Annotated in this window: 50 protein-coding genes (1 of these 50 running past the window's edge); 30 read left to right on the top strand and 20 right to left on the bottom strand. The window is 70.8% G+C overall.

Annotated elements, in window-relative coordinates:
* Nucleotides 1–244 (bottom strand): helix-turn-helix domain-containing protein (locus tag K338_RS0114805; protein WP_027286878.1); only part of this gene is annotated, 244 nt, incomplete at its 3' end.
* 378 nt (nt 245–622) lie between these two features.
* Here K338_RS0114805 and K338_RS0114800 point away from each other — a divergent pair.
* Nucleotides 623–1,531 carry a sugar-binding transcriptional regulator gene (locus K338_RS0114800; protein ID WP_245542978.1) on the top strand — a complete coding sequence of 303 codons (909 nt, stop codon included), beginning with the start codon at nt 623–625 and terminating at the stop codon, nt 1,529–1,531.
* Between the two features lie 32 nt (nt 1,532–1,563).
* Here the strand turns inward: K338_RS0114800 and K338_RS0114795 are convergent, their stop codons facing one another.
* The gene (locus K338_RS0114795; RefSeq protein ID WP_022918946.1) at nt 1,564–2,256 is read right to left on the bottom strand and encodes a GntR family transcriptional regulator; all 693 of its coding nucleotides are present in this window, start codon (nt 2,254–2,256) and stop codon (nt 1,564–1,566) included.
* Nucleotides 2,257–2,474: 218 nt separating this feature from the next.
* Here K338_RS0114795 and K338_RS0114785 point away from each other — a divergent pair, with 218 nt between their 5' ends.
* From K338_RS0114785 to K338_RS0114770, 4 genes are all read left to right on the top strand, one after another.
* On the top strand, nt 2,475–2,783 hold the full coding sequence (locus tag K338_RS0114785; protein ID WP_245542977.1) for a hypothetical protein: 309 nt from the start codon (nt 2,475–2,477) through the stop codon (nt 2,781–2,783).
* Nucleotides 2,784–2,873: 90 nt separating this feature from the next.
* Complete coding sequence (locus tag K338_RS0114780) at nt 2,874–4,295, top strand: MFS transporter (protein WP_022918943.1); 1,422 nt, start codon at nt 2,874–2,876, stop codon at nt 4,293–4,295.
* Nucleotides 4,296–4,464: 169 nt separating this feature from the next.
* Nucleotides 4,465–6,123 carry a TIGR04028 family ABC transporter substrate-binding protein gene (locus K338_RS0114775; protein WP_022918942.1) on the top strand — a complete coding sequence of 553 codons (1,659 nt, stop codon included), beginning with the start codon at nt 4,465–4,467 and terminating at the stop codon, nt 6,121–6,123.
* Nucleotides 6,124–6,199: 76 nt separating this feature from the next.
* Entirely contained in the window at nt 6,200–7,150 is a 951-nt protein-coding gene (locus K338_RS0114770) for an ABC transporter permease (RefSeq protein WP_027286875.1), read from the top strand.
* Nucleotides 7,151–7,152: 2 nt separating this feature from the next.
* Here the strand turns inward: K338_RS0114770 and K338_RS0114765 are convergent, their stop codons facing one another.
* Nucleotides 7,153–8,484: an RNA polymerase sigma factor gene (locus K338_RS0114765; protein ID WP_245542976.1), complete on the bottom strand. Its 1,332-nt coding sequence runs from the start codon at nt 8,482–8,484 to the stop codon at nt 7,153–7,155.
* A 12-nt stretch (nt 8,485–8,496) separates the two neighbouring features.
* Entirely contained in the window at nt 8,497–8,844 is a 348-nt protein-coding gene (locus K338_RS0114760; RefSeq protein WP_022918939.1) for a YciI family protein, read from the bottom strand.
* A 251-nt stretch (nt 8,845–9,095) separates the two neighbouring features.
* On the opposite strand from K338_RS0114760, the gene K338_RS23005 reads away from it, so the two are divergent.
* The 9 genes from K338_RS23005 to K338_RS22990 all read left to right on the top strand — a co-directional run bounded on the left by K338_RS23005 (nt 9,096) and on the right by K338_RS22990 (nt 23,614).
* Complete coding sequence (locus K338_RS23005; protein ID WP_423817693.1) at nt 9,096–9,977, top strand: ABC transporter permease; 882 nt, start codon at nt 9,096–9,098, stop codon at nt 9,975–9,977.
* Nucleotides 9,974–11,770 (top strand): dipeptide ABC transporter ATP-binding protein, encoded by a 1,797-nt coding sequence (locus K338_RS23000; protein ID WP_022918937.1) that lies wholly within the window; start codon nt 9,974–9,976, stop codon nt 11,768–11,770. The genes K338_RS23005 and K338_RS23000 overlap by 4 nt, the downstream gene beginning before the upstream one ends.
* Nucleotides 11,767–12,801 carry a putative FMN-dependent luciferase-like monooxygenase gene (locus K338_RS0114745; RefSeq protein ID WP_022918936.1) on the top strand — a complete coding sequence of 345 codons (1,035 nt, stop codon included), beginning with the start codon at nt 11,767–11,769 and terminating at the stop codon, nt 12,799–12,801. Before K338_RS23000 ends, K338_RS0114745 begins: the two co-directional genes overlap by 4 nt.
* Complete coding sequence (locus tag K338_RS0114740; RefSeq protein WP_022918935.1) at nt 12,798–14,198, top strand: alkylhydroperoxidase domain protein; 1,401 nt, start codon at nt 12,798–12,800, stop codon at nt 14,196–14,198. Before K338_RS0114745 ends, K338_RS0114740 begins: the two co-directional genes overlap by 4 nt.
* 205 nt (nt 14,199–14,403) lie before the next feature.
* Nucleotides 14,404–15,834 (top strand): aspartate ammonia-lyase, encoded by a 1,431-nt coding sequence (locus K338_RS0114735; RefSeq protein ID WP_027286872.1) that lies wholly within the window; start codon nt 14,404–14,406, stop codon nt 15,832–15,834.
* Between the two features lie 292 nt (nt 15,835–16,126).
* Nucleotides 16,127–18,424 carry an RNA polymerase sigma factor gene (locus K338_RS0114730; RefSeq protein WP_022918933.1) on the top strand — a complete coding sequence of 766 codons (2,298 nt, stop codon included), beginning with the start codon at nt 16,127–16,129 and terminating at the stop codon, nt 18,422–18,424.
* Nucleotides 18,425–18,878: 454 nt separating this feature from the next.
* The gene (locus K338_RS0114725) at nt 18,879–19,820 is read left to right on the top strand and encodes a cation diffusion facilitator family transporter (protein ID WP_022918932.1); all 942 of its coding nucleotides are present in this window, start codon (nt 18,879–18,881) and stop codon (nt 19,818–19,820) included.
* A 345-nt stretch (nt 19,821–20,165) separates the two neighbouring features.
* Nucleotides 20,166–21,551: a pectate lyase family protein gene (locus K338_RS22995; protein WP_022918931.1), complete on the top strand. Its 1,386-nt coding sequence runs from the start codon at nt 20,166–20,168 to the stop codon at nt 21,549–21,551.
* A 26-nt stretch (nt 21,552–21,577) separates the two neighbouring features.
* On the top strand, nt 21,578–23,614 hold the full coding sequence (locus K338_RS22990; RefSeq protein ID WP_022918930.1) for a pectinesterase family protein: 2,037 nt from the start codon (nt 21,578–21,580) through the stop codon (nt 23,612–23,614).
* 15 nt (nt 23,615–23,629) lie between these two features.
* On the opposite strand, the gene ald is transcribed toward K338_RS22990, so the two are convergent.
* Complete coding sequence (ald, locus tag K338_RS0114710) at nt 23,630–24,730, bottom strand: alanine dehydrogenase (protein ID WP_022918929.1); 1,101 nt, start codon at nt 24,728–24,730, stop codon at nt 23,630–23,632.
* A 206-nt stretch (nt 24,731–24,936) separates the two neighbouring features.
* On the opposite strand from ald, the gene K338_RS0114705 reads away from it, so the two are divergent.
* On the top strand, nt 24,937–27,240 hold the full coding sequence (locus K338_RS0114705) for a heavy metal translocating P-type ATPase (RefSeq protein ID WP_022918928.1): 2,304 nt from the start codon (nt 24,937–24,939) through the stop codon (nt 27,238–27,240).
* 43 nt (nt 27,241–27,283) lie between these two features.
* Here the strand turns inward: K338_RS0114705 and K338_RS0114700 are convergent, their stop codons facing one another.
* The 5 genes from K338_RS0114700 to K338_RS0114680 form a co-directional block, all read right to left on the bottom strand.
* Complete coding sequence (locus K338_RS0114700; protein WP_022918927.1) at nt 27,284–28,189, bottom strand: ADP-ribosylglycohydrolase family protein; 906 nt, start codon at nt 28,187–28,189, stop codon at nt 27,284–27,286.
* Nucleotides 28,190–28,339: 150 nt separating this feature from the next.
* Entirely contained in the window at nt 28,340–29,308 is a 969-nt protein-coding gene (locus tag K338_RS0114695) for a diacylglycerol/lipid kinase family protein (RefSeq protein WP_157612494.1), read from the bottom strand.
* A gap of 140 nt (nt 29,309–29,448) precedes the next feature.
* Nucleotides 29,449–31,146: a patatin-like phospholipase family protein gene (locus K338_RS25675; protein WP_022918925.1), complete on the bottom strand. Its 1,698-nt coding sequence runs from the start codon at nt 31,144–31,146 to the stop codon at nt 29,449–29,451.
* Between the two features lie 44 nt (nt 31,147–31,190).
* Entirely contained in the window at nt 31,191–32,072 is an 882-nt protein-coding gene (locus tag K338_RS22980; RefSeq protein WP_022918924.1) for a YihY/virulence factor BrkB family protein, read from the bottom strand.
* A 99-nt stretch (nt 32,073–32,171) separates the two neighbouring features.
* Nucleotides 32,172–32,987, bottom strand: coding sequence for a hydrolase (locus K338_RS0114680; protein WP_022918923.1), 816 nt, complete (start codon nt 32,985–32,987; stop codon nt 32,172–32,174).
* Between the two features lie 11 nt (nt 32,988–32,998).
* Here K338_RS0114680 and K338_RS0114675 point away from each other — a divergent pair, with 11 nt between their 5' ends.
* A complete protein-coding gene (locus K338_RS0114675) occupies nt 32,999–33,235 on the top strand; it encodes a hypothetical protein (RefSeq protein WP_022918922.1) in 237 nt (78 codons plus the stop codon).
* A 28-nt stretch (nt 33,236–33,263) separates the two neighbouring features.
* On the opposite strand, the gene K338_RS0114670 is transcribed toward K338_RS0114675, so the two are convergent.
* The gene (locus K338_RS0114670; protein ID WP_022918921.1) at nt 33,264–34,217 is read right to left on the bottom strand and encodes an LLM class flavin-dependent oxidoreductase; all 954 of its coding nucleotides are present in this window, start codon (nt 34,215–34,217) and stop codon (nt 33,264–33,266) included.
* Between the two features lie 218 nt (nt 34,218–34,435).
* Here K338_RS0114670 and K338_RS0114665 point away from each other — a divergent pair, with 218 nt between their 5' ends.
* Nucleotides 34,436–34,714, top strand: coding sequence for a HesB/IscA family protein (locus K338_RS0114665; RefSeq protein ID WP_022918920.1), 279 nt, complete (start codon nt 34,436–34,438; stop codon nt 34,712–34,714).
* Nucleotides 34,715–34,748: 34 nt separating this feature from the next.
* Here K338_RS0114665 and K338_RS0114660 read toward each other — a convergent pair whose 3' ends face one another.
* The 5 genes from K338_RS0114660 to K338_RS0114640 all read right to left on the bottom strand — a co-directional run bounded on the left by K338_RS0114660 (nt 34,749) and on the right by K338_RS0114640 (nt 41,066).
* Nucleotides 34,749–36,218: an outer membrane protein assembly factor BamB family protein gene (locus K338_RS0114660; RefSeq protein WP_022918919.1), complete on the bottom strand. Its 1,470-nt coding sequence runs from the start codon at nt 36,216–36,218 to the stop codon at nt 34,749–34,751.
* Nucleotides 36,219–36,508: 290 nt separating this feature from the next.
* Entirely contained in the window at nt 36,509–38,500 is a 1,992-nt protein-coding gene (locus K338_RS0114655) for a thioredoxin domain-containing protein (protein ID WP_022918918.1), read from the bottom strand.
* A 75-nt stretch (nt 38,501–38,575) separates the two neighbouring features.
* Entirely contained in the window at nt 38,576–39,628 is a 1,053-nt protein-coding gene (locus tag K338_RS0114650) for a LacI family DNA-binding transcriptional regulator (protein WP_022918917.1), read from the bottom strand.
* A gap of 144 nt (nt 39,629–39,772) precedes the next feature.
* Nucleotides 39,773–40,093 (bottom strand): hypothetical protein, encoded by a 321-nt coding sequence (locus K338_RS0114645; RefSeq protein WP_022918916.1) that lies wholly within the window; start codon nt 40,091–40,093, stop codon nt 39,773–39,775.
* A 7-nt stretch (nt 40,094–40,100) separates the two neighbouring features.
* Nucleotides 40,101–41,066 carry a DUF6772 family protein gene (locus K338_RS0114640; RefSeq protein WP_022918915.1) on the bottom strand — a complete coding sequence of 322 codons (966 nt, stop codon included), beginning with the start codon at nt 41,064–41,066 and terminating at the stop codon, nt 40,101–40,103.
* A gap of 227 nt (nt 41,067–41,293) precedes the next feature.
* Between K338_RS0114640 and nikB the strand changes: the two genes are divergently transcribed.
* The 9 genes from nikB (at nt 41,294) to K338_RS0114595 (ending at nt 48,757) form a co-directional block, all read left to right on the top strand.
* A complete protein-coding gene (gene nikB, locus K338_RS0114635; protein ID WP_211218240.1) occupies nt 41,294–42,298 on the top strand; it encodes a nickel ABC transporter permease in 1,005 nt (334 codons plus the stop codon).
* A complete protein-coding gene (locus K338_RS22975; RefSeq protein ID WP_022918913.1) occupies nt 42,295–43,197 on the top strand; it encodes an ABC transporter permease in 903 nt (300 codons plus the stop codon). Before nikB ends, K338_RS22975 begins: the two co-directional genes overlap by 4 nt.
* Nucleotides 43,197–44,192, top strand: a complete 996-nt coding sequence (locus tag K338_RS0114625; protein ID WP_022918912.1) for an ABC transporter ATP-binding protein — start codon at nt 43,197–43,199, stop codon at nt 44,190–44,192. The genes K338_RS22975 and K338_RS0114625 overlap by 1 nt, the downstream gene beginning before the upstream one ends.
* On the top strand, nt 44,185–45,003 hold the full coding sequence (locus K338_RS22970) for an ABC transporter ATP-binding protein (RefSeq protein ID WP_022918911.1): 819 nt from the start codon (nt 44,185–44,187) through the stop codon (nt 45,001–45,003). The genes K338_RS0114625 and K338_RS22970 overlap by 8 nt, the downstream gene beginning before the upstream one ends.
* A complete protein-coding gene (locus tag K338_RS22965) occupies nt 45,000–45,632 on the top strand; it encodes a histidine phosphatase family protein (RefSeq protein WP_022918910.1) in 633 nt (210 codons plus the stop codon). The genes K338_RS22970 and K338_RS22965 overlap by 4 nt, the downstream gene beginning before the upstream one ends.
* A 7-nt stretch (nt 45,633–45,639) precedes the next feature.
* Nucleotides 45,640–46,419 (top strand): exonuclease/endonuclease/phosphatase family protein, encoded by a 780-nt coding sequence (locus K338_RS0114610; RefSeq protein WP_022918909.1) that lies wholly within the window; start codon nt 45,640–45,642, stop codon nt 46,417–46,419.
* 38 nt (nt 46,420–46,457) lie between these two features.
* Entirely contained in the window at nt 46,458–47,981 is a 1,524-nt protein-coding gene (locus K338_RS22960) for an ABC transporter substrate-binding protein (RefSeq protein ID WP_157612492.1), read from the top strand.
* Between the two features lie 140 nt (nt 47,982–48,121).
* The gene (locus tag K338_RS26455) at nt 48,122–48,250 is read left to right on the top strand and encodes a hypothetical protein (protein WP_022918907.1); all 129 of its coding nucleotides are present in this window, start codon (nt 48,122–48,124) and stop codon (nt 48,248–48,250) included.
* 105 nt (nt 48,251–48,355) lie between these two features.
* Nucleotides 48,356–48,757: a hypothetical protein gene (locus K338_RS0114595; RefSeq protein WP_022918906.1), complete on the top strand. Its 402-nt coding sequence runs from the start codon at nt 48,356–48,358 to the stop codon at nt 48,755–48,757.
* Nucleotides 48,758–48,850: 93 nt separating this feature from the next.
* On the opposite strand, the gene K338_RS0114590 is transcribed toward K338_RS0114595, so the two are convergent.
* Nucleotides 48,851–49,747, bottom strand: coding sequence for a class I SAM-dependent methyltransferase (locus K338_RS0114590; RefSeq protein ID WP_022918905.1), 897 nt, complete (start codon nt 49,745–49,747; stop codon nt 48,851–48,853).
* Between the two features lie 141 nt (nt 49,748–49,888).
* Between K338_RS0114590 and K338_RS0114585 the strand changes: the two genes are divergently transcribed.
* Nucleotides 49,889–50,161, top strand: a complete 273-nt coding sequence (locus tag K338_RS0114585; RefSeq protein ID WP_022918904.1) for a DUF7218 family protein — start codon at nt 49,889–49,891, stop codon at nt 50,159–50,161.
* A gap of 4 nt (nt 50,162–50,165) precedes the next feature.
* Here K338_RS0114585 and K338_RS0114580 read toward each other — a convergent pair whose 3' ends face one another.
* The gene (locus K338_RS0114580) at nt 50,166–51,083 is read right to left on the bottom strand and encodes a serine hydrolase domain-containing protein (RefSeq protein WP_245542975.1); all 918 of its coding nucleotides are present in this window, start codon (nt 51,081–51,083) and stop codon (nt 50,166–50,168) included.
* A 41-nt stretch (nt 51,084–51,124) separates the two neighbouring features.
* On the opposite strand from K338_RS0114580, the gene K338_RS0114575 reads away from it, so the two are divergent.
* The gene (locus K338_RS0114575; protein WP_022918902.1) at nt 51,125–51,775 is read left to right on the top strand and encodes an MBL fold metallo-hydrolase; all 651 of its coding nucleotides are present in this window, start codon (nt 51,125–51,127) and stop codon (nt 51,773–51,775) included.
* Nucleotides 51,776–51,786: 11 nt separating this feature from the next.
* Here K338_RS0114575 and pgm read toward each other — a convergent pair whose 3' ends face one another.
* Nucleotides 51,787–53,463 carry a phosphoglucomutase (alpha-D-glucose-1,6-bisphosphate-dependent) gene (gene pgm / locus K338_RS0114570; RefSeq protein ID WP_022918901.1) on the bottom strand — a complete coding sequence of 559 codons (1,677 nt, stop codon included), beginning with the start codon at nt 53,461–53,463 and terminating at the stop codon, nt 51,787–51,789.
* A 222-nt stretch (nt 53,464–53,685) separates the two neighbouring features.
* Between pgm and K338_RS0114565 the strand changes: the two genes are divergently transcribed.
* The gene (locus K338_RS0114565; RefSeq protein WP_022918900.1) at nt 53,686–54,585 is read left to right on the top strand and encodes a DUF5926 family protein; all 900 of its coding nucleotides are present in this window, start codon (nt 53,686–53,688) and stop codon (nt 54,583–54,585) included.
* Nucleotides 54,586–54,602: 17 nt separating this feature from the next.
* The gene (locus tag K338_RS22955; RefSeq protein WP_022918899.1) at nt 54,603–55,631 is read left to right on the top strand and encodes a glycosyltransferase family 2 protein; all 1,029 of its coding nucleotides are present in this window, start codon (nt 54,603–54,605) and stop codon (nt 55,629–55,631) included.
* Between the two features lie 24 nt (nt 55,632–55,655).
* Here K338_RS22955 and K338_RS0114555 read toward each other — a convergent pair whose 3' ends face one another.
* Nucleotides 55,656–57,409, bottom strand: the 3' portion of a protein-coding gene (locus tag K338_RS0114555) for a hypothetical protein (protein ID WP_022918898.1). Its footprint extends 640 nt past the window's final position; only the last 1,754 of its 2,394 coding nucleotides appear in the window; its start codon lies off the right edge, out of view; its stop codon occupies nt 55,656–55,658.

Below are 57,409 nucleotides of genomic sequence, written 5' to 3'. Positions count from 1 at the left end.
CACGGGCTGCCAGGACCTTCTCCTCGACCTCGTAGCTGGTCCTGGTCGCCATCGTGTGCGGCCGCGAGGACCGCTCGTGCAACCCCCCTTCGCCCTCAGCCTGGTAGCGGTCGATCCAGGTCTTGACGCACTTGCGGGACACACCCATCGCGGCAGCGATGTGGGCCTGCTTCCAACCATCCCGGTGACGGTCGACGATCAGACGCCGACCATAGAAGGTCAGGCGGGCATTACGGTGTGACACGGAGCCTCCTTGTGGTGGTGCAGCCTTCGAACAGCCACACCCCACTCGGAGGCTCCTCCTAGGTCAACCAGACCCGCCGAGTGCTACCAACCTCCTGGCCGGGTACACCTAGGTGGGCTTCGGCCCGCTCCCGGCGCGCGGTGCTGTCCGGCCTCGACCGTGCAGGATGATTGTGCAGTACGTGCGGCTTCACTGTGATCGTCATGGGATGTGGCCATAGCTGGCCGTGACCGCCGGGTGGCGCCAAGACCGCAGCGAGCGGCTGTTCGCGGTAAAGGTCACGAAGTTCCCAGTAGGGTGCGCTCCATGTCAGAAGGCTCTTCTCGGGCACGGCACGTAGCCAATGACCGAGTGTCCCTGCTCGTTAAGATCGCTCGGATGTACCACGAGCAGGGCCTGTCACAGCCGGAGATCGCCAGGCGGCTACACATCTCCCAGTCCCGGGTGTCCCGATTCCTGAAGGACGCAAGTACGCTCGGGATCGTACGCACGGTGGTGGTCCCACCGCCGGGTACCTTCTCCGAGCTGGAAGATGCGGTGCAAGAGAAGTACGGGCTGACCGACGTGGTGGTCGCCGGCCCCTCCGGTGAGGACGAGGCGGCCGTGCTGGCAGCGATCGGGGGAGTGGGGGCTGCCTATCTGGAGACCACGCTGCTGGGCAGCGAACGGGTGGGCATCTCCTCCTGGTCGGCCTCTCTGCTGGCGGTCGTGGAGGCGATGGCGCCACGGGCCACCCGCAGCGCAGAGGTGGTGGTCCAACTGCTCGGTGGTGTGGGCGACCCGGAGGCGCAGGTGCGCGCCACCCGCCTAGCCGACCGGCTCTCCCAGGCCACCGGCGGTGCCGCGATGTACTTCCCCGCGCCGGGAGTGGTGGCCTCCGCCATGGTGCGTGACGCCCTGCTCGCCGACCCCTACATCGCCGACGTCGCCGCCGCCTGGTCTTCGCTCAGCGTCGTGCTGCTCGGGATCGGCTCGGTGCAGCCCTCTCCGTTGCTGGCAGCCTCCGGCAACGCACTGGCCGAGTCCGACCTGGACGCGTTGCGCCAGGCGGGGGCGGTCGGCGACGTGTGCCTGCAGTTCTTCGACGCTGACGGTCAGCTCGTCCCCACCGACCTGCACGAACGGGTGCTGGGCATCAGCGCCGAGATGTTACGCGCCATCCCGCGCAAGATCGGCGTGGCCGGCGGTCCGCGCAAGTTCGAGGCGATCCGGGCCGCGGCCCTGGGGCGCTGGATCGACGTGCTGATCACCGACAGCTACACAGCTCGACGGCTGGTGGACCAGTGAGCGCACCTATCAGCCGACTCTCCGGCGGACATTCAGCCAAGGCGAGAATCGTTCGTGGTCCGCGGGCGGGAGAGGAACACGATCGTCTGGTCGCGTACCCGCAGAATATGAGACTCCAGCGCCCGCTGTGCGGCGATGCCGTCGCCTGCCTTCAGCCTGTCGACAACCTGCTGGTGCTCATCGACGGGGGTCTGCATTCGATCGCGGTTCAACGGGGCCTCCATCCCCGCCTGGGTCACATGGATGCTGAAAAGCAGTTCGTCATACAGTGCGAGCATCCTGGGGAAGGCGGCCATTTCCACCAAGGTCCTGTGAAACTTGCGGTCGTTCTCGCGGAAAGCATTGTGCTGCGCAGCCTGATCCGCGGCAGCAGCGACCAGGTCACTAGCCTGCTCAATTGACTCGTCCAAGTGGTGCAGTGCAGGTGTTCTGTCCTGCTCGACGTACCGACGCACGCTGTGTGACTCGACCATCAAGCGTAGCTCGAACAGTTCGTACAGCGAACTGAGCGAAGGGATGGCCACAGTGAAGCCGGCCAGCGAGTCGTAAGCGAGGAGTCCGCGTTCGTGGAGCCGGCCGACGGCACTGCGCACAGGGGTCCGGCTCATCCCGAGCTTGCGGGCGAACTCCCGGATTGGCACGGCCTGCCCAGGCTGAGGATGCTCCTGCGTCAACCAAGACACGAGAGCATCGTGGGCTCGGACTTCTAGGGTCGGCTCGTCCACTGGCTCTCCATCCGCTCGCGTCTGCCTCCGCACGAGCCCACGGTATGCCAGTTCTGGTTCCTCTCAAGTGAAGGTTGGACGTGCCGCCCTCCCCTTCTGGCCGTGACTTCGGCGCTCGCAGGAGCCATCTCGCCCACCGAGCGGCGCGTGCACCTGTCGCAGATGCGGCAGGTGCGGATCGGTGGTGGCATGGAGGCCCCGACGGGGAGCACGGAGGCATGGCAGACCAGCGACCGACAGACGGCACCCGACCCGGCGTGAGCACGGGCAGTGCTGCGGGGGAGCGGCCCAGCCTGCGCTGCCGAGTGCTCGGACATGACTACGCCTTCAGCACCGAGGGCGCCACGCTGAGGTGGCAGTGCACCCGCGACTGCCACGCAGGCGGCAGCAAGACCTATCGGAGCGAAGCTGAGGCCGCCCGGTGTGCGGCAGCGTTCAACCGGCGCGACACCGACGACCTCGGTCGCCGGGCGCCGTTGGTCGGGCTGTTCCCGCTGCGGCTGTGGCGGAAGATGCGTCGGCGCTGAACGGCCTGACGTGACCGTGCGCCGGGAGGAGAGGTCACGCTGAGCAAAGAAGTCGAGCTCGGGACGATCACCACGAAGATCCCGGGCCGGTTGGACAACCTGCCGTGGTCGAAGTTCCACTGGCGCGTGGTGATCGGCCTCGGCGGTGTCTGGATCCTCGACGGTCTTGAGGTCACCATGGTTGGCAGCGTCGCCGCCCGGCTGACCGAGGACGGGTCCGGTCTGGACATCGGCCCGGCAGAGATCGGTCTGGCCGGCGCCATCTACATCGTCGGTGCCTGCCTGGGGGCGCTCTTCTTCGGCCAGCTCACCGACCGGCTCGGCCGGAAGAAGCTGTTCATCATCACCCTGGGTCTGTACCTGGTCGCCACGGTGGCGACGGCGTTCTCGTTCGCACCCTGGTACTTCTTCCTCGCCCGGTTCTTCACCGGAGCCGGTATCGGTGGTGAGTACGCGGCGATCAACTCCGCGATCGACGAGCTCATCCCGGCACGGGTGCGCGGCCGGGTAGACCTGGTCATCAACGGCACGTACTGGCTCGGCGCTGCACTCGGCGCTCTGGGAGCCGTGGTGCTGCTGAACACCGACCTGTTCGCTGCGGACCTCGGTTGGCGGATCGCCTTCGCCATCGGTGCCGTGCTCGGCCTGCTGGTCTTCTTCGTGCGGCGGCACGTGCCGGAGAGCCCGCGGTGGCTGTTCATCCACGGGCACGAGGACGAGGCCGAGCGGATCGTTGCCGAGATCGAGGAGTCGGTGCAGGACCAGCACGGCCAGGAGCTGGAGGAGCCGGATGACTCCCTGACGGTGCGGCAGCGGACCTCCATCCCGTTCCGGGAGATCGCGAAGGTCGGCTTCAGGCTGTACCCCAGGCGGTCCGTGCTCGGCCTGGCGCTGTTCGTCGGACAGGCGTTCCTGTACAACGGGGTGACCTTCGACCTGGCCACGCTGCTGTCCACGTTCTACGACGTGGCCTCCGGTGCGGCGCCGTACTTCATCGCCGTCTGGGCGTTCTCGAACTTCCTCGGCCCGGTGCTGCTGGGGCACCTGTTCGACTCTGTGGGTCGTCGCACGATGATCTCCGGCACCTACCTCTGCTCCGGGGCGCTCGCCGTGGTGCTCGCCCTGGTGCTGCTCTCCGGGTCGACGAGCGTGTGGCTGTTCATGCTGGTGCTGGTGGCGACCTTCTTCTTCGCCTCCGCCGGCGCCAGCTCGGCCTACCTGACCGTCAGCGAGATCTTCCCGATGGAGACCCGTGCGCTGGCGATCGCATTCTTCTACGCCATCGGCACTGCGGTGGGCGGGATCGCCGGGCCGACGCTGTTCGGGAACCTGGTCGCCACCGGTGACCGCGGGATGATGTCGATCGCCTTCTTCGTCGGTGCCGGCGTGATGGCCCTCGGTGGTGTGGTGGCCCTCTTCTTCGCGGTGAACGCGGAACGCACCAGCCTGGAGAAGGTGGCGCTGCCGCTGACCGCTGCGGAGGCCGAGGAAGGCGGCACCCAGCCGGCCTGATCCACCAGCTGCTCACTATCTGAGACACAACATCCGCTCGTTGAGCGTTCGGGCCAGTGCGCGGACGCTGGTCAGCACGTCCGACAGCCGTCTGGCGTCGCCGTCCCGGCGCTGTCCCGCTGGTCACCTGCCACCAGGTGAGCCAGCGGATCGACCTGAAGGAAACCCGATGAGGACCACTGCGCACCGCACCGCTGCCCGAGCCGCCGCGCTCGTCACTGCCGCCGCCCTGGCGCTGGCGGCCTGTGGTGGCGCCGGTGGGGCTGCGGACTCTGGCGGGTCGGGTGAACCGGTCACCGGGGGCACCCTGGTCTACCTGGACAAGGGCACATTCGACACGCTCTACCCACCCCAGGCGGGCTTCTACCCCAACGGCGGCCTGGTGAACAACGTCACCGACCGGCTCGTGCACCAGAACCCTGCGACCCTGGAGCTGGAGCCGTGGCTGGCCACCGACTGGGAGATCAACGAGGACGCCACGGAGTACACCTTCACCATCCGTGACGACGTCACCTTCTCCGACGGCGCCCCGCTGACCGCCGAGGTAGTCGCACAGAACTTCGACCTGTACGGGCTGGGCGACGAGGACCGTGCGCTGATCGTCTCCGAAGCCGTGAACAACTACGCCTCCAGCGAGGTGGTCGACGACACGCACGTGACGTTCCACTTCGACGCGCCCGCCCCCGGCTTCCTGCAGGCGACGGCCACGATCAACTCCGGCATCCTCGCCCCGAGCACGCTGGAAGGCGCCTTCGAGGACTTCGGCCCGGGCAACGCCGTCAATGTCATCGGCACGGGCCCGTTCGTGATCACCGACGAGGAGATCGGCACCTCGGTCACCCTGACCGCCCGGGAGGACTACGACTGGGCACCCGCCTCGGCAGACCACCAGGGCCGGGCGTACGTGGACGAGGTGCAGGTGCAGGTGACGCCGGAGGCGTCGGTCCGGGTGGGCGCACTGCTCTCCGGCCAGGCGGACCTCGCCCGGGAGGTGCCCGCCCAGGACGAGGAACGCGTCACTGGCGCCGGGCTGGACCTGTTCGCGCCGCAGACCCGTGGCGTGAACAACTCCCTGAGCCTGCGCATCGGCAACGACATCCTCGCCGACCTGCGGGTGCGGCAGGCGCTGGTCGCCGGTGTCGACCGGCAGGCGATCGTCGACACCCTGTTCACCGACAACTACCCGCTGGCCACCTCGATCCTGTCCAGCGAGGCCACCGGCTACATCGACACCAGCGAGCACTACGACTACGACCCGACGCGCGCCGAGCAGCTGCTGGACGAGGCCGGGTGGGAGGTCGGCCCGGACGGCATCCGGGTCAAGGACGGCCAGGTGCTCACTCTGACCGTGAACGAGGCGCTGCCCCAGCCGCGCTCCTTCGAGGTGGTCACCCAGATCAGCCAGCAGCTGCGGGAGATCGGGGTGGATCTGCAGATCCTGCGGGCGGACGCCGGCACCTACGCCGAGGCCATCCAGGACGCCGACCAGGTGCAGATCTACCACTCGATGGTCGGTCGGGCCGACATGGACGTGATCAAGAGCCAGTTCTACTCCACGAACCGCAACACGCTGCTGAACCGCGACCCGCAGACCGACCAGATCACCGATCCGGAGCTGGAGGGGCTGCTCGAGGCGGTGGCCTCCGAACCGGAGCACGAGGCGCGGATCGCTGCGTCCCAGGCGGTGCAGACCTACCTGGCGGAGAACGCCTACGTGATCCCGCTGTTCGAGGAACCGCAGGTGTTCGGTGCCCAGCCGGATATCCGCGGGGTGGCTGCCGAGTCGGTCGGCCGGCCCACGTTCTACGGGATGTGGCTTGACCGCTGACGCCCAGCTGCGCGGCGACGGGGCCGTTCCGCCGCCAGCGCCGCAGCAGCGGGCCGTCGACGGCGCCCGGTCGCCGGTGCGGCGGGTGCTCAGCTCGCGGGTCGCTCGCCGCCTGCTGCAGGCGGTCGGGGTGCTGCTGCTGGCGTTCACCGCTGCGTTCCTGCTGCTGCAGGCGATGCCCGGGGATGCGCTGCTGATCCGGTTCGAGAACCCCGAGCTCGGTCTGTCCCCGGAGCAGATCGCCGAGCTGCGGGAGGCCTACGGCGCCGACCGGCCGCTGGTCATCCAGTTCTTCGCCACGCTCGGTGCCTTCCTGGTGGGGGACTTCGGCTACTCCGTGCAGTCCGGCACCCCGGTGCGGATGCTCGTGGCCGATGCACTGCCGCAGACGGCGGTGCTCGCCCTGGTCAGCTTCGCCACCGCAGTGCTGGTCGCCTTCGGGATCGCCCTGGCCTCCACCTACCGCCGGCTCGCCTGGATCGGGGACCTGCTGCGCGCGGTGCCGTCGTTGTTCGTGGCGGTGCCGGTGTTCTGGTTGGGCATCATGCTCATCCAGGTGTTCTCCTTCCAGCTCGGCTGGGTGGCGGTGATCAACCCGGGGCCGGTGGAAGGCCTGGTCCTGCCGGTGCTGACCATCGCCGTACCGATCTCGGCGCCGTTGGCGCAGATCTTGGTGCGCAGCATCGACGAGGTGAGCACCTCCCCGTTCGTGGCAGTAGTGCGTGCCAAGGGCGCCTCCTGGTCCTGGGTGCTGTGGCGGAACGTCCTGCGGAACGCGATGCTGCCGGCCCTGACGATGGCCGGGATCCTGTTCGGTGAGCTGATCGGCGGGGCGGTGGTCACCGAGACCGTGTTCGGGCGGACCGGGGTCGGGCGGATCACCGAGCAGGCGGTCTCCAACCAGGACACCCCGGTGCTGCAGGCGGTGGTGCTGCTGGCGGCGCTGGTGTTCGTGGTGATCAACCTCGTGGTGGACCTGGTGTACCCGCTGCTCGACCCGCGGTTGCGCGAGCGGGCACACGGCTGACCTCAGTCGGCGCCGTGGTCCAGGCCGGCGAGGGTCGCGGTGAGGAACTCGTCCTCGGCCTGGTTGCCGGGAAGTTCCAGTGCCCGTCGGTAGGCCGCTGCGGCAGCCTCGTGCCGGTCGAGCTGTTCCAGGGTCACGGCCCGGGCAGTGTGGAACGGGCGGAACCGGGCCAGCGCCGGGTCGTCGGCCAGCTGGTCGAGGAACAGCAGCCCCACTGCAGCACCGCGTGCCCGGCCTAGGGCCACGGCCCGCCCGAGCCGCACCACCGGCGAGGGGTCGCGACCCTCCAGCAACCGGTAGAGCACCGCGATCTGGTCCCAGTCGGTCTCCTCGTAGCGCGCGGCCTCAGCGTGCACAGCGGCGATGGCTGCCTGGATCGCGAACGTGCCCGCCCCGGTCGCACCGGCCGCCCGCTCGGCCAGCCTGGTGCCCTCCTCGATCAGGGCCCGGTCCCACAGGCTGCGATCCTGCGCCGGCAGCGGCACCGGGCGGCCGCGCTCGTCGGTCCGCGCCGGCTGCCGCGCCTCGGTGAGCAGCAGCAGGGCGAGCAGACCGGTGACCTCCGCCGTCTGCGGCAGGAGCTGGTGCAGCACGCGCGCGAGCCGGACCGCTTCACCGGTGAGGTCCTCGCGCCGGTGCGCGGTCCCGGTGGAGCGTGCGAACCCTTCGGCATAGAGCAGGTAGACCACCCGCTGCACCCCGGCCAGGCGGTCGACCAGATCCTCTGGTCGCGGGACCTCGAACGGCACACCCAGGGTGCGGATGCGCTTCTTCGCCCGGATCAGGCGCTGCTGCATCGTGCTCACCGACACCAGCAGCGCGTGCGCCACCTCCGGTGTCTGCAGACCGGCGACGAACCGGAGTGTCAGTGCCACCCGGTCCTCAGCGCGAAGCACCGGGTGCGCGCAGGCGAAGAACAGCCCGAGCCGGTCGTCACCGGACGGGTCGAGCTGCCCCGGGTCGGCGACCTGGTCGGCCGGGTCGCCCAGGTCAGCAGAGCGAGGCTGGCGTTCCTCCTGCAGGTGCAGCCGGGCCAGCTTCTGCGCCAGCACGTCCTGCCGGCGCACCACGTCCAGTGCCTTGCGCCGGGCCGTGGTGTGCAACCAGGCCTCTGGCACCTTCGGCACGCCGGTGCGCGGCCAGGTGTGCAGCGCCTGGACAAAGGCCTCCTGCACCATGTCCTCGGCCAGGTCCAGGTCACCGAACCGGCGGGCGAGTGTGGCCAGCAGCCGACCGCGCGCGTCCTGGTCGAGCGCGGCCAGCGCCGCGCGCGCAGCGGCCGCCGGGTCCGCAGTGGGGCCGAGATGGTCCGCCCCGGCCCCACTGCCAGGCACCGGGTGCATGGCTCAGTACGGGGCGACCGGGCGGATCTCCACGTGCCCACCGGCAGCGGAGCCGGGGCTGCGCCGCGCCCAGGCGATCGCCTCGTCGATGTTGGCCACCTCGATGATGTAGCCGCCACCCACGAACTCCTGCACCTCGGCGAACGGGCCGGAGGAGACCACCCGTTCCCCGGTCTCGTCGGCGCCGACCGTCACCGCGTGCTCCGGCCCCTCGAGCGCGAAGGACGAGACGACCACACCGGCTGCGGTGATCTCCTGGTCGAAGGCGAAGAACTCCTCCGGGTTCGCCCCGCCCTCATCGCCACAGGCCGGGTCGTCGGTGTGCCCCATGAGCAGCAACGCGTACTTCATGACATCTCCTCAGGTCGCCCGAACCGGCAGTGCGTGCCGGGACGGGTGCGAGTGTCGGACCGGGCGGCCCGACACCATCCTGACGTACGGGCCTCTCCAGGATCGACACCCCTCGACGGGTCGTCCTGCCAAGAGTGCGCCAGAGCGCACTCTGAGCATGACGACCCGAGAGGAGGGGTGGGTGGTGCTCACCATGCGAGACGGGCCGGTCCGACTCCCCGCACCGACCACCTGCCCGCCACTCTGGGGACGTGACCGGAACACCTGTGCTCGAGGCCCTGCCCCAGGCGACCACCGCACCCGCCGCCACGGTGAGAGCGCCCCGCACGCTCCGCCGTCGGCCTGGCCTGAGGGCGCTGACCGTGCTGCCCTGGCTGGTGGTGGCCGCTGCCGTGGTGATGGCGCTGTTCCCCGGCCTGTTCGCCGCCTACGACCCGATCTCCGGTGACGCCGCCGCAGCCCTGTCCGCGCCGAGCGGCGAGCACTGGTTCGGCACCGACGCCACCGGCCGGGACGTCTTCTCCCGTGTGGCCTACGGCGCGATCCACTCCCTGTCCGCGGCACTGATCGCCGTCAGCGTGGGCCTGGCACTGGGCACCACCATCGGTGTGACCGCCGGCTCCGTGGGCGGGGCCGTGGAGGACATCCTGATGCGGATCGTGGACGTGCTGCTGGCGATCCCCACCCTGCTGCTCAGCCTGAGCGTGATCATCCTGCTCGGCTTCGGCACCACCCAGGCGGCGGTCGCCGTCGGGGCAGCGTCGGTGGCGGCGTTCGGCCGGCTGGCCCGCTCGGAGGTGGTGCGGGTGCGCCAATCGGACTTCGTGGAGGCGGCGTTCGGTTCTGGCGGCCGGCCTGTGGCGGTGATCGTCCGGCACGTGCTGCCCAACTCCCTGACCGCTGTGCTGGCGCTTGCCGCTCTGCACTTCGGCACCGCGATCCTGGCGATCGCCACCCTCGGGTTCCTCGGTTACGGCGCCCCGCCACCCACCCCTGAGTGGGGGCTGATGATCGCCGAGGGCCGCAACTACGTGGCCACCGCCTGGTGGTTGACCACTCTGCCCGGTCTGGTGGTGGTGGCGGTGGTGCTGGCCGCGAACCGGATCAGCGTGACCATCGGGAAGCCTTCATGAGCACGACGGCGGAGCCCACCGGGGCGGGCGCGGGTCACCGCGCGGAGGGCGCACCTGCGGTGCTGCAGGTGCGGGACCTGAGCGTGGCCTACACCAGCCGCCGCGGCCGGCGCCACCAGGTCACCCACGAGGTGTCGCTGAACCTCGGCGCTGGGGACGTGCTCACCCTGGTGGGGGAGTCCGGGTCCGGTAAGACCACCACGGCGCAGTCGATCATCGGGCTGCTGCCGCCGGCGGGTCAGGTGATCGGCGGTCAGGTACTGCTGTCCGGGACGGACATCACCGGCTGGTCGGACACCCGGATGGCCGCTGTCCGCGGCTCACGCATCGGCTGGATCCCGCAGGATCCGAACAACTCGCTGAACCCGGTGAAGCGGATCGGGGACTCCCTGGCCGAGGTGCTGCGGATCCACAAGTGGGGCGACAAGGCGGCGATCGAGGCGCGTGTGGTCGAGCTGCTCGAGCGGGTCGGCATCCCCGATCCGGCCGCCCGCGCCCGGCAGTACCCGCACGAGCTCTCCGGCGGGATGAAGCAACGGGTGCTGATCGCTTCGGCGATCGCGCTGAAGCCGTCGCTGATCATCGCCGACGAGGCCACCAGCGCCCTGGACGTCACTGTGCAGCGCACCATCCTCGACCTGCTGGACGACCTGCGGGCCGAGACCGGCGCAGCCATCCTGCTGGTCACCCATGACCTGGCCGTCGCCGCCGACCGGGCCACGCAGATGGTGGTGCTCGCCGGTGGCCGGGTGGTCGAGTCCGGACCCAAGGACCAGGTGCTGGCCGACCCGCGCTCGGACTACACCCGCCGCCTCCTGGCCGACGCCCCCGCGTTCGCCACCACCGCCCGGCACAGCGTGCATGAGGTGCGCCAGACGCTGGCCGCCACGGCTGAGGCGGAGCCGGCGATCGAGGTCACCGACCTGGTGCAAGACTTCAGCCTCGGCGCCCGGGCGCGGCTGCGTGCCGTGGACCACGTCTCCTTCACCGTGGCACCGGGCACCACACACGCTCTGGTGGGGGAGTCCGGGTCGGGCAAGACCACTACCGCTCGCGCCGTGATGGCCTTCACCCGGCCCAGCTCCGGGCAGGTGCGCATCGCCGGCACCAACATCCTCACTCTGGGCCCGAAGCAGCTGCGCGAGTTCCGCGCCCGGGTACAGATGGTCTACCAGAACCCGTTCTCCTCCCTGGACCCGCGGCAGAGCGTCGCCTCGATCATCGCCGAGCCGCTGCGTAACTTCAGGTTCGGTGGGGGTGGGCGCCGCGCCGGCGGCGGTAGGTCTGAGGACCGGAGTGCGGGAGGCGCCGATGGTGCCCGCGGTGCGGGAAGCGCCGGCCGCGGGCGGGCCGGGCGCCGGGAACGGGCCGCCCGGGTCGCCGAGCTGCTGGACGCGGTCGCCCTGCCCAGCGCTCTGGCCGAGCGCCGCCCGGCCGAGCTCTCCGGCGGGCAGCGGCAACGGGTCGCGATCGCCCGGGCACTGGCCCCGCAGCCGGACGTGCTCGTACTCGACGAAGCGGTCTCCGCACTGGATGTGAGCGTGCAGGCCCAGATATTGCATCTGCTCGCCGACCTGCAGGACGCCCTGGCCGTGAGCTACCTGTTCATCTCCCACGACCTGGCAGTGGTCCGCGACCTCGCGCACACCGTCACCGTGCTCAGCCAGGGCCGCGCAGTGGAGGCGGGCATCACCGAAGAGGTGTTCACCCACCCGAGCGAGCCCTACACCCAGGCGTTGCTGGCGGCGATCCCCGGCCGCAGCGCATCTCGCGACCCGGAGGTCCTCACGTGACCACCAGCGGTGCTCCGGCACGCCAGCTCGGCTTCTTCACCCGGCTGCTGGACGACGCCCCGCCCGCCGAGCGGTACCGGCTTGCCCTGGAGCAGATCGAGCGCGCAGAGGCCGCCGGATACGACGCGATCGCCGTGGCCCAGCACCACTTCGACGGCACGGAGGGTGGCCTGCCCGCCCCGCTACCGTTCCTCGCCCACGCGGCAGCGCGCACGTCCCGGGTGCAGCTGACCACCGGGGTGGTAACCCTCGCCCTGGAGAACGCCCTACGGGTGGCGGAGGACGCCGTCGTGCTGGACGCCCTCAGCGGCGGCCGGCTCCAGCTGGGCTTCGCCTCCGGCGGGTCCCCGACCGCGTTCGCCGCGCTCGGGCTGGACTTCGCCGCCCGCCGGGAGATCTTCGAGACCCACCTGGCCGCTGTGGAGCGTGCGCTGGCCGGCGGCCCGGTCACCGGCGAGGAGGGGGGTCCGCTGCTCTACCCGCCCGGCGGCACCCTCGGCCAGCGGATCTGGATCGCCACCTTCTCCCTGCCCTGGGCAATCGAGGCGGGCCGGCGCGGGCACGGGCTGATGCTCTCCCGCACCCAGCCGCGCCCCGCCGATGCCCCCGAGGCGAGCCTGGCTGAGCTGCAGAACCCGCTCATCGACGCCTATCTCGAGCACCTGCCCGCCGGTGTGCCCCCGCGCATCAGCGTGGCCCGGTCGGTGTTCGTGGCCGAGGACGGTGACCGGGCCCGTACGCTGGCCGCCGCTGGGCTGCGCCGAGCCCCGTTCGTGGCCAAGACCCTCGGCACCGACCCCGCCGACGCGCCGCTGGCGGCGCTGCTGTCCGCCACCGACGCCCACACCGGTGACCCCGAGGACGTGCGCGCCTCCCTCGCCGCCGACCCTGCCCTCGCCCGCGCCACCCACCTCTCCTTCCAGGTGCACTCCATGGACCCACCGCACCAGGACGTGCTGCGCTCCATCGACCTGATCGCCACCGACGTCGCCCCGCATCTGGGCTGGGCACCCACTGGAGGACCCCGATGACCACTGTGCACCCGGCACCCGCTGCCCCCGGACCCGGACCCGATGCTCCGGACCTGGTCGACGCTCTGCTGCACATCGCCCCCGGCGACCACCTGGACGCCCTGCGCCGCGCCCGACCCGCGCAGCGCGAGCACACCCAGAAGGCCTACCAGGCGCTGGTGTGGCCGGTGGACGAGGCGGAGGCCGGCCGAACCGAGCGGCTCGTGCTCGCCTGGTACGTGGCCGAGCTGCACCGGCACACCGGCCTGGCCGCGCACTACCGTTCGTTGCTGGCCGGTGCTGCCGATGACGGCGCAGCCCCCTCGGGTGCGTCCCTCACCCGGGCGGTGGCTGAGCTGGTCCGGGTCAGCGCGGGGTCCGGTCCGTACGGGCAGTACCGGGAGCCGGAGCTGGCGGGGGAGTCGACCGAGGGATTGCGGCTGCAGATTGCCGCTGACCTCGGCGGTGGGCCGGCGGAGCTGCTCGGGTCGCGGCTGACCGCAGCGCTGGAGCACGCGCACCTGCTCACGTTCCGCCCCCGGGAGTCATCGGCCGACGCGGTGCAGCGGCTGCTGGACGCCGGCTGGTCGGCGACCGGGATCGTGACCATCTCCCAGCTGGTGGCCTTCCTGAGCTACCAGGTGCGGGTGGTGCACGCCCTGGCGGTGCTCGCCGGGAACACCGACCAGCAGGCTGGTGCGGCCATCCCGGCGGAGCCGCCAGCGGTAGTGGGGACGGGGCACGATGCTCCCGCGGGAGCGCGCGCCGGTGCTGCCCCCGCGGGAGCGCCGGGTGGTGCCGCTGCGGGGGGAGCGCTGCGGGTGCGGACCTACCCGGACCTGGACCGGCCCACCGGCTTCACCCAGGAAGCGCTCGGCTGGGTGCCCTGGCTGGAGCCGCTCGCCGAGTCCGAGCTGACCGAGCGGCACTACGAGGGGCTGGCGCAGCGCGCCCGCGGCGCCAACCCGTACTTCGCGCTGCTCGCCCGCGACCCGGAGGTGCTCGGCGCGCGCACCCGCGCAGACCTGGACATCTTCACCAACACCGACGGCGGTCTGGGCCGCGCCGAACGGGAGCTCGCGGCCACCGCCACCTCCCGGGTGAACGGCTGCGTGTACTGCGCACATGTGCACGCCCGCGCCGCCACCCGCGAGTCCGGCCGTGCACAGGACGTGCAGCGCCTGCTCGACGGCGGGGTGGACGCACGGATCGATGCCACCTGGGACCCGGTCATCGACGCCTCCGCCGCGCTCGCGGTCACCCCGCCCGTACTGACCGCCGAGCATGTGGCGGCGCTGCGGCACACCGGCCTGGACGACCAGGCGGTCGCGGACGCGCTCAGCAGCGCCGCGTTCTTCAGCTGGGCCAACCGCCTGATGCTCTCCCTCGGCGAACCCCGGGTGCCCCGCCGCCGCTGACCCCCGCCAAACCCACCACCCCGCCCCTCCGCCAGCAACGTCAATAGGGACCGGGCACCGGTGCCCGAGTTCTAGTGACTTTGCCGTGCTGTGGCGACCCGGTCTGTTCGGATAATGAGACGCCAAGGGTCCGTAAAGCAAATACCAGGTAGACGTAGTTCGAGACATCTGTACCCAGCACCATCATGTGGAGGTGGTCGTGGACATGCGCAGCGAGAACGACTCGCTCGGCACGGTCGAGGTCCCAGAGGAGGTGTACTGGGGCGTACACACTGCCCGCGCCGTGGAGAACTTCCCGATCTCGGGGGCGACCGTGTCCCAGCACCCCGAGCTCATCCGTGGCTTCGCGATGGTCAAGCAGGCCGCTGCCCGCGCCAACCGGGACCTCGGTGTGCTGGACGCCGACCGCGCCGGGCTGATCGAGTCAGCATGCCAGCGCGTCATCGCCGGTGAGCACCACGACCAGTTCCCGATCGACGTGGTCCAAGGTGGTGCCGGTACCTCGACGAACATGAACGTCAACGAGGTGCTCACGAACATCGCCCTGGAGGAGGCGGGCCGGTCCAAGGGTGACTACACCTACCTCTCCCCGCTGGACCACACGAACAAGTCCCAGTCCACCAACGACACCTACCCCACCGCCGTCAAGATCGCCCTGATCCTGGCAGCGGGCCCGATGCTGGAGGAGCTGGCCGCACTGGGCACGGCATTCGAGGACAAGGCCCTCGAGTTCGGGGACGTGCTCAAGGTGGGCCGCACCCAGCTGCAGGACGCGGTGCCGATGACGCTCGGCCAGGAGTTCGCCGGCTTCGCCACCACGCTGCGTGGCGACCGGGACCGGATCCGGGAGGCGATCGCCCAGCTGCGCGAGGTGAATCTCGGCGGCACCGCGATCGGCACCGGCATCAACACCCCTGCCGGCTACACCACTGCAGTGCTGGAGCACCTGCGCGCCGTCTCCGACCTGGACCTGGTCGGTGCCGCCGACCTGGTCTCTGCCACCAGCGACACCGGACCGTTCCTCACCCTCTCCGCTGCGCTGAAGCGTGCCGCCGTCTCGTTGTCGAAGATCAGCAACGACCTGCGGCTGCTCAGCTCGGGGCCACAGGCCGGTGTGGGCGAGATCTCCCTGCCGGCGCGGCAGGCGGGCTCCAGCATCATGCCGGGCAAGGTGAACCCGGTCATCCCCGAGGTGGTCTCCCAGGTGGCCTACGCCGTGGCAGGTGCGGACACCACGGTCACGATGGCCGTGGAGTCAGGGCAGCTGCAGCTGAACCCCTTCGAACCGATCATCGCCCACTCGCTGCTGCAGGCCGCGACCTGGTTGCGGCAGGCGGCCTGGACGCTGCGGGTGCACTGCGTCACCGGTATCGCGGCGAACTCCTCACGGCTGGAGCGGATGGTAGCCGCCTCGGTCGGGGTGGTCACGGCGCTGATCCCGGACATCGGCTACTCGTCGGCGGCGACCATCGCCAAGACCGCGCTCGCCTCCGGTCGGGACGTGGCTGACCTGGTGGTGGAGAACGGGCTGCTCAGCCGGGAGCAGGTGGAGCGTCGGTTGGTCCCGGCGGCCCTCGCCGGCGGAGCCAGGCCCGAGAACGTCACGAAGGATCGGGCACCGGTGCCCGGTTCCTAGTGACATTGCCGGCTACCGCTCGGTCGTACACCCAGCGCAGGTGCTGCCGGCGCGCCACTGCAGCGGGCGACCTCGGCGGTCATCGAGGCCGGTGCGCAGGTGTGGACATGGTCACGATCCTCGCGGGCAGACGGGGCGGACAGTGCGCCAGCGGCCGCCGGATCGTATCCTGAGACGTCGGCGCGCCACTGTTCTCGCGGGTGCGGCGGGGTGCGGATGCTGGAGTCCCGCCTCGGCTCGGGAGAGAGCGCCGCCCCAGAACACCCGTCCACCAGCTCGAACCAGGAGAGGTATGTCGGTAGCGCACGAGCATCGTGTCGCGGCTCCGGAACCCGGTAGCGACCGGGCCGTGGTCGAGGCTGTGCGCGCCGGCCAGGTGGGGCAGTACGCGCTGCTGTACGAGCGTTATCGGGCGGAAGCGCTGCGGATCGCGCGTCGCCAGGTGGGGCCGGACGAGGCGCAGGACCTGGTGCAGGAGACGTTCGCGCGCGTGCTGCGGGCGATCCAGAACGGTGGCGGTCCCACCGAGGACGTGGCCGGGTACATCTTCCGCACGTTGCGGAACCTGCGGATCGACCGGGGCGGTCAGCGCGAGTTCGCCACCGAGGACGTGGAGAGCGCCGGACCGGCTGGGCTGTGGGTGGTGCCGGACACTTCCGAGGAGGTGCTCGACCGCGGCCTGGTGGCGGACGCGTTCGCCGAGCTGCCGCCGCGGTGGCGGGAGGTGCTCTGGCTCACCGAGGTGGAGGGGGTGGGCCCGAGCGAGCTGTCCGAGAAGATGGGGATCAAGGCGACGGCGGTCTCCACCTTGTCCTTGCGCGCGCGGGCGGGTTTTCGGTCGGCGTGGTTGCAGGCGCACGTGCGCGCCGGGTCGGCGCCGACCGAGTGCAGGTCGGTGGTCACCAAGCTCGGGGACTACCAGACCGGCCGGCTGTCCACCCGCCGCCGGGCGCAGGTGCAGGAGCACCTGGACCGGTGCGACCACTGTCCGGCGGTGGTGGCCGAGCTGGTGGCCGTCTCCGACCACATGGGAGTGCTGCTGCTGCCGGTGGTGGTGCTGGCCCCGAAGGCGCTCTGGTGGCTGTTCGGCGGGTGGGGTGTCAAGGCCGGCTTCCTGCTCTGGGGCACGAAGTCGACGCTGAACCGGCTGCGTGAACCGAAGGTGGCGGTCGGCTCCGTGGGTGGGGCGGCGACCGTGGCCGTGGTGACGGCGGTGGCGATGGCGATGACCGCACCGGAGCCTCCGCCGCCGGCTGCTGACCCGACCCCGGCGGCGAGTGCACCCGCCCCGAGCCCGGCGGTGCCGAGCAGCCCGTCGAGCACCTCCTCGGCCGCGCCCGCCGACTCCAGCGACGATGCCGACGACCCTGCGCAGACGCCGACTCCGTCGGACTCACCTGCCTCTGTGCCGGTACCGCCCGCAGCTCCCACGAACCAGCCCAGCAGCCCGGGGACGCAGGCGGCCGAACCACAGTCGGCCGCGCCCCGACCTGCTGGCGATGACGCCGACCACTCTGCTGGGGACGACGCTGCCGGCGGCGACGAGGCCCCCGCCAGCGACGCGACCGAGGGTCCTGAGCCGGAGGATCCGTCGCCGGAACCGGAGGAACCGGCTGAGCCGGTCGCGAGCACGCCCGACCCGCCGGAGCCGAGCAGCAGCCAGAGCGCCGGGGGAGCCGTGTATGACGACACCCTGGAACTGACCGGGAACGGTGCCGTGCCCGGCGCGACGATCACGGCCCGCGACGACGACGGTGACGTGGCCGCCACCGACGAGGTCGCCGATGACGGTAGCTGGTCGGTGCAGATCGCCCGGCCGGACGCGGAGCCGCAGGGCGGGCCGAGCGCTGGTGGCACAGTGGGCCCGGCGGGCGGTTCGGCCACCATGGGGATCGCCGCCCGCGGATTGGCTCAGGTCTTCGCCGAACGCGACGACCACGACCGCGACCATGCTGACGACAGTGATGACCCCGACGACGGTGATGATGACGACGGCTCGGCAGAGGGCCACTACTTCACCCTGACCCAGACCGTGCCGGAGGGAGTCTCGGAGGCCTACGCCGGCGAGTCCGAGCCCTACCGGGTGGGGCCATACACCTGGGTGGAGCCGATCAGGATCGTGTACCCCACCGAAGGTGAGAGCGTGCGTCTGGGAGGGTGCTGGTCCGAAGGGTCCGACTGGCGCGACTGGCGCGACGGGGGCCGGGACGAGAGCATGCTCACCGGTACTCTCGTCGTCGGCTATGACGCCGACACGTCGCACGAGGTGGAGTTCCGCCTCGCCGGCGATCCCGTCGAGGTCCACGAATCGCGGCCATGGTGGTGCTGGCCGCACGGATACGGGAACGACGCCGAGCATGTGGTCTGGCTCCCTGACGTCGACGAGGGCGAGCACACGCTGTCGCTGCAGTACCTGGACGATTCTGGCCCAATCGACGAGACACGTGTGACGGTGAGCTTCGGCGCCAACCGCCATTGGCGCGGCGATGTGGTGTGCGGCGAAGTGGGCCGGTCCGGTCACGGCGATGGCAATGACGCTCCGCACGGTCGCGGCGATGAGTGCGAGAACCGCAGCGAGGGTCGCGGGTAGAACGCCAACAGCTCACAACTATGTGATCCAGATCACAGTAATAGTCGCGTGACGTTCGACGGTCCACTGGGTCGTACCTCATATCAAGCCACCTGGTGACTTGATGCAGTACGGCCGAGTGCCGTCGAAGGTCGCAGTGCCGCAGGGGGGTACTGGACCGGAGATGATGCTCAGGTCGAGACGTCGCCCAAGGTCGGTCCGTCAGGCACAGGCGGACCGGCCGGCGGGCGTCGGCCGGGGGCCGGCGCGGCGGCGGGGTGTGCACGGCCCCGCCGCCGCAGCCCTCCGTCCACTGGCGCTCGCTGCCCCGCCCACCCCGAGCTGTGGTGAGATGTGCTCCCCAAGGGGAGCTCCGCCGTCTGCAGCGCGTTGGGCCCGGAGTGACTTCTGCTCCCCGGGTGGGGGAGAGTGGGCCTGACACGCCCTGTCGGTACGGCGTGTAGAGAGGACGGAGATGAGTAGGCAGCCCCCTGCCCATGAACACTCTCGCGGTCACGACCACTCGGTGACCGCCACCGGTGCGAACCGGAACAAGCTCATCGCCGTGCTGTGCATCACTCTGTCGGTGATGCTGATCCAGGCGATCGGTGCGTGGATCTCCGGGTCGCTGTCGCTGCTCGCCGACGCCGGGCACATGCTCACCGACTCCGCTGGGGTGGCGATCGCGCTGCTCGCGGCCACCCTGGCCGCCCGGCCCGCCACCGACACCCGCACCTTCGGCTGGCAGCGGGCGGAGATCCTGGCCGCACTGGCCAACGCCACCGTGCTGTGCGCCGTGGGCGTGCTGGTGATCCGGGAGGCGTTCCTGCGCTGGGGCGCTGAACCCGAGGTGGAGTCCGGGATCATGCTCGGCGCCGCCGTTCTCGGCGCGCTCGCCAACCTGGTCTCGCTCGCCATCCTCGCCCGGGCGTGCGGAGAGAGCCTGAACATGCGCGGTGCCTACCTGGAGGTGTTCGGCGACCTGGTCGGCTCGGTGGCGGTGATCGTGGCTGCCGTGGTGATCATGACCACCGGCTGGGTGCGCGCGGACGCGCTCGCTTCCTTCGCGATCGGGCTCCTCATCCTGCCGCGCGCGATCTCGTTGCTCAAGGACGTGGCAGACGTGCTGCTGGAGTCCACGCCGAAGAACGTGGACCTGGCGCAGGTGCGCGAGCACATCATCGGTATCCCCGGCGTGGTGGAGGTGCACGACCTGCACGCCTGGACCATCACCTCCGGCGTGCCGGTGCTCTCTGCGCACGTGGTGGTCGACGGTGACAAGGTGGACTATGAGTACAGCTGCCAGATCCTCGATGCCCTCGATGCGTGCCTGGATGGTCACTTCGACGTGGCGCACTGCACCTTCCAGATCGAACCGGTCGGGCATGTGCGGCACGAACGCGCCGTGCACAACTGATCCATGGTGGGACCTGGCCCACAGGTGAGGGGCAGAGCGTGTCCCCGACCCGACCGCGCCGAATCATCGGCGACGTCGATGAATCGGTTTCTCGCCATCTGACCGTCGTGACTGCTACGCCGAACCGCGCATGATTGGCGCCATCACTGAGGTTCCAGGCCCGGGAGCATTTCTCTCGCCGCGCAACTATTGACGCGATCGCCGTGCATCGCTAGGGTCGTTGGAAACCGGTTACCGGGGTTGACCGGTCGCAGACCGCGGCAGTGGAGCCCGCTCGACGGGGAGAGCGGCGGGGGACTCCCTGCATGGGCCAACGGCCCGGACCCCAGAGAAGAGCACACAGCCGTGCCACATCCGTCTGCTGTCAGCGTTCCTGCCGGCTCTGCTGCGCTGAGCCCGCCGAGAACCCGCCGAGCGATCGGGCTCGCCCTGGCCGCCGCCCTGCTGGTGGGTGGCAGCGCAGGGAGTGCTGCTGCTACCGGCGAGCCCGCCGGCGGGCACAGTCCCGACCAGACCGACCGGCGCAGCGCCCACCGGGTGCTGGACCGAGAGGTCCTGCCCACCGGTGACGGCTGGGCCTCGCTCGGCACCGGGACCACCGGTGGTGCTGACGCCGAACCGGACCGGGTGATCGAGGTCAGCACCCGCGACGAGCTCGTCGCAGCCGTCGCGGGTGACGAGCCCACGATCGTGCGAGTGATGGCCGACATCGACGCCAACACCCGGCCGGACGGCACGCCGATCGCCTGCGAGGAGTACGCCCGCGACGGGTACACCCTCGAGGCCTACCTGGACGCGTTCGACCCGGCGCACTGGGAAGGACCGGCAGAAGGGCCGCTGGAGGATGCGCGCACCGCCTCCCGGGAGGCGCAGCGTGAGCAGATCAGTGCCAACGTCGGTTCGAACACCACGATCGTCGGCGTCGGGGACGTCACGCTCACTGGTTTCACCCTGAGCATCTCCGAGGTGGACAACGTGATCCTGCGCAACCTCACCGTCTCGGACGCCTACGACTGCTTCCCCGGCTGGAACGGGGACACCTGGAAGACCGAGTGGGACAACGTCGTGGTCTCCGGCTCCACTCATGTGTGGATCAACCACGTCACCCTGGACGACGGCGACACCCACGATGCCGAGCAGCCGGAGTACTTCGGTGAGCAGTTCCTCCGGCACGACGGGCTGCTGGACGTGGTGCGCCAGGCGGACCTGGTGACCATCTCCTGGAGCCGGTTCATGGACCATGACAAGTCGCTGCTGTGGGGGAACGGCGACGACGCCGTGGGGGACCGGGGCAGGTTGCGCGTCACCATGCACCACAACGAGTTCATCGACACCCTGCAGCGGTCCCCGCGGGTGCGCTTCGGGCAGGTGAACGTCTACAACAACGTCTACCGGGTGCTCGACACCGAGCGCTACCACTACTCCGTGGGCGTGGGCGTGGAGTCCAGCATCTACGCCACGGGCAACTGGTTCGAGCTCGCCGACGGCGCGGCTGCGGGCCAGATCATCCGCAACTGGGGTGGCACCGGCATCAGCGCCGAGGGCAACTGGGTGAACGGCCACCCCACCGACATCCTCGCCGCTCACAACGCCGCCCATCCGGACGCGGTGCTCAGCGACGAGGTCGAGGGCGCCAGGGGTCCCCACCTGCAGACCCAGAGCGCTCCCCGGGCGAGTGCCGTGGTCACCCTCGCGGCCGGCCCAGGCGCGGTGCACCGATGGTTCGACTGAGCCACCCCAACTATGGAAGGACACGCATGAGAGGCACAGCACGACGCATTCTGCTCGGTGCGGCCGTCGCGGTGAGCACACTGCTCGCCGGGACGACGGCCGCCACGGCGGACGACCAGCGGCCGGCGGACGAGGCCGAGGTGCACGCCGAAGGTGAGGCACTGCTGGACCGGATGCAGGTTCCCGGACTCACCACCGCGGACGGTCCGATCTGGTCCCCGGTCGCGACCGGTTTTGCCGCCGAGCCCACCGCAGACCTGCCGCACGGGACCACCGGAGGTGCCGGTGGGCCGATCGTGGTCGCATGGGACTCCGAGTCCCTCGCTCGGTACGCGGCGAGGTCGGGACCGGTGACGATCCTGGTGCTCGGCAGCATCCAGGTGGACCCGTTCGGTTCGATGATCGACGTCTCCTCGGACACCACGATCGTCGGAGTCGGTCGCAGCGGCGAGCTGGTCGGTGGCGGCCTGCGCCTGGACACCGTGGAGAACGTGATCGTCCGGAACCTGACCTTCCGGGACTCCTACATCCCCGGCGACTGGGACGGAAAGAGCGAAGAGAACGACAACGACGGGATCCGCGTCGACACCTCGACCCACGTGTGGATCGACCACAACGAGTTCGCCCGGTTGGGCGACGGGCTGGTGGACGTGCGCAAGGACTCCACCAACGTCACGCTCTCCTGGAACATCTTCCGGGACCACAACAAGGCGATCGGAGTGGGCTGGACCGACAACGTCCTCACCACGATCACGATGCACCACAACTGGGTCACGAACACCTACCAACGGAACGGAAGCATCGACAACGTCGCCGCCGGCCACCTGTACAACAATCTCTTCGACGGCGTCGGCCAGTACGGCACGATGGCGCGCGGCGGATCACAGCTGCTGGTGGAGTCCAGCGTCTACCGCAACGCCGAGGACCCGTTGGTGGAGAAGGGCCCGGACTCGCGGATCGAGGCCCGGGACAACCAGTTCGAGAACGTGCGCGGACGGCGGGACGCGAGTGGCAGCACTGTCGAGCCTCTCGAGCACTACCAGTACACGGCCGACCCGGTGGAACAGGTGGAGCGCCTGGTCACCCGCAGCGCGGGCCCGCTGCTGCGCACCGAGCACGTTCCGGGCACCGTGCGCGTCGCCCTGGACGGCACCGGTGACTACGGGAGCATCTCCGCAGCAGTAGGCGCCGCAAGCCGGGCCGACCATCCGGTCACGATCGTCGTGGCCCCTGGGACCTACCGCGAGGTGGTCCGGGTCTGGCCCGGTGCGGACAACCTGACCATCCGCGGGGAGAGCGGCGACGCCGAGGACGTCGTGCTCACCTACGACCTCGCCGCAGGCCAGGAGAAGTTCTACGGCGGCACGTTCGGTCACACCGGGTCGCCGGTGCTGTCGTTGCTCGCCGATGACATCACCCTGGCCGACCTGACGGTGGAGAACGCCTACGACGAGGAGGAGTCCGGCCCGTCCCAGGCGCTCGCGCTGCGCACCGCCGGCGACCGGATCGTCCTGGACGACGTCCGCCTGCTCGGCAACCAGGACACCTACCTGGTCGACTCCTCCGACGACGCCGCCTCCCGGGTCTACCTGCGGGACAGCTTCGTGGCCGGGGACGTCGACTTCATCTACGGCCCGGGCACGCTGGTGGCCGAGGGCTCCGAGATCCACTCCCTGGACCGGCAGGCTGAGGTGAACGGGTACGTCACGGCCGCGGCCACACCCAAGGACTCGGCTGGGTTCCTGTTCCTGGACTGCCGGTTCACCTCCGAGGCGGAGGCCGGCACCGTCTACCTCGGCCGCCCCTGGCACCCGAGCAGTGCTCCGGACACCGACCCAGCCGTGGTGGTCCGCGACTCCTGGCTCGGTGCGCACATCGCCACCCCGGCCTGGACCGACATGAGCGGGTGGCCCTGGGAGGACGCGGAGTTCTACGAGTACGCCAACACCGGACCGGGAGCAGAGTCCGGCGAGGGTCGTCCGCAGCTGAGCGAGGAGGAGGCCGAGCAGGTCACCCGGGAGGCCTACCTGGCCGGGTCGGACGGCTGGGCCCCGTGGCGCTGACTGCTCCACCGGGGCCTACAGCTCTTCGGCCTCCAGGCCGTGCGCCTGCGCCACGGCGGCGTTCACCAGCCGCCCACCGGTGACGTTCACCCCTCGGGCCAGCGCCACGTCCTGCGCCGCCGCCTGCTGCCAGCCGGCGTCGGCGATCGCCAGCGCGTAGGGCAGGGTGGCGTTGGTCAGCGCCACTGTCGCGGTCACCGGCACCGCCCCGGGCATGTTCGTCACGCAGTAGTACAGGCTCGGGCCCACCTGGAAGACCGGTTCGTCGTGGGTGGTCGGACGGGAGCAGGCGAAGCAGCCGCCCTGGTCGATCGCGATGTCCACCAGCACCGATCCCGGCCGCATCGCCGCGGACATCTCCTCGGTGACCAGCCGCGGGGTCTGCGCGCCCGGGATGAGCACGGCGCCGATCACCAGGTCCGCCTCCCGCACCTGCTCTGCCACCACGTACGGGCTGGACCGGGCCGTGGCCACCCGGTTGCCGAACCGCTCGTCCAGCATCCGCAGCCGCGGCAGCGACACGTCCAGGATGGTCACGTTCGCCTGCATCCCCACCGCCACCCGTGCCGCCTGCTCCCCGGCCACTCCGCCGCCGAGCACGAGCACGTTCCCGCGCGGTGCGCCGGGCACCCCGCCGAGCAGCTGGCCGCGGCCATGGTGCGGCCTCATCAGGTGGTAGGCGCCCACCTGCACCGCCAGGCGCCCAGCGATCTCGCTCATCGGTGCCAGCAGCGGCAGCCCGCCGCCCTCCGGCTGCACCGTCTCGTAGGCGATCGCGGTCACCCCAGAGTCCAGCAGCGCACGGGTGAGGCCGGCGTCGGCCGCCAGGTGCAGGTAGGTCAGCAGCACCAGGTCCGGGCGCAGGAAGGAGTACTCCTCGGGCTCGGGCTCCTTGACCTTGAGCACCAGCTCGGCCCACGGCCACACCTCCTCGGCCGTGGCGACCACCTCGGCGCCGGCGTCGGCGTAGACGGCGTCGGTGAAGGCGGACCCGGCCCCGGCGCCGGCCTGCACCCGCACCTGGTGGCCGCTGGTGACCAGCTCGTGCACTCCCGCGGGGGTCGCCGCCACCCGGTACTCGTTGTTCTTCACCTCGGTGGGGATCCCGACGCGCACTGGTTCTCCTTCACGTTCATCGGCCGGCCGGTGGCCGACGGCTCAGTGTGGCACGCGCACCCGGCTGCGCGCGGGCCCAGCCGTTGCCTCCATACCCGGCAGGGGTATACAGTAGGCGCGCCGATATACCCCCATGAGGTATATGGTGTGAGCGTGGGTCAGCGCGAGAGGCGCCGGCCCGCAGCAGGAGGAACGAAGGGATCGAGATGGTCGAGGTATCCACCGGGACGACGGCTGAGGACCAGCAGCGCATCGACCTCGCCGTCGGCGGGATGACCTGTGCTTCCTGCGCTGCGCGGGTGGAGAAGAAGCTGAACAGGCTCGACGGGGCGGTGGCCACCGTCAACTACGCCACCGAGAAGGCGCGGGTGCTGGTCCCGCAGTCGGTGACCGTCGCCGAGCTGGTCACCGCCGTGGAGCAGGCCGGGTACACCGCCCAGCCGCTCACCCCGGCCGAGCCCGACGGCGCAGCTCGCGGTGGCGAGCAGGACCTCACCCCGGCGGCAGACGCCGCCGATGCGGCCCGGGCTGCCGAGCTCGACCTGCTCCGGCGCCGTACCCTGGTCTCGGCGGTGCTGTCGGTGCCGGTGATCCTGCTGGCCATGGTCCCCCCGCTGCAGTTCACCTACTGGCAGTGGCTGTCCCTGACCCTGGCCGCTCCGGTGGTGGTCTGGGGTGCGTGGCCGTTCCACCGCGCCGCCTGGACCAACCTGCGCCACGGGGCCGCCACGATGGACACGCTGATCTCCATCGGCACCCTCGCCGCCCTCGGCTGGTCGCTGTACGCCCTGTTCCTCGGCACGGCGGGGATGCCCGGGATGCGGCACGAGTTCACCTTCACCATCGCCCGCGGGGACGCCGCTGCGAACATCTACCTCGAGGTCGCCGCCGGGGTGACCACGTTCATCCTGCTCGGCCGGTACTTCGAGCTGCGTGCCCGGCGGCGCGCCGGGGACGCACTGCGCGCGCTGCTCGACCTGGGCGCCAAGGACGTCACCCTGCTGCACGGCACGGTGGAGGTGCGCCGCCCGGCCAGCGAGCTGGTGGTGGGCGACGAGTTCGTGGTCCGCCCGGGGGAGAAGATCGCCACGGACGGGATCGTGACCAGCGGAGCCTCCGCCGTCGATGAGTCCATGCTCACCGGCGAGTCGGTGCCGGTGGAGGTGGCCGAGGGCGACCGGGTGGTGGGCGCCTCGCTGAACCAGGGCGGGCGGATCGTGGTGCGTGCCACCCAGGTGGGCGGGGACACCCAGCTCGCGCAGATGGCCGCCCTGGTGGAGGAGGCGCAGAACGGCAAGGCGCAGGTGCAGCGGCTCGCCGACCGGATCTCTGGCATCTTCGTGCCGGTCGTGCTGCTGGTCGCGCTCGGCACCCTCGGCTTCTGGCTCGGCACCGGGCACCCCGCCGCTGAGGGGTTCACCGCGGCAGTGGCGGTGCTGATCATCGCCTGCCCGTGCGCGCTCGGCCTGGCCACCCCCACCGCCCTGCTGGTGGGTACCGGCCGCGGCGCGCAGATGGGTGTGCTCATCCGCGGGCCGGAGGTGCTGGAGTCCACCCGCCGGATCGACACGGTGGTGCTGGACAAGACCGGCACCGTGACCACCGGCACGATGACCACCCACGGGGTGCACCCCGCCGAGCACACCACCGCCGCGGAGGTGCTGGGCCGGGCTGGGGCCGTGGAGCACGCTTCTGAGCACCCGATCGGCGCCGCGATCGCCGCCGCTGCCGCCGAGCAGGGCGAGCTGGCCCAGGTCACCGAGTTCGAGAACCTCGCCGGCCGCGGTGTGCGCGGCACCGTGGACGGCGCCCAGGTGCTCGTCGGCCGGCCGGCACTGTTCGCCGAGCACACCCAGGACGCGGCGATCCGCCGCGCCCAGGCCGAGGCGGACGAGCGCGGGCTGACCGTGGTCGCCGTCGGCTGGGACGGCGCCGTGCAGGGGCTGATCGAGGTCGGCGACACGGTCAAGGACACCTCCGCCGCGGCGATCGCCCGGCTCCGCGAGCTCGGCCTGTCGCCGGTGCTGCTCACCGGCGACAACCGTGCCACCGCCGAGCGGGTCGCCGCCGAGGTGGGCATCGAGGAGGTCATCGCCGAGGTGCTGCCGGAGCAGAAGGTGGACGTGGTGCGCGACCTGCAGACCCGGGGCAAGGTGGTGGCGATGGTCGGTGACGGCGTGAACGACGCCGCCGCCCTGGCCACCGCCGACCTCGGCCTGGCGATGGGCACCGGCACGGACGCGGCGATCCAGGCCGGGGACATCACCCTGGTGCGCGGGGACCTGCGCGCTGCAGTGGACGCTGTGCGACTGTCCCGCCGCACGCTGGGCACGATCAAGGGCAACCTGTTCTGGGCGTTCGCCTACAACGTGGCCGCCATCCCGGTGGCCGCCGCCGGGCTGCTCAACCCGATGCTCGCCGGGGCCGCGATGGCGTTCTCCTCGGTGTTCGTGGTGACCAACAGCCTGCGGCTGCGCCGGTTCCGCTCCGAGGTGCCGCAGGTGCGCTGACCAGCAACCGAGCGAGACCGGTCCGCCCCGGCCTGCTCGGGACTCAGCTGCGCTGGGCGAGCAGCTGCTGGGCCAGGCTCACCGAGCAGACCTCGTTCACCTGCTCCACGTGCGCGCGCCACGGTTCGACCATGGCCGCCCGGCCCCGCACCGCACCGGCCATCGCGGTGGCCAGTGCCCCGATGCGGGAGGTCTCCCCGCCCAGGTTCGCCGCCAGCACGCAGGCCCGGCTGGGGTCGGCCTCGGCGCGCACCAGCAGGCCCACTGCGGCAGGCACGGACTCCGCGGCCGCCTTGGAGACCCCGACCACGTCGTAGAGGCGGGTGAGGAACGTCTGGTCGTCGGGTGCCCGTACAGCGATCTCCCGGGCGAGCAGGGAGCGCTCCAGCACCGACGGTGCCACGTCCGGTGCTCCGCGGTCACCGATCGCCTCCGCCGCACGCATCCCCATCTCCAGGTGCGCAGCCAGGAACACCGGGTCGGTCGAGCCCTCCGGCGCGTCCACGGCGGAGGAGATCATCCCCGCCACCATCGCGGCACCGGACAGGGCGGTGGCGGTGGCCCGGGAGCCGGCCAGACGAACGATGCTCGCGGCGATCGCCTCGTCCTCCCGGCAGGGGATGCCGACCGGGAGCAGCCGGTGCGCGGTCAGGCTGGTGCCGTCCGCGCGGGCGGGCCGGGCTGGGACCCGGGGCCGGAGCTGCTGCGGCCATCGCGCCGCCAGCTGGAACGCTGCCCGGGTGGCACTGCCCATCGTGCCGACCGGACCGTCCCCGGGCCGCGGCACTGGAGCAGCGGCCAGGTCGGTGATCCAGCCGAAGTGCCCTCGGATGCGTTGCTGCGGCCAGCCACGACCCGGCCGGCCCATGGCGTCGCCGAGCGCCAGACCGCACAGCGCGCCAGCGGCGCGGTCCAACGTGTGCTCGGTGGACTGGCTGAGCAAGGCCACGCAAGGTCCTCCCGGTCGTGGAGTCCGAAGTGGGTGTGCTGCGGCCGACTCAGCTACCTGGCCGCGTGTGATGTCCCACGTCGGTTCTCATCGTAGGACGCTCTGGTCGTCTCGGGTAGCGAATTGGTGAACTTCGCTGCCCGGCACCCGTCACGGGGTGCGTACCCGCAGGCTGCCGTGGCTGACCTGAGCACGCACGGCGACGGCCCGGCCGATGTACTCCCCGTCCAGCTGGAAGTCTTCTGGCCGGCGCAGCTGCAGGCGCACCTCCCGGGCCCCGAAGAGCTGCACGGACGGGCCGGTGCGCAACGGGCGCCGCTTGCCGTTCCGGCGCCGGATCCGGCGCACCAGGCCGTTCTCCTGGATGAACCAGGAGCCGACGTCCCGCCAACCACGGACGTTGTCCGGGCGCAGCAGCAGCACGTCCAGCAGGCCGTCGTCCACGCGGGCGTCCGGCAACAGCACCAGGCCCGCCGGCAGCAGGCCGCCGTTGCCGATCGCCAGGGTGAGCAGCCGGGCATCCTGCGGCTGGCTGCCGTCCAGGGAGTAGGTCACGTCGAACCGGTCCGGGCGGGAGATGCCCTTGCGCACCCCGTGGAGGTAGGCGAGCCAGCCGAACTGCCGTTTCGCCTCGTCCGAGGTGTGCACCACCATCTGGGCGTCCACGCCGAACCCGGCCAGCACCAGGCTGGTGCGCCGGGTGCGGGTGCCGTCCGCGAGCACTGCGGTGATCCCCACGGTGTCCACCATCCGCTCGTGGTCCCCGAGACCGGCGCGCAGCGAGGCCGCCGGGTCCAGCGTGGGCAGCTCGAGGTTGCGGGCGAACAGGTTGGTCGAACCCACCGGCCAGATGCCCAGCGACTGGCCGGTGAGCATCGCCGCCTCGGCCACCAGCTGTACGGTGCCGTCCCCGCCGGCGGCGATCAGCACGTCCGCCTCCAGTGCTCCCGCCGCCCGCAGCCGTTCCCGCAGGGTGGCGGCGTCGTCGTCGGCGCGGGTGGGCACCCACAGGCTCTCCGGACGCCCGGTGCGCTGCTCCTCGCGCCGGAGCATGCGCCTCCACCGCGGGGAGGCCAGCTTCATCGGGTGGTAGACGACGGCGGCGCGCACCTTCCGCACGTACCTCACCTCCCCTCGTCCTGTTTCGGTCACAGTATCCCGCCACCAGGCTCCTACCCCGAACGCCCGCCTTCGCGGCAGGAAAGCGCTTCCGTGCCGCGAAGGCGAGCGTTCGCGGGGGAGGAGGGGTGGGGGGCCGGTCAGTGGAGCCAGTCGGGCTCGGCGTGCACGGGGTAGGGGTGGCGCTCGAAGTCCCGCCACCAGGTGTGCGCCCCAGGGGGCAGCAGGGCAGGATCAGCGGCGTCCACCAGGGAGCGCAACCGGTGCTTGAGCTCCGCGATCTCGGTTAGTGCCCGGCTGTCCACCGGGGCGGTGGCGCTACTAGCACCGGAGCTGTTCCGACCGGTGTCCGACCGGCCGGGACCAGCCCGGATCACGTCCGCGCGGCCGGTGTCGGCATGCTCGGCATCGGACCGGCCAGCGTCCCCCTCAGCTGTGCGCGGTCGCAGTGCCAGGTCCTCAGCGGACCAGAGCAGCCGCCGCACCTCGTACACGTCCCGCACCCGCGCCCGGGCAGTGGCCGAGGCGCCGGTGCATGCCTCGGCCGCCCGGCTCCAGCCGTAGTCCATCGCGATCGCGGTCAGCCCAGGGTCGATGGTCAGGATGTCGTGGATGTCCAGCTCCGGCTGGATGATCGTGGCACCGTTCTCGCCGGCCCGGCGCACCTCGTCGGTGAGGATCTCGTCGGGCATGATCCCGAAGCCCGCCCGCATCACGATCTCCAGCATGTCCTTCTCGCCGAAGTCGGCCGAATGGGCGAGGCCGGTGGGAGAGGCGACCACGGCATAGCAGTGCCGCGCCCCCAGCGCAGTCATGGCCACCTCGACGGGCAAGGACTCCCGGGCCCCGCCGTCGACATAGTGCTCTGAACCCAGCCGCACTGGCGGGAACACTGCCGGGATCGCGCAGGAGGCCCGGATCGCGGCCACCAGGTCCACCCGCGGCTCACCGACGACCGGCTCGTCCTGACGGTCCCGGATCTCACCGGACTCGGTGACGTAGCGCAGCTCGCCCGACTCCAGTGCGACCGTGGCGATCCGCAGCGTGATGCCGGACGCAGCGACCGCAGCCGCGTCGAACAGGTCCGGATCGGTGAGCCGCTCGACGATCGGGCCCGGGGTGAACGCGGCTCGTTCGTGTTGGGCACCGGAGAGGATCAGCTCCAGGTCCGTGCTGGTGCGGCCCGCTTCCCACAGGGTGGACAGCGTGTCCAGCACGTTCGTCACCGACCACGCCAGCCCGTGCTCGCTGTCCTCCTGCTCAGCGCTCGCGCGCGTCTCGGTCTCGGTGACCGTGTCGGCCTCGGCGCGGTGCTCCGCAGCAGGTGGGGTGTGCCGGCCCCGGGTGGGTTCGGCGTGCCCGGCCGCAGCGCCCTGCTCGGTCCGGCTACGGATCGCCCGGGGCAGCACCGCCCCGAGCCTGCCGGTGCGGGCCCGGTGCGTGGACCTGTTCCGCAGCGCCATCACCTTGCGCCAGGTGGGCATGTGCTCGTTCAGCTTGGTGAACCAGGGCAGCTCGGTGAACATGTCCGAGGAATCGCGCATGTCCAGCCACAGGTGGCGCAGCTCGGCCACCGCCCGCCGCTGACCGGCCGGGTCGGGGTGCTGGGCGATCACCGCAGCGAGGATCGAGCCGGCGGAGGTGCCGGTGATGATGCGGGGCGCGATCCGCTCTCGTTCGTAGAGATACTGCAGCGCGCCGAGCTCGAAGCTGGACCGCGCTCCACCCCCGGAGATGACCAGCGCTGTGGCACCGGGACCCTGGTGCTGAGGTACCTGTCCGCCGAGTGCGCGGATGAGACGGTGGCGCAGACCGGTGACCGGACCAGGAGCGGACATGGGGACAGCCTAGGAGATCGCACTCGGCGGTGCGGTGTTCCCGGTCAGCGTTCGGCCGAGTGCGGGCTCGTGGCCAGCGCCGCGTTCAGGGCCGCCCCGACGAGCACCGCGATCGAGACCACGTAGATCCACAGCAGCAGGGCGATGGGTGCGGCCAGCGGACCATAGATGGTCGAGCCGCCGATGCTCAGGCTCAGGGCATAGCGAAGTGCCCAGCTGCCCCCGACCCAGATCAGCAGGGCGAGCGCGGCACCGGGGGCGGCGGACCAGAGCCGGTAGCCGCGCGGGATGGAGAGCGAGTAGAGGGCGGCCAGGAAGCCGGCTGACCCGCACAGCGCGACCGGCCAGTACAGCCGGTTCAGCCAGGTCAGCTCTGCCGGAACGAGCCGTGCGACCAGATCCGGTCCGGTCAGCACCACGGAGATCAGCACCGCCGCGAGCAGCAGGAAGACCACGCACAGCGCGAACGACAGGGCGATGGTCACCAGTGGCCGCCGGTGACCGGCATGACCGTACAGGAGGGAGATGCTCTCGATGAAGACGTAGAGCGCCCGTGAGCCGGACCACAGCGCGATCAGGAAACCGAGCAGCAGCACGTCCGCGCGGCCCTCGGCGAGCACCCCCGCCAGCGTGGGCCGGACGAGAGACTCCACAGCAGCGGGCGTCAACGCCTGGGCAGCCAGCTGCAGCATCTGAGCCTGGAACTGTTCGAGGACGGTGGGATCGATCCGTGCCGCGATGAATCCGATGGACCCGGCCAGCGCGAACAGCAGCGGCGGGACGGAGAGGATGGTGAAGAACGCGGCCTCCGCAGCCAGCCCGAGGACTCGATAGTGCAGGCACGCCGAGATCGTCTCCGCGATCGTGCGGGTGAACCGCCCGGACGCACGGCGGCGGAACCCTCGGCGCAGCCAGCCGGCGCTCATGGCAGCAGGCTATGGGATCGCGCTGGACCTGCACCTGCTGGCATGCTCAGGCGGGGAGCCCTGCTCCGTGCGGAGACCAGGACCGACGGCCTGCCGAGATCAGGTGTCGTCGTCGTGGTCCCCGCGGACCCACTCCACGTACCGCCGCGCCGAGCGCTGCACCGCCGCAGCGGCACCGGACTCGATCGCGTTGCCGAAATTGCCCACCACCCGGTCGAACTCCAGGCTGTCCAGGCGGGCCGCGATCCGCTCCACCACCGCCGCCGAGAGTGGGATCTTGTTCGGATAGCTGCGCAGGAAACCCACGGACGACCGGTCCGGGTTCGGGAACACGGTGTCGCCGCTGAGCAGCACGCCCCGGCCGCCGGCGCCACCGGCCCACAGAGCCACGGCGGCGCCCGGAAAGTGGCCGCCGACCCGGTGCAGGCTCAGTCCCGGGGCCAGCTCGTGGTCGCCGTCCCACAGCTGCACGCGGTCTGAGGTGCGGCCGAGCCACCGGGCGTCCGGCTCGCAGACCAGCACCGGTGCCTGCAGCGCCTCGCCCCACTCGGTCTGCACCCCGAACATGTGCGGGTGGCTGGCCGCCACCGCGAGCACCGGACCGAGTGTGCGCACCCGCGCCACCGTGCCGGCGTCGATGTACCCGGGTGGGTCCCAGAGCAACGACCCAGCTGGGGTGTGCACCAGCTGGGCGGTCTGCCCGATACCGACCTTCGGCTCGGCGGTGATCTCCACCCGGCCCGGTTCTGCCTCCGCCCAGACCAGGTGCTGCCCGGCGGCACGGAGGGCGTCCAGGTCCTGCCAGTGCTGCCCGTCGGCAGGTACCCACTGCCGCTCGTCCGCACAGATCGGGCACACCTGCGGCAGTGCGTCGCCGTCGTACTCCACGGCACAGGTTGCGCAGATCATGACCATCCCCTTCATCGGTGGGAGTACCAGCCTGCCACCGCCGCGGCACTCGGGCAGCCGAGACCGGCCGGGCCCGCTGGTGGCCGTGGATCGCTGCGGTCGCACCGGCAGCGGGCGGGCACAGCAGCGCACTACGGTGTGAGCAGGCAGATCACGCTCCTGGTGGCCACCGGGAGGTCCACGAGGTGATGTTCCGACCTCAGGCGGTGCTCGTCTACGTCGCGGGTGTGCTGGTGCTGCAACGCGACGCCTGACGCGCTGCGCCTGGATCAGGCGTCTCGGTCAGCGCCGCGCGAGCTCGAGCACGTCGTCGATCTGTCCGGTGGCGACCTGTGGGTCCGGTGCGGGGACCAGCGCGACGCCAGTGGCACCGGCTCGTTCCAGCGCGTCGATGTGCGCTGCCGCATCCTCTAGCGTGCCGATCGCACCCAGCTCTGCCCACCACTCCGGCGGCACAGTTGCCAGCGCCTCGTCCCCGCCGCGGGTGTGCAGGTCCACCAGCTCTCCGTAGAACGCTGCCCCGGTGAGGCTCGGGGTGGGACTGGCGAGCTGGCCCGCGAGCCAGCCGGCGGCGAGTCGGTAGGCCTCGGCCCGTGTGGGAGCGGTGATCAACGGCGCGAACACGGTCACGGCAAAGTCCTGACCCCGACCGGCCTGCTCCCGCGCGGTCGGGATGAAGCTGGGGCCGACCGCGTCAGCGAGCACCACCCCGTCCGCGCTGCGGCCCGCCAGGGCCATCGACTTCGGCCCCCGGACACCCGCCAGCACCGGCACCGGCTGCGCCGGTGGCTGGTCCAGCTGCACCTCGTCGAGCGTGACGTACCGCCCGTCGAACGAGACCTGCTCGCCGGCGAGCAGCCGGCGTACCGTGGTGAGCACCTCGTCCAGCGCGGTCAGCGGGGAGGCGGGCCGCACCCCCATCTGACCCATCCAGGACTGCACCCCGTGACCGATGCCGCCGACTACCCGGCCCGGGCCGAGCCCGGCGAGCGTCGCGATCTCCATCGCGGTGATCGCCGCCGTGCGGGCCCGTGCCGGCAGGATGCCCAGTCCGATCCGGAGCTCCTCGGTGACCGCCAACGCCGCTGCCGCCAGGGGTGGGGCCGTGGTGTAGAAGCAGTCCTCGATCAGCCACAGCTCGTCTACCTTCCCGTCCAGGGACCGGGCGAAGTGGCGGACCAGCGCCGGGTCGAAGGTGCGGTCGAACGCCATGCCGAGAGCAGCTCTGGTGGTCATGCCCTCGACCGTACCGATCCCGCCCGCCCCGGTTCGCGAACGCTCCCCTTCGCGGCGACACGCCGGGCGGAGGTCGCGAACCGGGGCGTTCGCGTGGAAGAGGTGGGCGGTTGCGTGTCGGCAGGAAGCCTGTGACGGTAGAAGGTGCCCGAGGCGCACGCGTGTAGTGAGCCAACTGCTCGTCAAGCGTCATTGCCGAAGGAAATGAGGGAGCAGACATGCTCACCCTGACCGAGAACGCCCAGACCGCGATCAAGACCCTCACCAGCGAAGCAGGACTCCCGGAGGACGGTGGCGTGCGTATCGCCATGGCCGACGGCGGCTCCGAGCTGCAGATGGCCCTCTCCCCGGAGCCGGCCGCCGGCGACCAGGTGATCGACACCGACGGCGCCCGCGTGTTCGTCGCCGAGGAGACCGCTCCGATGCTGGACGCCCAGGAGCTGGACGCCACCGAGACCGAGCAGGGCACCGGCTTCAGCCTGCGCAAGCAGGTCTGAGCCCGCCCGGTACACACCACCCGCACACCCGGCTCTACCCCTGACCCGGCTCCGCCGCGAGGGTGTGGTTGTGGTCGTCAAGAGGGCGGATCGCGACCACAACCGCACCCTCGTGGCCCCAGGTCAGGAGGATGTGGGTTCCGGTGTCGGTTCCTCCTCGTAGGCCACCAGCCGGCCAGGGTGGGCGACGATCGTCACGGTCCCGCGCTGCACACCGGCGGCTCGGACTGCGGCCACCGACGGCGGACCGTCGATCTCGGTCCCGTCTGCCGTGCACACCGAGTAGAGGCTGCCCCCCGGACCAGGTGTCCTCCTCCGGCTCCTCGATGTCCCAGTGCACGCTGTGCTCGATGGCGGCGGTCTCGCCGCACAGGAACGTCCAGTCGGCTGGTACCGGCATGGTGTGCCCGCTGTCCGGGTCCAGCAGCACGGTGTCCTCGGCGGTGGTCAGCACCAGCCGGTCACCCGGCACGCTCGGTCCGGCGCCGGCGAGCGGACCCGGCGCATCACCCAGCGGCAGCGTCCAGGTGGTCGTGCCGTCCTCGGTGAACCCTTCGAGCGTCACGTCGAGGTCCGAGTAGCTGGCGGCTTCCGCGCTGCTGTTGTGCTGGACCCCGGTGGCGCTGCAGCGCACGCCGGCGTTGAGGTAGGTGTTCGGGCAGTCCAGTGCGTAGCCCTCGCCGGACCAGATCAGCTCACCACTGTCTCGGTCGAGCAGGACGAGCGCCTGATCGTCCAGCCGCACGTCGTCCTCGGCGACCCCGGATCCGGAGACGTCGTGCAGTCCGATCGCCAACCAGTCGACATCGTGCTCAGGCACCGAGACTGCGATGTCGGTGAGCTCGGATCCTCCGGGCAGGTCCTCGACCTCCCGGGCCCAGAGGGTGCCCTCGTCTGTGAACCGCACCAGCTCGTAGGCACCGGAGCCGTCGATGTGCTGCACACCGCTCTGGCCGGCGTGGCCCTGGAACTGATACGGGTGGATGCGCAGCTCCATGGACTCGACGTCCAGGAAGGTGCGGTCGGTGCCGCCGCTGTGGGTGACCCACACGCACACGGATGCCCGGTCTGCGCACAACTCAGGGGAGGAGATGAACCGGAGAACGTCAGTCTCTCCGATGGTCTCTCCGGTCTCCAGGTCGGCGAGCACCAGCTGGTTGAGCGAGAGGGACGTACTGCTGTGCGGAGTGTCCGGGTCCAGGTAGGCGACCAGTGGCCGGTCGTCCCGGACGAACGCTGTCGGCGTGATCTCCGACAACGACGGGCGCACTGCGCCACGGCCGGCAGGGTGCTCCCAGAGCGTGCTCCCGTCCACGGTGCTCACGCCGACCAGGGTGAGCGCGCCGTCGTCGTCGGCGGTGTAGACCACCGCGACGTCATCGGTGACCGCCGGGTTGCCCACGACTGGTAGGTCACGTTCCCAGACCACCTCGGCCGGGATCTCGGCTGCTTGTGGGACGTGGTCCACCGCCTGTGGCATCGTGCAGGCGGCAGCGAGTGTCATGACGCCCGCTGGTGCCGCCACCAGAGGAATCCGACGGCGCCGTAGCCGGCCTGGCCCGAGGGGTGGGGAAACAGGGGAGCGGTCCGGACCGGCGCACCGGCGGCGGGCGGCTGCTCGGATGCGCTGGAGTCGGCGGCTGGGTGCGGGTGCTTGTCGGCTGTGGGCGTCGTCGATCACCCCTGAAGTCAATCCCGGTGGTCGTCACCTGTGGGGGCCTGCGTCAATCTGTGGAAAACTGCTCCACCATAAGCATGCACATGCACATGCACATGCACATGTGCTAGCCCTGCTCAGCGGAGCGCGTCGCGCAGCGCCGCCACCGACGTCACCGGCAGGTCGCAGACGAAACCGCGGCACACGTACGCCGCCGACCCGCCGTCCACCAGCGGCCGGTCAGCCAGCAGCGGGTGCGGCGTGCCGTCGCCGGCCAGCGTGCCGTCGCCCGGACCTGCGGCCAGCACCAGCCCGGGACTGGTCGACTCCCACACCACCTGCACCATCTCGTCGGCCACCGCGTCCGTCCCGACCACCGCCACCTGCACCGGGCCGGCCGGGCTCGCCTCAGCCGCCGCCAGCGTCCAGCCAGCGAACCGCGGGTCGATCCGGGCCACGGTCATCCCGGCTCCGATCGCCGCATCTGCGGCCTCCCGGTGTTCCCCGGTCAGCGCTGCGTAGGTCCCCAGTGCCTCGGCCAGCGCCGAGGTGCCGCACGGTTCGGCATTGTCCGAGGTGCTACGCATCCGCACCACCAGCTGCTCCCCGTCGGCGGGCGTGTCGTAGAACGCGCCGTCGCCGGTGGCGAACTGCGCCAGCGCCACCTCCAGCAGCGCCCCGGCCCGCACCAGCCACACCCCTTCTCCGGTGGCCTGGTGCAGCGCGAGCAGCCCACCGGCGAGGTTGCCGTAGTCGTCGGCGACCCCTGCCGCCTCGCCCGCTGTACCGCTACGGGAGGAGCGGCGCAGACGCACCCCGGCTGCGCCGTCGTCGACATGGAGCTCCCAGAGCAGCTCGGCGGCCGAGCGCGCCGCGGCCACCCACTCCGGCTGCCCGAGCAGCGCCCCCGCCTCCGCCAGCGCTCCGATGGCCAACCCGTTCCAGGAGGTGACCACCTTGTCGTCCAGCGCAGGTTGCACCCGCCCGCCGCGGGCCGCCAGCAGCGCAGATCGCCACGCCGGCCACTCCGGAGGGGGAGCAGCGAGCATCCGCAACGTGGAGGCGCCGCCCTCGAACGTCCCCTCGGGCGTCACGCCGAGGAGCTCGGCAGCCTGCGCCCCGTCCGCAGGCCCCAGCACCTCGGCGAGCTGGTCCGGGGTCCACACGTACGTGCTGCCCTCCACCCCGTCGGCATCGGCGTCCAAGGAGGAGGCGAACCCGCCCTCAGGAGTGCGCAGGTCCCCCAGCAGGAACTCCACGGTCTCGACCACCACCCGCCGTGCCAGGGCCGACCCGGTCGTGCGGAACCAGTGGGTGTAGGCGCGCAGCAGCAGGGCGTTGTCGTAGAGCATCTTCTCGAAGTGCGGCACCACCCAGTCGCCGTCCACGCTGTACCGAGCGAACCCGCCGGCGAGCTGGTCGTAGATGCCGCCCCGGGCCATCGCCGTGCACGTGCGCTCGACCATCTCCAGCGCCGCGGGGCTGCCGGTGCGGCCATGGTGGCGCAGCAGGAACTCGGCCACCATCGACGGCGGAAACTTCGGCGCATCCCCGAACCCACCGCGGCGGGCGTCGAAACCCTCGGCGAGGGTGTCCACCGCCGCGGCGAGCGTGCTCACGTCCGCCGGCGCCCCGGCGGTCAGGTGCTGCGCACTGCGCAACCGGGCAGTGATCTGCTCCGCGCTGCCGGACACCTGCTCCCGTTCGGTGCGCCACACCCGCTGCACCGACTCGAGCAGCTGCAGGAACTGCGGCTTGGGGTAGTAGGTGCCGCAGAAGAACGGGTCGCCTGCCGGGGTGAGGAAGCAGGTCATCGGCCACCCGCCCTGCCCGGTCAGCGCCTGGGTGGCCTGCATGTAGACGGCGTCCACGTCCGGACGCTCCTCCCGGTCCACCTTGACCGCCACGAACGCGGCGTTCACCGCTTCTGCGACCTGCTCGTCGGAGAACGACTCGTGGGCCATCACGTGGCACCAGTGGCAGGCCGCATACCCCACCGACAGCAGGATCGGCACGTCCCGCTCGCGGGCCTCGGCGAACGCAGCCGGCCCCCACTCCTGCCAGTGCACCGGGTTCTCGGCGTGCTGCAGCAGGTAGGGGGAGGTGGCGTGGGCGAGGCGGTTGGTCACCTCTCCACCGTAGGCCGCGTTCGACGGCGGGTCTCGCCGGGGCAGCACGTCTCGCCCGGGCGGTGCGGACGGGTGTCAGACCCCGGTGGACTCCCGGGTGACGAGCTCGGGCTGCACCAGGATCGGCTCGGCCGGGGCGGCAGCCTCGCCCCGGATGCGGCCCAGCAGCAGGTCCACGGCAGTGTTGCCGACCTTCGCGGCGGGGAGGCGCACAGTGGACAGCGGCGGGGCGAGGAACTCCGCGAACGGGTAGTCACCGAAACCGACGACGAAGGTGTCCTCGGGGCACCGCAGCCCCCGTTCGCGCAGCGCGCGGTACAGGCCGAGGGCGAAGTAGTCGTTGCCGACCACGAACGCGTCCGGGCGGTGCCCCCGGGCGAGCAGGTCGACGGTCAGCCGGTAGGCGTCTCCGGCCTGCCAGGGCAGGGCTACCCGGTCGTTGCGGCGGGTGGGCACCATGAGCACTGCACCCTCCTCGCAGGGCAGAGCGGCTGCGGCCAGCGCATCCTGGAAGCCCTGGATCCGCTGGTCGATCGTGGTGATCGGCAGATCCTCCTCCAGCATCACGATCGACCGTGCTCCCTGGTCGATGACGTGCGCGGTGGCCGCCCGAGCCCCCGCGTAGTTGTCCGTGGCGACCGTGTCGACCTCGAGGTCGTCAAGGCGCCGGTTCACCACGACCAGCGGTACCCCGGCGCGGGTGACGCGGTGCCAGGGATTTGTCGGCCCCTGCACCGGCACGACGATCACCCCGTCCAGCCCCGACTGGATGACGTTCTCCGCGGCGGCGAGCTCGCGGGTGGGCGACTCCTCGCTCAGGAACAGGACGATGTGGTAGCCCTCTTCGGCCGCACGTAGCTCGATGGCGCTGATCAGCTCGGCATAGAACGGGTTGGAGACGTTCGTGATCACCAACCCGATCGTGCGGTGGCTGCCCAGCACGAGCGAGCGGGCATGGACGTTCGGTACGTATCCGAGCTGCTCGGCGGCACGCCGGATCCGCTCCCGGGTGGGTTCGCTGACACCGGACTGACCGCGCAGCGCCCGGGAGACGGTGTTCGCAGACAGCCCCACCTCGTTCGCGACGTCCTGCAAGGTGCGACGTCTGCGTGGTGCCCCCTCCACCATCTGGACTCCGTCCTGGATCGACTGTGGCCTGGCCGGTCGGTGCTTGGCCGGTTCGCGGGATCGAGCACGTGCCCCATCGAATGCGGCGACACCGGGCACGCCCACGATATCGACTGGACGCAGCCCGGTGTGCTCGTCGGGCGGTCAGCTCTTCAGTGCAAGGTAGATCCGCACCTTCACCGACCCGGGGTCCACTGTTCCGCGGATCCGCAGCCAGTGGCCGAACTCCTGCACGGACCAGCTCGTCAGCTCACCGCTGACGTGGTGGGGTTCGTCCAGGTCGACCCAGGTGAGCCCGTCGGGGGAGACCTGGGTGGTGAGCTGGACGTCCGGGTCACCGTCGGTGGAGAGCACCTGGACGAACCAGCGGGCCTCGCGTGCCCACCCGGTCTCGAAGGGCTCGGTGGCGAAGTCGCCGGAGAAGGTGGTGTTCCGCTCGAGGATCGCGGTCTGGGACTGCAGCATCTTTAGATCACCAATCGGCCGAGATGACGACGGAGTCGAGGTAGAGGAAGTTCCGCACGCCTGACAGCGTCCGGACGGAGAAGTAGAAGTTCAGCAGGTTGTCGAGCGACTCGTACGGCTCGGCGTAGGCAGGTACGGGCACCTCGCGCATGTCGATGAGCCGGTCGTTGAGCTGGAACTCGACGTTCGTGCGGGTCTCGGTGTCGATGAGCCAGCGCAGGTAGTGCCAGTTGACCTTGGTCGGTACCTCGTTGAAGCACATCTCGATCGGCTCGCCGAGATAACGCCAGTCGTCCGGGTCTGGTGCGGTGAAGTCCGCGGCGTACGGCAGGGCGAACTTCCCTTCGAGGTGTTCCTTCGGGGTCGGCTCGGTGACCAGCGGATAGCTGAGCCGGCGCACCAGCTTTCCGTCCTGGTCGGTGTTCTGGAACCGGGCGACCGTGTGGTAGCGGACCCCACCGTCCCCGCACAGGTCGGTGGCCACGGTGAATGCCCCGAACTGCGCCTCGGACGGGTGCAGGTTGCCGTCCCAGGCCACCTCGCCATACCGGTCCTCGGACTCGTCGCCACCTAGCTGAGCCTCGGCCTTGTAGGTGAGGTACGCCTCGATCTGCAGCAACCCGCGGTTTGCCATCGTCAACCGCCGGATCGCCGTGGAGGTGTGCCCCGGATAGGGGCGCGTGGCGAGCTTGAGCGAGTACGTGCCGGTCATCGCACCGTGGGTGCCGGTGTCGAAGAAGGTCGCGTTGGACAGCTGAGGTGGCCGGAAGTCACGCATGTGCGCATCGACCGTGTCCAGGTCGCCGCGACCGTTGAAGTTGCCGATCAGCTCCGTCCAACCGTTCGTGCCCTCGTTGAAGTCGTCGAGGGTGAGGATGCGTGGCAACGGGTTGTACTTGGACAGGCGGACGTCGGAGGCGCGGATTGCGCTGCGCATCGCCGAGGTCAGTGCAGCGGTATCGACCGAGGTCACCTTTGAACACTCCTTCTTGCCCGCAGGGGCATCGGTTCTCATCGTCGGCGGCAGCCGCGATGCACTGACATTAGCGCTAATGTGCTGATGGGCGCAAGTGGGTCCCGGGTCGCTCTGCTCGCGCGGGTTCGCCCGTGCATCCGACGCCCTGAGATGCGCAAAAGTGCAGGTCAACAGCGATAATCGGGCCCAAGTGTTGACCGACGTCGCCTCCGATGTCAGACTGCATGAACGCTAACGCCGATGGGAAGGTGTTCGAGGAAGAACATGACGAGCATGCCGATGTGTCCAGTCGAGGAGGGCTGATGGGCGCGTACCTCACCCGACGGCTGGTGTTCTCTGTCTTCATCCTCTGGGGAGCGGTCTCGATCATCTTCGTCGTGCTCCGGTTGATCCCCTCGGACCCGGCCCGGCTCATCCTCGGCTCTGATGCCACCGAGGCGGAGGTGGAGGTGCTGCGCGAGCAGATGGGCCTGAACGAGTCGCTGCCGTCGCAGTACCTGAGCTATCTGGGCGATCTCACCCGGCTCGACTTCGGGGACTCCTACCGACAGCAGCGGGACGCCTTCGAGCTGGTCCTGGAGAAGCTGCCGGCCACGTTGGAGCTGGCGATCGTCGCCCTGGTCATCGCCCTGGTGGTGGGCATCCTGCTCGGTGTCCTCGCAGCGCTGCGGGTGAACCGGATCGCCGACCGGATCGTCTCCGTGGCCTCGCTGCTGGCGCAGTCGCTGCCGTCCTTCTGGATCGGCATCGTGTTCATCTTGGTCTTCGCCCGAGGGTTGCACGTGCTCCCGAGCGGCGGTACCGGCACACCGGCGCACATGGTCCTGCCCGCCATCACCCTGGCGATGCCGATGCTGGCGATCCTGATCCGGATGACCCGCAGCGGCCTGCTGGAGGTCATCCACGAGGGCTACATCCAGACGGCGCGGGCCAAGGGGCTCTCCGAACGTGTGGTGATCTTCCCGCATGCGATCCGAAATGCGTTGATACCGATCGTGACGATCGTCGGTCTGCAGTTCGGTGGACTGCTCGCCGGCTCGGTGATCGTCGAGATGGTGTTCAGCTGGCCCGGTATCGGACGCCTGCTGATCGAGTCGATCGGTCAACGTGACTACAACGTGGTCCAGGCCTCGATCCTGGTCATCTCCGCCGGTTTCGTCTTCGCGAACCTGCTGGTCGATGTCCTCTACGGCTATCTGGACCCGCGAGTGAGGTTGGTGACCCGATGACCACAGAGACCGCCGGTGTCGATCGAGAGGTGACCGCCGCCTTCGACACGGTCAAGCGGCGCAGCGCCAATGCTGCCGGTCGACGGCGCATCGTGACCTGCCTGGTGATCGTTGCCTGTTACGTGCTGGTGGCACTCTTCGGTCCGATGCTGCGCAAGTACGACCCGGTGCAGACCTTCACCCAGGACCGGCTGATGCCTCCGGGCAGCACCACCTCCCAGGGCCTGGCGCTGCTCGGCACCGACCAGGTGGGCCAGGACATCCTCAGCCAGATGATGCTCGGCGCCCGAGTCTCGATCACCGTGGGCGCCGGGACGCTGCTGCTGGCCGGCCTGATCGGCGTCACGGTCGGCCTGGTCGCTGGCTACCGAGGCGGCTGGGTGGACGCCGCCCTGATGCGGCTGGCGGACATCCAGCTCTCCTTCCCCTCGATCCTGCTGGCGATCCTGATCGCAGCAGTAGTCGGTCCCAGCGTGGTCAACGTCATCGTCGTCCTGGCGATCACCAACTGGGTGACCTTCGCCCGCGTGACCCGCGGTCAGGTGCTGACGGTGAAGAACCGTGAGTACGTGGACGCCGCCCGGACCCTGGGCGCCGGCCACCTGCACCTGGCGCTGCGGACGATCTTCCCCTCCTGCGTCGCGCCCATCCTGGTGGTTGCCACGGTCGAGCTGGGGCACGTCATCCTGGCCGAGGCCTCGCTGTCCTTCCTCGGCCTCGGGGTGCCCACCGATGTGCCCAGCTGGGGCTCCACCATCGCGAACGGTCGCGACTACCTCGGTGACGCGTGGTGGATCTCCACCCTGCCCGGCATCGCCCTCGCTGCCCTCGTGCTCACCTGTGGGCTGCTCGGCGACGCGATGCGCGACCGGTACGACCCGAAGCTGAGGAGTCTGTGATGCCCGACGCCCTGCTCTCGATCGAGGACCTCCAGGTCGAGTTCTCCACCCGGGACGGTCTGGTCCGCCCGCTCGACGGCGTCACCCTCGAGGTCGGCCATGGCGAGACCCTTGCGCTGCTCGGCGAGTCGGGCAGCGGCAAGTCGGTGACCGCCCAAGCGGTCATGGGACTGCTGCCCCAGCCCGCCGGGAAGATCGTCGGTGGACGGATCCGCTTCGACGACCAGGAGCTGACGGCGCTGCCACCGCAGCAGGTCAGGGCACTGTGCGGCACCCGGATCGGGATGATCTTCCAGGATCCGTTGAGCTCGCTCAACCCGGTCTTCCGCGTGGGTGATCAGGTGGCCGAACCGCTACGGCGACGGCTCGGTCTGCGTCGTCGCGAGGCGAACGCACGGGCGCTCGAGCTGCTGCACCGGGTCGGTATTCCGGACGTCGAGCACCGGATGCATCACTACCCGCACCAGTTCTCCGGCGGCCAGCGGCAACGGATCATGATCGCGATGGCACTCAGCCTCGGCCCCGACCTGCTGATCGCTGACGAGCCGACCACCGCGCTGGACGTCACCGTGCAGGCGCAGATCATGAACCTGCTGCGCGACCTGCAGCAGGAACGAGACATGGCCATCCTGCTGATCACCCACGACCTGGGCGTCGTGGCGGACGTCGCATCCCGCGCAGTGGTGCTCTACGCGGGCCGGGTGGCAGAGCAAGGGCGGATCCGGGACGTCTACGACCACTCGGCGCACCCGTACACCGAAGGCCTCCTTGCCTCTATCCCGCAGCAGGAGGAGGGCGGGGCGCGGCTCACCCCGATCGCGGGGGCGCCACCCAACCCGTTGGCCTTCCCGCAGGGGTGCCGCTTCCACCCGCGGTGCCCCTACGCCCAGGAGCGGTGCCGTGACGAGCTGCCCGAGCTGCGCCGCCCGGTCGGCTGGGCACCGGACCAGGCAGCATCCTGCCACTTCACCGAGGAGGTGCTCAGCCGTGGCTGAACCGCTGCTGCGGGTCCGTGACCTGGTCACCACCTATCCGATCCGGTCGGCGCTGCTGCGGCGGAAGATCGGCGAGGTCCGGGCGGTCGACGGGGTGAGCTTCGACATCGCCCGCGGCCAGACTGTCGGTCTGGTGGGGGAGTCCGGGTCCGGCAAGTCCACCCTCGCCCGGACCGTGATCGGTCTGGAACAGGCCGAGGCGGGTTCGATCGAGTTTCAGGGCACCGAGCTGGTGGGGCTGTCCGCGCGGCAGATGCGCCCGGTGCGCCGGGACATCCAGATGGTCTTCCAGGATCCCTACACCGCCCTGAACCCGAGGCTGACCGTGCGGCAGATCCTGTCCGAGGCCTGGCGCATCCACCCGGACCTGCTGCCCGCGCAGGACTGGGACGAGGAGGTGCGGCGGCTCCTGGACGTCGTCGGTCTGGATCCGCAGTACGCCGACCGCTACCCGCACCAGTTCTCCGGTGGTCAACGCCAGCGGGTGGGCATCGCGCGGGCGCTGGCGGTACGCCCGAAGCTGATCGTCTGCGACGAGGCGGTCTCCGCGCTCGACGTATCGGTGCAGGCGCAGGTGCTCAACCTGCTCGATGACCTGCAGGCCGAGCTCGGCCTGACCTACCTGTTCATCGCCCACGACCTCTCCGTCGTACGGCACATCAGCGACGAGGTGATCGTCATGAACCGCGGTCAGGTGGTCGAGCACGCACCGACCGACCAGCTGTTCGCCGACCCTCAGCACGAGTACACCCAGACGCTGCTGGCTGCTGTCCCGGTGGTGCGTCCATGGAACCAGGAGAGTGCAGCATGACGACCACCATCCACCTCGTGCGGCACGGCGAGGCGGTCTGGAACGCCGAGGGCAAGTACCAGGGGCAGGCGGACTCGGGGCTGACCGCGGCGGGCCGGGAGCAGGCGGCACGGGCAGCCTTGTGGTTGCAGACCCTGCCGCGCGTCGATGCTGTGGTGTGCAGCGACCTGCCGCGGGTGCGGGACACGGCGGCGCCGTACCTTGATGCGACCGGGCAGGAGGCCCGGGTCGACCCCAGGCTGCGGGAGATCGACGTCGGCAGCTGGGCCGGGCGCACCTTCGAGGACGTAGCACGCGCCGAACCGGACGTCGTGGCCGCCGTGGCTCGCGGTGAGGACCTGCGCCGCGGGGGTGGCGAGACCTTCGCCGAGACCCGTCACCGGGTGGTGGCCGCGCTCGAGGACCTGGCGGCTGCGCACGAGGACGGGGCGGTGGTCGTGGTCTTCGCGCACGGCGGGCCGATCCGGCTCGCAGCCGCCGCCGCGCTGGCCCTGCCCAGTCCTGGCCACCACCGGATCGGCTCACCGGACAACTGCTCGGTCACCAGCCTCACCTGGGGGCCAGCCGGCCTGCTCGCCTACAACCGCCCGACCGACCTCACCACCGCTGCAGGCTGCGGTGACCGATAGGAGACCCATGGCGCTGACCACCACGACCTTCGTCGCCCAGACCCACAACCTGTGGGGCGACCATGCCGCCGACCAGCGGCGGGAGCCGCTCGAAGCCCTCTACCGCAAACGGCAGCCCGACCTGCTCGCCACCCAGGAGCAGCGACCCTGGTCCCGGGACCTGATCGATGCCGCCCTCGTGGACCACGAGCGCGTCCAGGACGACTTCACCGGCTGGTCCACGCAGAGCTGCCTGTGGTGGCGCAGGGACATGTTCGAGCATGTCGAGCACGGTGCTGACGACGTCGGGATCCTCTCGCCGGACGCTCGGCTGTTCTGGGTGCGGTTGGCCAGCGCGGCAGGACCGGTGCTGTTCAGCACGGCGCACCTGACCTGGCCCGGCCACCGCCAGGAGCAGGACAGCGGCATCAACCAGCGGACCCCGCAGGCGCGCGCGATCGTCGAGCGGCTGACCGAGCTGGCAGGTGATGGTGCCTGTCTGTTCACCGTGGACATCAACGACATCGGCCCGCCGAGCTGGGCGCTGGGCAACGGCGGCTTCATCGACTCCTTCACCGCCCTCGGGCGGCACTCGCCGGTGACGCACCCGGTGGTGCCCAGCGGTTTCGCCGAGGACGTCGGCACCCACCTGTCCCCGCTCGCCTCGCCGCGGAAGGCGATCGACTGGATCTTCCTGCGCGGACCGGTCCGGGTACGTGCCAGCGAAGTCGTCGAGTTCTTCTACCGCGGCATCGCCCCGAGCGACCACTACCCGGTGGCCGCGACCCTCACCCTCACCCAGGACTGAGCCTGCGCTCTGCGCCCCACGAATCAAAGGAGATGATCATGAGACTCACCAGAAGACACGGAGGAGTGGCTGCTGCGATGATGGCAGCCGCCCTTGCCGTGACCGGGTGCACCACCACCAGCCAGGGTGGCGGCGACGGCGAAGGCGTCCCACAGGAGCTCACCTACGTCCCGGCCTTCTTCCCGGTCTCCCTGGACCCGCACAGCTTCCCGGCCGAGGAAGGCACGCAGGTCGCTGCCCAGCAGACCCTGGAGACCCTGGTCACCTACAACGACGGGGAAGCAGCGCCGCTGCTGGCGGAGTCGTGGGAGTACTCCGACGACGAGCTGACGCTGACCTTCGACCTGCGCGAGGACGTCACGTTCAGCGACGGCTCCCCGTTCACCGCCGAGGACGTCAAGGCTTCGCTGGACCGGCTGATCGAGCTGGACAAGGCGCTCGCTCCGCTGTTCGACCAGGTCACCGAGACGCGTGCCGACGACGACCACACGTTCTCCATCGTCACCAGCGAACCGCTCGGCACCCTGCTGGCCTCGATGTCCCTGGTGTTCATCGGCCAGGCCGACGAGATGGACGACGACGCCTACTGGTCGGCACCCATCGGCACCGGCCCGTTCGTCGTCGAGGACTACGTCGCAGACGACCACGTGACCTATTCGAAGAACGAGGACTACTGGGGTGACCCGGCCACGCTGGACACCCTCGAGATGGTCAACATGCCGGAGGTCGCCGGGCGGATCACCGCACTGGAGACCGGTGAGGTGGACGTCGTCTCCTCCATCCCGCCGGACCAGGTGTCTGGCATCGAGGGGCAGGACGGTGTGGAGTTCATCCGGGACCCCGGCTACCTCTACTACTTCATCTGGTTCAACAACAACGAGGAGCCGTTCGACGACGTGCGGGTGCGTCAGGCGATGTGGCACGCCGTCGACATCGAGGGCATCGTCTCTGACCTCTACGGTGACGGCGCTGTTCCCGCGACCGCGCCCATCCCGCAGGCTGCGTTCGGCGCTACCGACAACGGCGCCTACGAGTACGACCCAGACCGGGCCCGCGAGCTGCTCGAAGAGGCGGGCTACGCCGACGGGTTCCAGACGTCGATGCAGTGGCCGCGCGAGGGTGGTCCGAACATCCGCTCGCTCGGTCAGGCGCTCATCTCGGCCTGGGCTGAGGTGGGCATCGAGGTCGAGCCGCTGGAGAAGGAGCGGGCCGCCTGGCTGGAGGACTTTGGGTCGATGAACTGGGACCTGAACCTGCAGACGAACGCGACCGCGACCGGCGATGCGGACTTCACGCTGAACCGTCTGTACACCTGCGAGGCGGACCGGCTCGGCTACTGCAACGAGGAGGTGGACGACCTGCTCGGTCAGGCACGGAACTCGCTCGACCCGGACGAACGGCTCGAGCTGTACGGGCAGGCGAACGAGATCCTCTGGGAGGAGGCACCTGGTATCTTCCCGGCCGACCTGATGAACAACGTGGCCTACGGCTCCCAGGTCCAGGGTCTCGAGCTGCCGCCCACCAACCGGCCGTACTTCTCCACGGTCTCGATCGGCGAGTGACCAGGCACCGAGCACTCCCGCAGCACCAGGAGGCCGGCCGGCCCGGGTGACCGTTCGCCCGGGCCGGCTCGGCCGTTGCGTTCGTGCGCAGCCTGGCGGCTGGCGCGCTAGGGTGCCAGCACCTGAGTGAGGAGGTCACGATGTCGTCACCAGCCGAGCCCGCAGCGCACCGGGACGAGGTGCCCATGCTCGAGGAGGACGAGACCGTCCCGCCCCGGCCGGAGGAAGAGGTCGCCGACCTGCTCCGCGCCAAGCCGGACGAGCACTGACCACCGGCCGAGATCTCGCGAACGCCCGGTTTCTCGGCCGAACGGCCAGGTTTCGCCGCGAAGGACAGCGTTCGCGATGGCGGGGCGCTCTGCGAGACTGAGCCCATGGCTGTTCCGCCGGGCAGCGAACCGGGGTCGGTGCGCCGGACCTACCCCGACCCCAGCCAGCCCATCCCGCCCCCGGCGCCCGGACCGAGCTCACCGCTGTCGGCGATCTTCGCCCGCTCGCTGCTGTTCCCGATGATGGGCGCCACCGTGGTCTGGGCGGTGCTGCTCGCGGCGGGCGAGGTGCTCGGCACGCAGGTGCTGCCGGCCACCGACCTCCCGTACAGCGCTGACTGGCAGCCGCCGGTGGTGGCGCTGGTCGGGTGCGGCCTCGGGCTGGCAGTCTGGGTGGTCGGTCTGGCGACCTGCTGGTGCCGCCCCGTGCTCTGGGCGTGGGTAGTGGCCGGTGCGGTGGTGGTGGCGACGGGCACTGTGGCCTACCTGGTGCTGCTGCTCGGCTGAGCAGCGAGCACCAGACCCCGCAAGGTCACGAGAACTCGGGCACCGGTGCCCGATCCCTCTTGACTTTGCGGGGCGGTGCGCCGGCGCTGGGACTCAGCGCTTGCGCGCCACCAGACTCAGCGCCAGGGGCACCCGCTCCCGCCAGGGCGCGGGCAGCACGTAACCGCCGTCCTCCTCGACCATCATCGGCAGCGCCTGCCACGGCAGCCGGTCGTGCTCGCCGAGGGCCACCAGCTCCAGCCCGGCGCCCAGCAGCGCCTGCAGGATCTCGGCCAGCGGGTGCGGCCACTCGTAGTTGCGCCGGGCGCGGATCTGCGCGGTGTCGCCGTCGGTGTAGGTGATCCCGTCCGCATACGTCCAGGCCTGGCCGGGCGGCATCGCGAAGTACCGGTACCCCGGCACGACGGCGTCGCTCACCGTGTCATCGAGGCTCGCCAGGATCGGGTGCTGGTCACGGAAGAAGAACGTCCCGCCCGGGCGTAGCAGGTCCGCCACCGTGCGCGCCCAGGCGGACAGGTCCTGGACCCAGCAGATCGTGCCGATCGAGGTGTGCACATGGTCGAACGTGGCACCCACCACCGGGGCAGCCGCGGTCACCTCCGCCTCCACGTACCGGATATCCACCCCCGCGCGGGCGGCCACGTCGCGGGCGATGGCCAGCGACTGCGGGGACAGGTCCACGCCGGTCAGGTGGCCGCCGAGCCGGGCCAGGGAGAGGGTGTCGGTACCGATGTGGCACTGCAGGTGGCACACGTCCAGACCGGCCAGCGGGAGGTCAGGGTCCGCGGCGGTCGGCCGGTGCGGGCGGAGCAGCTCGAGGTCCTCGGCGATCACCGGCGAGATGCGGCTCGGGTCGGACACCAGCCCGTCGAGGTCGTAGGCGCGGCTGGCGGCGTGCACCCGGGCACGGTCGTCCCAGTTCGCCCGGTTGGCGGCGTAGGCGTCCGCGGGGGAGATCGTCGCCTCGGTGAGCGGGTCGAGCTCGGTCATGGAGCGAACGTAGACCGCGGGTGGCGGTGGCGGCCAGCAGATTTGTGGCTGCGGGTGCGAGACCACGCAGGAGGTGTGAGGCTGGAGGCTCGCTGCCGCGCGAACCCTGCCCGGCGGCAGCACGCCAGGAAGGAGCACCCCATGCCCGGCAAGAAGTCACCTGGACCGAGCGTCAAGGACAAGAAGCTCTACGAAGACCTGCGCAAGGAGGGCAACTCCAAGGAGAAGTCCGCCCGGATCGCCAACCAGGCCGCCAAGTCGTCCCGCTCCAACGTCGGGAAGAAGGGCGGGAAGGCCGGCTCGTACGAGGACTGGACCGTGGACCAGCTGCGCAAGCGCGCCGCGGAGATCGGCGTCGAAGGCCGGTCGACGATGCGGAAGAACGAGCTGGTCTCCGCGCTGCGGAACTCCTGAACGGTCAGCCCGCCGCCGGCAGCAGCGGAAGGATCTCCGCCCAGACCGCGCGGAGCAGGTCGTTCGCCACGCCCTCGTTGTGCGCGGTGATGGTGACGACCGCCCGATGGGCGGGCAGCACCACGGAGAACTGCCCGTACTTGCCGTCGGCGCGCCAGGCACCCGCCTGCGTGCACCGCCACACCTGGTAGCCGTAACCGGCGGCCGACTCCGGGTCGGCCATGGTGTGCGCGGTGGGTACCACGTCGGTGTGCATCGCGTCCACGTACTCGGCGGGCACCAGCTGCGTGCCGCACCAGCGTCCGCGTTGCAGCAGCAGGCGGCCGAGGCGGGCGAACTCGCCGGTGGTCAGGTGCAGCCCCTTGGCGGCCTCGCTGAAGCCGAGCGGGCAGCGCAGCCACTGCGGGTTGACGATGCCCAGCGGGTCGAACAGCCGCGGCAGCAGGTAGTCGCGCACGTCGTTGCCAGAGACCGCGTGCACCACCCGGCCGAGCACATAGGTGGCGGCGTTCGAGTACTCGAAGGCCTCCCCGGGCGGGAGCACCGGCTCGGTCACCAGCCAGGTGGCCAGCACGTCCTGCGGTGCCTGGTCGGACGGTTCGAACCAGGTGACCGGGTTGCCTGAGGTCATCTGCAGCAGGTGCCGCACGTGCACGGACTCCAGCCCGTCGGCGTGCGGGAGGTCGGGGAAGAAACCCACCACCGGCTCGTCCACGTGCAGCAGCCCCTCGTCGGCTGCGATACCGATGGCCAGCGCGGTGAACGTCTTCGACCCGGAGTAGATGTTCACCCGGTCGTCGGACCGGAACCTGTGCTCCAGGTCCTCGTGGCCCTCGCGGTAGACGTGGATGCCATAGGCGCGCAGGTGCTGTTCGTGGTTGCGCAGCCGGAAACCGGTCAGGAGAGAAGCATCGTCGGTCACGGCACACCATCCTGGCACGGAGCGGATTAGGCTCAGCGGACATGAGGATCACCAAACGCGGGCACGCCTGCCTGGACCTGGACGTGCGCGGCACCCGGGTGGTGATCGACCCGGGTGCCTACTCTCGGGTCCCGGAGACCACCGGGGTGGATGCGCTGGTGCTCACCCATGCCCACGCCGACCATGCGGACCCCGTGCTGGTGCGCCAGATCCTCCTCGACAGTCCTGCCGCCGTGCTGTTCGCGCTGGACGGGACGGTGGCGGCGCTCTCGGAGGTGGTCTCCGCCACCGGAGCGGAGGTGGACACGGTCAAGCCCGGGGACGCCGCAGCCCTCGGCGCCACAGTGCTCGCGTTCACGGGTGGACGCCACGCTCCGGTGCACCGGGACATCGACTCCGGCAGCAACGTTGGTGTGCTCGTGGACGGCACGCTCTACCACCCCGGTGACTCCTTCACCCTGCCGGACCGCCGGGTGCCGGTGCTGGCGACGCCGGTCGGCGGACCCTGGCTGAAGCTCGGCGAGGTGCTCGACTTCGTCGCCGAGGTCCAGCCCGGCCGGGTGCTGCCGATCCACGACGCCTTCCTCAGCGATGTAGGCATGCGGTCCACCTCGGCGCGCCTGGAGCAGGTAGCCAGCGAGCACGGTGGGCGCCTGCTCGCGCTGGTGGACGGGGAGAGCGTGGAGGTCTGAGCCGCCTGGGTTCAGCCGCCGAGCGCCCCGGAGACCACCTCGCGTGCGGCCGCCTGCACGCGTGCCAGGTGGTCGGCGGAGACGAACGACTCGGCGTAGATCTTGTACACGTCCTCGGTGCCCGAGGGTCGTGCGGCGAACCACGCATCAGCAGTGGTGACCTTCAGCCCGCCGATCGGCTCCCCGTTGCCGGGGGCGTCGACCAGCGCCGCGGTGATCGGCTGCCCGGCCAGCTCGGTGGCGGTCACGTCTGAGGGTGCGAGCTTGGCGAGCGCGGCCTTCTGCTCCCGGGTGGCCGGGGCGTCCACCCGGGCGTACCAGCTCTGGCCGTGCTCGGCCACCTGCTCCTCGTGCAGCTGGCTGGGGGAGCGGCCGGTGACCGCGATGATCTCTGCCCCGAGCAGGGCGAGCAGGATGCCGTCCTTGTCCGTGGTCCACACCGTGCCGTCGGTGCGCAGGAAAGAAGCCCCGGCCGACTCCTCCCCACCGAAGGCCACCGAGGAGTCCAGCAGGCCGGGCACGAAGTACTTGAACCCCACCGGCACCTCCACCAGGCGCCGGCCCATCGCCGCCACGACCCGGTCGATCAGCGCCGAGGAGACCAGCGTCTTGCCGACCGCGGCCTCGGTGGCCCAGCGCGGCCGGTGGGTGAACAGGTAACCGATCGCCACGGCGAGGTAGTGGTTCGGGTTCATCAGCCCACCGTCCGGGGTGACGATGCCGTGCCGGTCGGAGTCGGCGTCGTTCCCGGTGGCGATGTCGAACGGTGCGGGACCCTCGCCACGCATCCGGTCCACCAGCGAGGCCATCGCCGACGGGGAGGAGCAGTCCATCCGGATCTTGCCGTCCCAGTCCAGCGTCATGAACGACCAGCGCGGGTCCACCTGCGGGTTCACCACGGTCAGGTCCAGGTTGTGCCGCTCGGCGATCTCCGCCCAGTACTCCACGGACGCCCCGCCCAGCGGGTCAGCGCCGATGCGTACCCCGGAGGAGCGGATCGCGTCCAGGTCCAGCACGTTGTCCAGGTCGTCGACATAGGTGAGCAGGTAGTCGTGCTTGTGCACGGTCTCCGCCGCGGCGGCACGTTCGTAGGGGATCCGGGCGACCTTGTCCACCCCGGAGCGGAGCAGCTCGTTCGCCCGGGCAGCGATCGCCGCAGTGGCCCGGGACCCGGCGGGCCCACCGTGCGGCGGGTTGTACTTGAAGCCGCCGTCCCGGGGCGGGTTGTGCGAGGGGGTCACCACGATCCCGTCGGCCACCCCCGGCCCTTCGGTGCGCACCCCTTCGTGGGAGCCCGCCCCGTTGTGCCGCAGGATCGAGTGGGACAGCGCCGGTGTGGGCGTCCAGGAGTTGCGAGCGTCCACCCGCACCTCCACCCCGGCGGCGGCGAGCACCTCCAGGGCAGTGCGCTGCGCTGGCTCGGACAGGGCGTGGGTGTCCCGGCCGATGTACAGCGGGCCGTCGACCCCGGCTGCGGCGCGGTACTCCACGATCGCCTGGGTGATCGCCACGATGTGGTCCTCGTTGAAGCCGCCGTCCAGGCTGGACCCGCGGTGGCCGGAGGTGCCGAAGGCTACCTGCTGGGCCGGGTCGTCCAGCTCCGGGGAACGGTCGTAGTAAGCACCGACCACGGCGTCTGGGTCGATGAGGTCCTCGGGGCGGGCCACCTGCCCTGCGCGCTCGTGCATAAGCGCCATCGTGCCACCCCGCGCCGGTCCGGTCGATCGGAACGCTGCCACCAGTCGACCGGAGCACCGGCCCGACGACCGCCCGCGGCTGCCGAGATGCCCTCCACCGGTCGTCACCGCCGCCCCGACCAGTCCCGTCCCGTCGCCTCGGCGAGCGCCCCACCCGCGCCGACGCGGCCAGGTGCACAGGCGAACTGCTCAGCGGTCGATAGGCTGGTTGACATGGCGAGACGGAAGAAGAAGGGCCCGGTCAACGAGAAGGTGGCGGCCCGCCGGGCGGCACGCAAGGCGGCTGCCGCGCGGGCAGCCAACCCCGCCCCGCGGCGCTCCTTCGAGGGCCTGCCCGGGGAGGCGGACTGGGTGGCGATGCGCGAGGTCGTGCCCGCGGCCACCGCCCAGGTGCACACCACCGCCGAGCACGGCGACCGGGACGTGGTGATCGCCACAGTGCTGCCGGGGATGATCCCGGCGATGCACCGCGACGACGGCGTGATCCTCCTTGCCCTGCAGACCATGACCAGCAGCGGCGACCCGAGCCGCGACCTGGCCTTCGCCCTGGAGCAGATGCTCGAATCCGAGCCCGGCACCAGCCTCACCCACCTGGACCTGCCCGGCGAGGGACCACGGCTGCAGGACATGCTGAACACGGACCGGGCGTTCGAGGTCACCGTGCACGACTCCTTCGACTTCGTCATCCCGGAGGGAACCGAGGCCACCCCGGAGCTGACCGCGGCGCTGGAGGAGTTCTCCGGGGCGATCGTGCCCACGGTCAAGCTGGAGTCGGTGCCCAGCGCGTACTGGTGCCGGATGGGCGCCCGGGAGTTCCTGCGCTGGGCCCGCACCGAGGAGGAGGAGAACCTGCTCGACGCGCTCGCCCGCCTGCGCGCGGCCGGCACCTCCGCTCTGGGCGACGGCTCGAAGTTCATCGGCGCCTTCCGCTCCTGCGGGCTGGTGATCCCGGTCTGGGAGCTCGCACCGGGCACGGAGGCCGAAGAGCTGGAGGCACCTGCCCCGGACTTCGAGGAACGTCTCGCCGAGGCGCTCGCGGTCACCGAGGCGTTGACCGCCGACGAACGACGCGCCCGCGCCGGCATCGTGTCCCGGCAGGTCACGCTGCGTTGAGACGATAGGCTGCAGTCGTGAGCCGGGAGCAGGGCGACGGAGGGCGGAACCCGCTGCGCGTGATCCGGCGTCGCACGCCCGACACCGGGCCGATGCCGGTGCCGCGACATGACCCGGCCATGATGCGGGTCGCCGCGGTGATCCCGGCCAAGGACGAGGAAGAGCGGATCGCCGCGACCGTGCGCGCAGTGCGCGCCATCCCGCACGTGGACCTGGTGCTCGTGGTCGATGACGGCAGCGAGGACGACACCCAACACCTGGCCCGCCGCGCCGGGGCGGTGGTGGTGCGCCACTCGGTGAACCGGGGCAAGGCCTCTGCGATGGAGACCGGTGCCTCGGTGGTGGCGATGCGGGACGCCGAGGACTTGCCCGACCGGCTGCTGCTGTTCATCGACGCCGACCTGGGCGCCACTGCCGTGAACGCCGCCCCGCTGGTGCCGCCGGTGCTCTACGGCAAGGCGGACCTGTCCATCGCGGTGCTGCCCAAGCAGTCCGGTGCCGGCGGCCGCGGCCTGGTCACCGGCCTGGCCCGCCGGTCGATCCACCGCGCCACCGGGTGGGCGCCGACCCAGCCGTTGTCCGGGCAACGGTGCATGACCCGTGCCGCCTTCGACGCCGCCACCCCGCTCGCGCACGGCTGGGGCGTGGAGACCGGGATGACCATGGACGTGCTGCAGCAGGGGTTCGCCGTGGTGGAGGTCCCGTGCGACCTGAGCCACCGGGCCAGCGGCAGCGACATCGCCGGTCAGCTGCACCGCGCCGCCCAGTACCGGGACGTGATGATGGCTGTGGCCGCCCGCCGGTTCCGCCACTACAAGCACAAGATCGCTCGGGACGTGGAGGTCGCTGACGACGGCGCCGCCCCGCCGGGGTCGTCCCCGCACCCAGGAGGGGGCTCACCCGGGTCGCCGGACGGCGTCGCTCGCCCGGAACAGGCCCGTCCCGGTGGCCAGCAGGCCGCCCCGGGTGGTGAGCAGGCCCCGCCCGGGGACTCGCAGGCCCCACCCCGGTCCGACCGGGACTCGGCTGGCTCCGGGTCGGACTGATCGCGCCCGACCGGCGCCAGGTGCTCAGTCCCGTGCTGGGTGGCCGGCGTCTCGTGCTGGGTGGTGAACCGCTTCCGCCGGCAGCTCGCGCAGGTGGAGCATCCAGGTGGTGGTGGCTGCGATCAGCAACGGCACCCCGAGGGAGACACCGATCGCGGCGATCGCGATACCGGAGTCGTTGATCGCCATGCCCACGCCGAGCGCCACCGCGATCGCCACCAGACCAGGTTTGAGCATCGGGGCGTCCCGGCCCATCAGCGAGATCGGGTTGCCTGCCGACAACCAGGCGAACTCCCCGCCGCCCGGTGAGGTCAGAGCAGCACGGATCGGGCGGGCGAGGACGTACACCACGGTGAGCACCCCGCAGATCGCCAGGATGGTCAGCGGCCGGTTGCCGAACACGATGGAGATGTTCTGGTCCAGCTTGCGCCAGATCACCTCCCACAGCCCGCCGTCCAGGACGGTCTGGAAGAACCGGCCCAGGTGGGTGCGGTCGTCCGGGGGACGCAACCAGTCTACGAAGGCAAGCGCCACCGATGCGAGACCGGCTGCCACCACCACTGCCAGCACCCGCAGCCAGGTCAGCCGCACACCGAGCGCGAGCAAGGCCATCACACCGAAAGCGGCCAACAGCGCCGGTGGTCCGCCGAAGTCCGCGCCGAGTCCTGGGGCGCCGTCGATCGCGGAGACCACCACACCGGTCCCGAGCACCACAGCAGCGGCGAGCCTGCGGCGACCGGCCAGGACCAGCGGGTTCGTGGCGACGATGGTGACCATCAGCGTGGCGACCGTGAACAGTGCGAACGAGGTGTTGTTCATCCCGTAGAACCGGGCACCGACGAGCGCCGAGATGCCCATCACCGCGGAGACCTGCATCGTCGCACCGGTGACCACGTCCACCGCCAGCACCACGGCGGTCACACCAGCGACGAATGCCGCCGGCCCGAACGTGTGCCGGCGCCACGGGCCGAGCAGCGCGATCGCCACGATCAGCGCATCTACCGCCAGGATCAGCACCGCCAGGGAGAGCACCGGTGGATGTACCCGCCACCACGGCAGCAGGTTCGCCAGGAACGAGGAGATCGGCAACGCACCGATGCCCAGTGCCACCGTGCGCAGCGTGCGCAACGCCGGCACCGCCCGGTTCAACCGCTGCCGCAGCCACTCCACACCGCGCCGCTTGCCGAAGCGGCGGGAGAGCGCCGCGCCGATCCGGTTGGCGGTAGAACGCTTCAGCACCAGGGTGACCGTCGCGAACAGCGCCAGGTTCACCAGCACCAGCAACAAGAAGTAGACCGGCACGATGGGGCTGACTGCTTGAGCGTGCAGGTCGGCGTCGACGACCTGCTCCAGGCGAGCTGCGCCGTCATCGGCAGGACCGGGCTGGACCCGGACGGGTGCGCCCATCGTCGCCCCGGGGGGAACACCGTCGGAGAGGTCGAAGTGCTCCACCACCGTGGTGAACAGGTCGGTGGCCATCACATAGCCCGGTTGCCGGGTGGAGCTGGAGCTGAGCAGCCCGGCCGGGGTGTTCGGGCCGGTGATCGCCAGCACGCGCAGCCCAGACTCACCGGAGTCGGCCAGCCCGGCCAGGATCACCGTGGGCAGGTCCCCCTCGGGACCTGCCGCCTGCAGCCCGTCGAGGATCGCGGCGAGCCGGTCGTCCACCAGACGCACCTGGTCGGCCCTCGGCAGCGCCTCGGGGAGGGTCACGTCATCGGCGTCCTCGGCCTCCGGCACCGTCTCCGGATCCACGATCCGACCGGCATCGACCACCA

Source organism: Ruania albidiflava DSM 18029 (assembly GCF_000421225.1).
Classification (GTDB): Bacteria; Actinomycetota; Actinomycetes; order Actinomycetales; family Beutenbergiaceae; genus Ruania; species Ruania albidiflava.
The sequence above is the reverse complement of the archived record's forward strand: the minus strand, read 5'-3'. Positions and strand labels throughout refer to the sequence as shown.

Excerpts from the sequence above, each read along its gene's own strand:
- K338_RS0114595 (WP_022918906.1), top strand. The coding sequence starts at position 48,356 with ATGGCTGTTCCGCCGGGCAGCGAACCGGGGTCGGTGCGCCGGACCTAC.
- K338_RS0114625 (WP_022918912.1), top strand. The coding sequence starts at position 43,197 with ATGCCCGACGCCCTGCTCTCGATCGAGGACCTCCAGGTCGAGTTCTCC.
- K338_RS0114665 (WP_022918920.1), top strand. The coding sequence starts at position 34,436 with ATGCTCACCCTGACCGAGAACGCCCAGACCGCGATCAAGACCCTCACC.
- K338_RS0114680 (WP_022918923.1), bottom strand. The coding sequence starts at position 32,987 with ATGGTCATGATCTGCGCAACCTGTGCCGTGGAGTACGACGGCGACGCA.
- K338_RS0114800 (WP_245542978.1), top strand. The coding sequence starts at position 623 with ATGTACCACGAGCAGGGCCTGTCACAGCCGGAGATCGCCAGGCGGCTA.
- K338_RS0114660 (WP_022918919.1), bottom strand. The coding sequence starts at position 36,218 with ATGACACTCGCTGCCGCCTGCACGATGCCACAGGCGGTGGACCACGTC.
- K338_RS0114575 (WP_022918902.1), top strand. The coding sequence starts at position 51,125 with ATGAGGATCACCAAACGCGGGCACGCCTGCCTGGACCTGGACGTGCGC.
- K338_RS0114735 (WP_027286872.1), top strand. The coding sequence starts at position 14,404 with ATGCGCAGCGAGAACGACTCGCTCGGCACGGTCGAGGTCCCAGAGGAG.
- K338_RS0114785 (WP_245542977.1), top strand. The coding sequence starts at position 2,475 with ATGGCAGACCAGCGACCGACAGACGGCACCCGACCCGGCGTGAGCACG.
- K338_RS0114705 (WP_022918928.1), top strand. The coding sequence starts at position 24,937 with ATGGTCGAGGTATCCACCGGGACGACGGCTGAGGACCAGCAGCGCATC.
- K338_RS0114670 (WP_022918921.1), bottom strand. The coding sequence starts at position 34,217 with ATGACCACCAGAGCTGCTCTCGGCATGGCGTTCGACCGCACCTTCGAC.
- K338_RS0114730 (WP_022918933.1), top strand. The coding sequence starts at position 16,127 with ATGTCGGTAGCGCACGAGCATCGTGTCGCGGCTCCGGAACCCGGTAGC.
- nikB (WP_211218240.1), top strand. The coding sequence starts at position 41,294 with ATGAACGCTAACGCCGATGGGAAGGTGTTCGAGGAAGAACATGACGAG.
- K338_RS0114585 (WP_022918904.1), top strand. The coding sequence starts at position 49,889 with ATGCCCGGCAAGAAGTCACCTGGACCGAGCGTCAAGGACAAGAAGCTC.
- K338_RS0114590 (WP_022918905.1), bottom strand. The coding sequence starts at position 49,747 with ATGACCGAGCTCGACCCGCTCACCGAGGCGACGATCTCCCCCGCGGAC.
- K338_RS0114725 (WP_022918932.1), top strand. The coding sequence starts at position 18,879 with ATGAGTAGGCAGCCCCCTGCCCATGAACACTCTCGCGGTCACGACCAC.
- K338_RS0114650 (WP_022918917.1), bottom strand. The coding sequence starts at position 39,628 with ATGGTGGAGGGGGCACCACGCAGACGTCGCACCTTGCAGGACGTCGCG.
- K338_RS22990 (WP_022918930.1), top strand. The coding sequence starts at position 21,578 with ATGAGAGGCACAGCACGACGCATTCTGCTCGGTGCGGCCGTCGCGGTG.
- K338_RS0114740 (WP_022918935.1), top strand. The coding sequence starts at position 12,798 with ATGACCACTGTGCACCCGGCACCCGCTGCCCCCGGACCCGGACCCGAT.
- K338_RS25675 (WP_022918925.1), bottom strand. The coding sequence starts at position 31,146 with ATGTCCGCTCCTGGTCCGGTCACCGGTCTGCGCCACCGTCTCATCCGC.
- pgm (WP_022918901.1), bottom strand. The coding sequence starts at position 53,463 with ATGCACGAGCGCGCAGGGCAGGTGGCCCGCCCCGAGGACCTCATCGAC.
- K338_RS0114565 (WP_022918900.1), top strand. The coding sequence starts at position 53,686 with ATGGCGAGACGGAAGAAGAAGGGCCCGGTCAACGAGAAGGTGGCGGCC.
- K338_RS22975 (WP_022918913.1), top strand. The coding sequence starts at position 42,295 with ATGACCACAGAGACCGCCGGTGTCGATCGAGAGGTGACCGCCGCCTTC.
- K338_RS22960 (WP_157612492.1), top strand. The coding sequence starts at position 46,458 with ATGAGACTCACCAGAAGACACGGAGGAGTGGCTGCTGCGATGATGGCA.
- K338_RS0114775 (WP_022918942.1), top strand. The coding sequence starts at position 4,465 with ATGAGGACCACTGCGCACCGCACCGCTGCCCGAGCCGCCGCGCTCGTC.
- K338_RS22980 (WP_022918924.1), bottom strand. The coding sequence starts at position 32,072 with ATGAGCGCCGGCTGGCTGCGCCGAGGGTTCCGCCGCCGTGCGTCCGGG.
- K338_RS0114760 (WP_022918939.1), bottom strand. The coding sequence starts at position 8,844 with ATGAAGTACGCGTTGCTGCTCATGGGGCACACCGACGACCCGGCCTGT.
- K338_RS26455 (WP_022918907.1), top strand. The coding sequence starts at position 48,122 with ATGTCGTCACCAGCCGAGCCCGCAGCGCACCGGGACGAGGTGCCCATG.
- K338_RS0114610 (WP_022918909.1), top strand. The coding sequence starts at position 45,640 with ATGGCGCTGACCACCACGACCTTCGTCGCCCAGACCCACAACCTGTGG.
- K338_RS23000 (WP_022918937.1), top strand. The coding sequence starts at position 9,974 with ATGAGCACGACGGCGGAGCCCACCGGGGCGGGCGCGGGTCACCGCGCG.
- K338_RS0114645 (WP_022918916.1), bottom strand. The coding sequence starts at position 40,093 with ATGCTGCAGTCCCAGACCGCGATCCTCGAGCGGAACACCACCTTCTCC.
- K338_RS22965 (WP_022918910.1), top strand. The coding sequence starts at position 45,000 with ATGACGACCACCATCCACCTCGTGCGGCACGGCGAGGCGGTCTGGAAC.